The following is a 57,671-nucleotide window of genomic DNA, read 5'->3' as shown; positions in this document are numbered from 1 at the left end:
GCTGCCACCGTATCAAGGAAGCCCTGTGCTCCTTCGGCTCAGGCACCCAGACCGCGCCGACCCTACTGCTAAGAGGATGGTACGCTCGTTGGTGCTGACGATTAGCTAGCCGTCATTACCTGGTCCGGAGCAAACCTCCGTTTTCTTGTTCGTCGTTGGCAGACTGCACCTTCTTCTAAAACGCCGCCGCGTTACTCAGCCTGTTCTCGCCGCGGCAATGATACGGGCTGAGTAAGGAGAGTTTGAAGACTCAGCTCCTTGCTTCTACCTCTCAATTTCTCGACCCTGCTCGCGAGCTCTTTCCTGTTCTTTTTCTGCATGACTGCGCACGTCCTGAGTCCGGCTCCTGGCAGCCAGCGCGCTGCTGAGTCTTTCAACCGAACGTTGCAGCGCCTGTATCCCGGCTGACGGTTCCGACTCCCATTCTCGCCGGGACGGGATGACGCAAACCATCTTGCTTAGATCCGGACTCTGACCCATCTGTAGCTGCGGCTCCCGTACAACCCGGCCCGTAGTGAGGTAGGTGTAGGGCTCCGGGGTGTCTTTCCCCTTCTCGGCGTTACGCTCCATTCGGCCTAGCCGGTTGTAGAATATGCTATCGTACTTGCGCTCCTTGGCAATGTCTTTCACCCGGGCGGGGTCGAGCTGTTCGTGGGCCATGAGCTTGGAATTTACCCGGGCAACCTGCACGTCGAGGCGGGCATCCTTGGCGGCCATCTGCTCCGGGGTCAGCGGCTTTTTCTCTTTCCGGTTGGCCGCCGCCTTACTCGTTATCTCCTCGACTTTTTCCGCTACTCGCTCCCGGCGGGTCGGCTCTTTTGCCGTTAGAGCCAGCAGTACCACCCGGCCAAATTGCACTTCCATTTGGGTGTTGCCTTCGGCCTGGAACTGCACCCGGTTGAAACGTTCGGCCCGGCCCAGCGGGTTAAGCGTGATTTTCTGGTCGGCGTCGCGGGCCGAAACCATGACGTGAATGTGGGTTTGCAGCCCGTCTTTTTTTTCGCCCTGAACGCCCTCATCGGTGCCCCGGTTCTTGCGGTCCTGGTGAATAGTAGCCGCCCATACCAGGTTCGCTTCTCCCAGCTCCTGCCCGTTTTTTAGGTTGAAGTTTTTGGCGTACAGGTCCATCACGTTCTGGGTGTACTGCTCCAGCGCTTAGGCATTATTGCCAATCATCATCAGCTCGTCGGAACTCGGATTCAGCACCAGCGAGTGAAATTTGGGGTCGTCTTTTCCCAGGCCTTTCACGTTGCCGTCGAGCATGGCCACCACCTCGGCGGTCGTCTTGGGCTCGGTGCCGGGGGCTCCAAAAAACGTCGCCTCGCCCCCGGCCTCCTTCGCTTCTTTGGCCATGTAGCTCGCGCACCGCTGGGAGCTGCCGGCATTGTTATAGACTTTCTGCCCGTTGGTTTTCGGGTTGATTACTTTGGCATACATCAGGAAATGGGAGAAGGCAGGGGAAGAAAAAGTGGGCCTTACAACTCAGGTTGCAAGGCCCAAAAGTTGCCGTTGTATCCCGGGTTGCAGCGCCGGTTGTAAGGGCAAAATCCGCTGGGATGCCCAGCCGGTTGCCGGCGCTTTTCGCTGCAACCTGGCTGAGAGCTGCTGGTGCATCCGGCGCTATTTTGGGTCAGTGCCTGCAGCCGGCGTTGTGGCCGCCGAGGTTGCTGGAGCCTTCGGGGGAGTCGCCGGGACCTGGGGTTTTGTGGGCAGCGATGGGGCAGGCACGTTATGGTTTTTGATGAACTCGCGCATCTGCACTACTACCTTCTGGTCGCGGTCGTCGTTGACGGCTTTATTGGCGGCCGGCCACTCCGAGTCCTTTTTGCCCGTGACGAATAGATTGGTTCGCTCTCCAATCACGCGCCCAGTGTAGGCTTCGAGGTTGGTTCTCACCAGCATCTCTACCATCGGTGAAAGCAGGTTAGTTTCGAGGGCGACCTGGTGGCGGAGAATCTGGACTACACTCTGCTCCAAATAAGTCAGCGACCCGCCTTGCTGCTGCTGCAAGAAGCCGTAGAGTCCTTTCTCCCAGTTGCGCAGTATCGAAATCAGCCGGTTGCCAATGTCCACATTCTGCACCCGAATCGAACGCGCCTCCTGCGCCACCGTCTTGGTGACGTGGGCAAAACTCTGCGTCGCCGCCTTGGTCGGGTCGAGCCCGTTCTCGGCAAAATAGGCGATGGCCGCGTTGGCGTACTCGCTGTTTTTCAGTTTGAGTTTTTTGGCGTGAACGGTCAGAAGCCGGTGAACCTCCGGTGCGAGGTGAACCGTGGGGTCTGGCTTTTCGACCGACTTCTTACCAGGCGGTCGGCCTTTTTTCTTTAGGGTTGGCTCCATACTTCAAGTTATGTTTATTAATTATTTTCTCCGGGTTTATATCAAGATAATCAAGCATTTATATTATAATTCTCCGGTTTATTCGTAAATTGTTGAAAGTCCGGTGCTGTAAAGAGCTATAAAAACAATTAATTCTCCGGCTTTTATTACTGATTATCAATGCGGTAGCATTTATTTCTACTGAACAAACTGTGTTTGTGCCTGATTATCAGTGCGGTAGCGATGGTTTCAGGTCCTCCTCTTGCTAATTATTGCTATGGCCCGTTTTTTCAAACCCTATGTCGTCCGTAATCTAGAGCCTGTTACTGGAACTTCCTACTAGGCTATAATCTATTGCTACACTATGCTATGCGCTATCTGGAGACACACCACGATGTGCTGGCCCCTTATCGAATCCCATGCTACCGCCTGCTCCTGCGACTCTGCTGGCTATGCTTTTGCGCTCTCTGGGCTCCGTTGCGCTGACTACTAATTGTGGCCAAAGTAGCCCGAAGCACCTGCTCCGATTTTTTTGATCAGCCCCAATTTCTACGTCGGCCGCAACAACCAGCTTGCGGGAATTTTACCGGTTACCCGTTTGGCATTTCTCTCTTATGACATGCTGCTCGGAAATTAATAGGTGTGCTGATTCTACCGCCTCCCCAAAAATTTAGCCCTCCTATCTGTTCATTACCGCCGGCAGAATTTGTCCCAATCCAAAATCTGACGCTTCTCTCAGCTTCCCCGATTCTCAACTTCCGCTAGTATGCCGGTCGTGTGATTTTGGTCCGGTGCCAGTACCTCCCCTTCTGCGGAAATCATCAGCCTACTCAGTAGCAGTTCCCTGTCATACAGCACAACGGGTTGTCTTTACCGCTGGTCCAAAAACCGGCGCACTGCTATTTCGCCTCCACCCGAAATTTCGGCCTCGTCCCATTTTCTGGCCATCCCACATTTTAAGAGGGAGCCTAAAAATCATCCGGTCTGATTCAGCCCTCCCATCCGAAAATAACGCTTCTTGATTTTTTGCGGCTTCGGATTTTTGGTTGGTTCAAAACTTTCACCCGGTGCCCCATCTCTGAAAAAAGGCAGTGGGGAACAACATGCAGAGTTAGCTCGCACTGTGTTTTCCTGGGTAGCCTGCATCTTGGCCAACACCACAAATTTGTCTTGGCCTCGTTACTCTACCTTCGCTCTATCATGCAATAACTCGAGCGTCCCGGACAACCAGCATCCGTCTGATTCTGCCCTGTCCAATCGGTAGCTATTTGAAAAATCTGTCTTGCGTGAGAAGTAGCGGGAACCTCAATCTGCGCTGTAGTTAAGCTGTTGGGTTACGTTGCCGAACAATGCTTGAGTACAAACAACCCCTATCTCAACAGGCGACGATAATGCGGCCGGGTAGTCCAATGCCATGGGTCAATCGCCGGACAACATCTACCGAAAGCACTTGGCAAACTCCTGGACTCGACGGCTCGCAACGCTGTACTTAGAACATCTGGCAGAACACTCTCTGGCGGTCTTGTTCTGTTGGGTCGACTTTGCTACGCCCGGCTTTCCTGTCTTACCTGACCAAGCCATTTCAGAAGGCCTCGGGAAAGTCCATCAACTCGCGTATGGGCAGGCATAAAGCCCGGGCCAGCGACACCAGCACGTCAAGGGTGGGGGCACCTTTGGCATGCTGGTGTCGCTGGCCCGTAAGCTTAGCTATGTCCGTATAATCGGCCAGTACCTGCTGGCTCCATCCGCGCTCTTCCCACAACTTTCTCAAATGCACACCAAAAACTTCGACGCTGGCTGGATAGCTGCATTCTGAAAACCCTCTGGCTAATAATTATTGATATCCAGCAGTTATAATAGGCTGAGGATTGCCACAGCAAGTGCGGACCTACTTCCCAGGTACGCTAATCCTGTTGCATGAACGGGTAAGCTTCTTTTGCCGATCGACATTCTTGGCACTGATAGCTGCCGCACTCCCAGATTTTTCCTGCTCAGAAAACAAGGCTGTCGGCGTCTGTTACGCATAGGATCCAGATACTGGTGGTAGAGCCGTAACTACTAATTTCCCTGCTTTATGCGGGGCTAGGGAGTTCTTACCCCAGATTTACTGCCACCCTCAGTCAAAGGTTGGTAGACCGGTAGGACGGCCTTGATCTGACTGAGCGTATAGGCAGCTACCGACTTGATGTTGTTAGCATTTACCAACGCAATGCGCACGTCGTACAGTGCTTTCGTCACCAGCGTGTAAGCCGTCATATCCCGCACGTTGCCGACCACTTCCCGCGCCTGGTACTCCTTCAGTTCAAAGTCCAGCCGTAAGCGGTCATACAGAGCCGGGAGTTCCGTATAGATTGCGGCCAGTTCCTCCCGGTACCTGGCAATCTCCGTCAGCGTGAGCGTACGCTTTGCCGGACGAACGGCAGAGTTCGTGTCGGGCTCCAGGGTGCTGGTCATCTTGAAAATCAGTGCCTCTACCCGTCGACCCTGTTTCTGAATTTTCATCTCTACCTGCCAGCCAATCTCCAGAAACTCTACTATTGCGGGTTTAAGTACGTAGCGGTTGAAATCCGTCCAGTCCCTGTACTGCTCTGAATCCTCCCCAAACAGCCACTCCCGTAGGGTTTCGAAGGGCAGCGGCTCCTCCCAGGTCTGATTATGGTAGCTACGCAGAATCCAAAACAGCCGCTGGGTGTGGGCGCTTTTGAAAGAGAGCAGAGACTGCAGCTCTACGGTGGTAAAGCGCCCGGCCAGGTTCAGCAGGTGCTCCCGTAGCAGTGGATTGAACTGCCCCGTAATCTGGCGCGAGCCTTCGTTCAAACTCAGAATGGCAAACATGCTAATGGCATCACGCTGCCGTCGACCGGACTTGCCTCTGGTCATCATCAGGGGCTGAGTAAGCTTGGTTTGCGCTTCTATCAGTTCCGCGTAGGCACTACCTCCATTGCGGCCGCTGGGCGTGATATCCTGAAAGTGAATGGTAAACTCCAGCGAGTCCTGCTTTTGGTGAAGACATCCCAGGGCTAGTGCGAAAATACGGGCCTCCACATTGCTGAGAGCCAGAGGGGAACGAATCACTTCGTTGCTAAGAAACGCAACTTCATTTACGCGAGTGAGCAGTGTATCTCTATCCATAACCGGAAAATATGGCGCATAATACGGAAGACTTCTGATTTCTTCCGGCCTTAACGCCTTTCTTTCCGGTGTTGACGCCGTATTTTCCGGTGTTGACGCCTTTTCTTCCGGTCTTAACGCCATATTTTCCGCTTCAGCACGCCTTTTTTTCCGGTCTATACGAATTCAATTATCTGCTAACCAGAATGTTATACCACCCTTAAATAGATAAAAGGCCTTTAAATACTTCAAAAACTCAAAACAGCTCGATTCGATTTTTTTTTAATAGGCCTTCAGAACATGTCCATCACCCGGATCCGCCGGACTGCGCGAACAGAGCTTCGCACACCGGCCTATTCATGTACATACATCAATTTAATGCATTTCAACGCTGAAAAGTCTTTCGTCAGGACGTAATCCGGCGTTGATAGCAACGCTACAGATCGGGGGTGCGGGCTTTCACTTGCCCGCTCTTTATCCAGGCCACGACGCTCACAACGGACTGATCATATTCTTCCTCTGAGGCAAATATGGGGTGCTGGAAAGGCTGCGGTGAATCCGAGGTAGCAGTTATCCTTCTTGTAGGGCGCACGACCAGAAGACGTTTTTTGGATGTCTTTTTCATTTCTCAGGATGCCAGAGCCCCTTAAAGAGCCGTGGTAGAACGGTTTGTAGTTTACGGAACCGACTTTCCGTATGCAATGACTGCATTTCTACAACTTAAATTACGCTATTTCAGCTTCTGCCCGCAGACACGTTTATATCAGTTTGGTAATCTTCATCCGGTTGCTGTAGTAAGGCGGATGGATCCGTGAATAGACGGCAGCGGCTATCTCACCCCTGCTGGTGCTCGTGTCCGTGCTCGCCGGCCAGTTAAGTGCGGCTGCGAGCAGCTATTGCGGCGCGGCGGGCATCCTGTCAGCATCGTGCGGGGTATCGGGCTCGATGCCCGAGTCAGTTAAGGCAGCCTTGATAAGGTGCTCCACCCGCGCTAGCTTGGTTTGCTCCCGAGCTTGGGGGTGCTGAAGCACCTGCAGCATCGCGCGCAGTTGTTTGCGCAGACGATACGCTTTCTGCTGGTGCTCCTTCGGTAGCTGGCGGGCCGAGGCTAACTGCTCGGCGAGTTGACGGTTCGTTGTCCGCTGCTGTTGCAGCTGGCTGCTGAGGCTTTCCATTTCATCCTGCAGCTGGTTGCGTTCCCGCCGCAGCGAATCGGTCTGGCTGACCTGGGGCGTCTGGTGATAGAACTCATTAGCCAGGGTTAGGGCCTGCAGGCCGGCCTCCAAGGGAATGCCTGCAGCGTCCAGCGCCAGCTGAGCCTGTCGCAGGTGGGGAGGCATGGCGAAGGGACCGGAGCTCATCTGATTCATACAATGGATTGAAAACGGCAGGATACTGAACGCCGGGCAGGCTCCCGGCACCTGCGGGCCCTGGTGCCGCCACTTGGTCCGTTACAGAAGCCAAGTGGCGCTTGCCGACGCCTGGTAGTACTACGCGAACCCAGACACTTATGCTGCGGGGCGGCTTCCTCTGCTGCTGATTTCGGCTAGCAAGTACCGAGTACTGAACAGCGATGCAGGACCGCCGAAGCTCTGGGCAGCAGAAGGCCATTCCCTACCCTACCTGACCAGGGCTTCGCAGCACGTTCACAAAACCAGCCGGAGGCGCGTCCGCAACCGAGTGGGCAGCCCATTCCCTGCACCGCGACGTCAGCTCATCAGCTCTGCGGTTTCACCAGCCACTTCCCGCGCTCGGCATCCTCCACCAAGGCAAAGCCCTGGCTCAGATACACCTGCTGCAGGTGCTCTTCGAAGGAGCAGCCCTTATGCAGCTTTTTGGCGACCATGGTCTGGTACATGGCTTCCACTTCCTGCAGCCGGTACCGCACGGCCTGGGGCGCCGCCGCTTGTACGGCGGCCGGCCGGGTAGCGGGGGCGCGGCGAGTCGCTTCCTCGAACTCGCTTAACAGGTGGCCTTTGGTGACGGCCGAGAAAATAGACCCGGCTAGGCTCTTGACCTTGCCCAGGCGGTGCTTGTCGCGCTGCGTGCGCACCACAAACCGCACATACTCCGGCGTTACCTGCCCCTGCGCCACCAGTTCGGCAATGGTGGCCCGGCTGCTGGCCGCCAGCCCGGCCTGGAGCAAGGCGGCTTCCCAGTCGGCCGCTTCCGGGGAGGCCTCCGCCAGCGCCGGATCGGACGGGCCGGCCACGGGCGGAAAATTGAACCGGATAACGGACACGGATTTGCCTTCCCGCACCAGCTCGTAGGTGAAGGGCAGGTCCGTCTCGCCCAACTCCTGCCGGGCCCGGTCCAGCACCCGCAGCCGGAACAGGGGAAACTGCTTGTACTGCCCCTCCAGGTTGAGCAGGCGCTTGAGCTCCTCCACCTCCATGGCCCGGCTGCCGAAGGCGGCGTATTCCTTCAGCAGCCAGTAGATACGGTAAGAATGGGGGCTCTTGAGCTTGAGCAGCTGCACCACCTGCGCCTTAGTGAAGTTGCGCTGCAGCTGCAGCAGGTAGGGCATCACCTCATCGTTGAAGCGCACGTAGAGCGCCCCTTCCTCGCCCCGGTACTTGGCGTAGGCCATCAGCGGAATCTTGTCGAAATCCGGGGAGGCTGACCGCCGGGGGCTCTTGCGCGTCAGATCCGGCCGCTCAATATGCAGGATGCGGCTCACCAGCTGGTCGCACATGCCCGCCACCTGCTGGTAGTCCTTGCCGCTGGGCCGGCGCCCGGACAGGGCCACAATTTCGGTGAGCGGAATGCGCATCTCCCGGAACTCGCTGTCGTTGCGCCCGATGCGGGAAAGCATGGCCATGAACAGGCGCATTTCCACCGTAGACAAATCAAAGCGCGCGTTTACCAGCGCGTTGTGCTGCACCACGATCTTGCTGACGGGCTCTTCCGGCGGGGGGGCATCAAATAAGGTGACTTGCATAGCGGATAGCGGCGGTGGGACATTCCGGAACGGGATGGACGACCCTCTTTCTATTACAAGTTAGAAAGTTTGTAATAGATGTGTGGGCCCGCTACCCCTTCCGCCAGCCCCGACAGGCACGGCCCGCGTGGTTTTTGTAATAGATGCTCGTGCTTTTGTAATAGGTGCGCGTGGTTTTTGTAATAGATGAAGCGGATTTTCGCGTGGTTCCTGTAATAGATTCTTCGTGCTTTTGTAATAGGTGTGCGTGGTTTTTGTAATAGATGTTCGTGGTTCTTGTAATAGATGAGGCGTTTTACCAACTAAAAGTCAAGCAGTTATGCACCCTGTAAACCTATAAACCTTATAAAGTAAGGAAACAACAAGGTTTAAACAGGGCGTTTTTTTCAAGAAATGGCTTTTAAAAAGGGGCTGGTGCCCAAAAAAAACCAACACCATGCCGGGTCAGGTGGTAGGCCACCGGGGGGGCGGGCCGCCGCTGTCGTGGTTTTTGTAATAGATGGATGCAGGCGAACAATCAGGCAGACATATTAGAACGCTTTAAACAACACGGCTTAGTAGCCTCTATATCATTTTGTTATTCCTATTGAATACTTTGAAAACGATGTTCTGTTCAGGTGCTTTACGACCTATCGGATGCCGGATACCTATTACCAAAACCACGCAGACTCCTGCCGGCCCGACCCCGTACTGAGCAGGCATCTATTACCAAAACCACGCAGAGGCACTGCTCCGCGCTTACCAAGACAGATGTAGGTGGCTGAGTGCTCGTCGGGAGCAAAATCTTCTACGGACTAAGCGGAGGAGCGGGATTCTTGTCGTGGTTTTGGTAATAGATGAGACCGTTCCTCCCCCAGTGAGAGGCCCTGAACGCACTGGCGCAGGTAAGCCTCCATGCCAGCTTTTTTCCTGATGACGACCACGTTGCCTAACCCTGCTTCCAGCAGGAATTGAAAGGTGCTCAACTCAGCGCCCCGTCCGACTGGCGGTGGCGGGCAGGGCGGCGCTGGTGAACTATAGCAGGCTACAGCATATGACTACAAAAAGAGGGTTACCCTACAGCATCTCCTTTCTAACATTCAGAAAACCAGCCGACCCGGATGGCTCCGGAGCATATGACTACAAAAAAGGGGTCAGCTCATAGCCTTCGTTTCCGGCTCTGGCTACCGGCAGACCGATCCTACCTGACCTTCCGCTATCTCACTTTTAAAAATCCAACTCTAGAAACTAGCAGTCTAAAAGGGCCCGTAAGCCTTCCATATGACTACACAAAAGGGGCCATACACTTGCCGTTTTCAAACCCTGTAGCATAACGTCGCCCGGCTGTCTATTCAAGCCGGTCGTCGCGTAGCAGGAGCGGCACACGCTTGACGACGTGCACGCCATGTACGAAACCATGCGCCAGCGCAGGCTCATTCCCGATGAGAACTTCGAGCAGAACCTAGCCCGGATATGGCTTTCCGCCAGCTTTCGCCAGGAAACGGACGCGCAGGCCATCCAGTGGCTGATCAAACCCTGAGCCAGCCGCCTCAGCTTACCGCTCTCAAGGGCAAGGCTGGCACTCTACGCACATGGCAGCAGCACCAGGCCAGCCGTTGAGGCCGGCACCACTGTTTTCGACGAAGGCGCGACCTAGCCTGCCACGAGGGGTGTTGCCGAGTTTACCGAGACAGCTGGAAAACGCTTGATCTGCCTTTTCCGACGCACGCCGAAACGCCGTAGCTTTCAGCCATGATGACGCAATTTGCGCAGCTCTACCCTTCGGGCCTGATCCGCTACACCCAGACCACCTACCTGGAGCTCGTCACCGCTACCGAAGTCCACCGCATCGATATCGTGGGCAAGCTTAGCGCCCGGCTGCAGCGCGGCACCCACGGTCCCGTCTCCTTCCACCACGACCACCCGCTGCTCAACGGCGTCAACCGGCCCCAGACCTACCTTATGGCGCGGGCTACCAGTCATTACGTCCCCGACGCGCCGGCCCTGCTGGCGGCCATTCGGCAGGAGCTACGCAAGCAGGCCGGCGGCTGGTACAGCTTCGCGCCCGCCACCTGGGCTATGTGGTGGCACCGGTTGGCGGCAAATAACGTGCGCCCCGACCTCTCTCGCACCGGGGGCATTATCCTGGAAAGCGTACCCGTTCCCGTGGCTCAGGCCGTGGCCGCCATCTGCGCTGAGCATGGGGTGGAAACCTACTGGCAAACCGCCGGGGAACACTACGTTTCCCCAACCGCCGCGCCGTCCTACCAACTGCTGCTTATCGGCCGCAGCTACGTTATTGCCCGCACGTTTTTCGTCAGCACGCTGCTGGGAAACCCGGCAGCAAGGACAGCGCCCTGCTTTCCTGGAAAGACCAGCTGATTTATTGCCGCGGAGCTGTTGGGTATCCTGGCGACGAGCCCGCAGGACTGTGGCCGTCACGGGAATAAGCGAGTTCAGTATCAGACAAGGCCGTTGCTGGTTGGTGGCTGGTTGTGCTGGCATTCTGCCGGGCGCGGTGTAGCTGTAGTTGGTCAGGTACTCGGTGCGGGCAATTAGGTCTTTGCAGGTATTGAGCCTGATGGCTTTCCGGCCGGCCTTGCGCCAAGCCTCCCTCAGCTCGCCGCCAGCCAGGCCCGCTTGGCGTTTCCCAGTGCGCTGATGGCTGATACTGTGCCCCGCTTCCGGGTTAGCGTCTGACGGCGCGCAAAGCCTTTGCTAGTTATTTTAGCGATATATAGATTTGCTTGAACAGGTGGATACAGAAAAGATGAAGGCCACGTGAAACTGCCTTCATTTCGTAAAAATCCGGTAATCAGCGGATCAACTCACAGCAAACAAATCCGGTGATAAAAACTATTTGCTAACTATTTTAGTATACTTGCCGTGCCCTATACTTTCCCCACCCCGCATGACGTCCATCGAACTATTCGAAGTAGGTGAGCCGACCACCACGTTGTGGCTGCCCGTATTTGCCTCCCTGGTGCCCGCCGGCTTCCCCTCGCCGGCCTCCGACGAGCTGGAGGAACTGTTTGACCTCAACCGCATTCTGTTCCGCCACCCCGAGGCCACGTACCTGATCCGGGTGTCGGGCGAGAGCATGCGGGGCGCGGAAATCCACGCCGGCGATCTGCTGGCCGTCGACAAGCACCTCGAAGCCGACCACAACCACATCGTGGTGGCTGTGGTGGAGGGCGAGTGCACCGTCAAGCGCCTGGTGCGCCGCGGCACCAGCTGGTGGCTGCAGGCCGAAAACCCGGCCTACGCCGACTACGAAATCACCGAGCCCGACAATCTGCGCATCTGGGGCGTGGTAACCCACGTCGTGCACGAACTCATCCCCGGCAAGCTCACGGCCCTGCTCCGCAGCCGCGACTAGATAATCTGCACCAGTCCGTCATGCCTGATCTAGCGTCCGCCTGCCGAACCGAAGGTCGGCGTAGCCAAGCATCTCTACCGCTTCGTTGCGCCTAAGCACTGACAACCAGCAACTAACAACTATCCACTAGCAACCACCCATGTACGGCCTCGTCGACTGCAATAACTTCTACGTCAGCTGCGAGCGGGTTTTCCAGCCCCGGCTCGACAACCGCCCCGTCGTGGTGCTGAGCAACAACGACGGCAACGTCGTGAGCCGCTCGGCCGAGGCCAAACAGCTCGGCATTCCCATGGGCGCGCCGTTCTTTGAGGTGCGCGAGCTGCTACGCCACCACCAGGGCCACGCCCTCAGCTCCAACTACGCCCTCTATGGCGACATGAGCCGCCGCGTTATGGCCCGCCTGGCGGCCCACGCCCCCGCGGTGGAGGTGTACAGCATCGACGAGGCCTTCCTCGACCTGCACGGCCTCACCACTTACTGCGGCACCCTCGACACCCGCGTCCAGGCCATCCGCCGCGACGTGCTGGCCTGCACCGGCATCCCCACCTGCGTGGGCGTGGCGCCCACCAAAACGCTGGCCAAGGTCGCCAACCGCCTGGCCAAGAAGCACCCCGAGCTGCAGGGTGTCCTGCGCCTCGATACCGCCAGCCGCCGCGAGCGGGCCCTGCGCGCCCTGCCCGTGGCCGACGTCTGGGGCATTGGTTACCAGTATGCCGGCAAGCTCGCCACCCATGGCATCCGCACAGCCTGGGAGCTGAGTCAGGTGTCCGAGGCCTGGGCCCGCAAACACCTCGGGGGAGTGGTGGGCTGGCGGCTGGTGCAGGAGCTGCTGGGCCAGCCCTGCCAGGACCTGAATCCTTCCGAAGACGGCACCCTGGCCCGCAAAAGCATCAGCTGCTCCCGCTCCTTTGGGCAGCGCCTCACCGCCTTCGACGACCTGTGGGGCGCCATGGCCACCTACCTCAGCCGCGCCGCCGAGAAGCTGCGCGCCCAGGGTGACCAGGCCCATATCCTCACCGTGTACCTCAGCCAGGACCGCTACGATACCCGCGTACCGCCGCCCTACACCCGTTCCACCACGCTCACGCTGCCCGGCGGCCCCACCAGTGACACGCTCCAGCTGCTGGCCTACGCCCGCCGGATGCTGGAGCGGCTCTACGAGCCCGGCCGCGTCTACGTCAAGGCCGGCGTGGTGCTCGACGGCCTGGAGCGCCCCGGCCGGGGCCAGCAGCTGAGTTTGTTTGCGCCCGCTTCATCAACGGCTACAAACCCTCTTTCTGACGTTCGCGCCCAACAGCTTATGCGCAGCCTCGACGCCCTTAACCGGCAGTTCGGCCGCGGCACCGTGCGCCCCGCCGCCACGGTGACTGCCGCCGGCCAGTCCGCCCCCTGGCAGGGCAAAGCCCAGCACAAAAGCCAGGCGTTTACCACCCGACTGGAGGATCTGCTGGTGGTGGGCTGACCCGCGCAGGTAAAGGGGGGGCCGTTGCAGCAGTATCGTTCAGCCGCAAAACTTTTCCTTGCCTGCTTCCCTCTCTATGTTGGGGTTCCTGTGGCAACGGGGCAGATTTACCCGCTAAGCCCGATTATAGTAAAGGGTGGCCGAAAACCAGACCAAAAAAGGCCGATTACAAGGCATACAGGGGGGGCGAGTAGCCTATCGAAAGGGAAATCCTACTTGAGAAGGGCCTCGCATAACCTATGCTGAAACAGCAGAGATGAGGATTTGTAGCCTTAGCGTGTACATCCGCCCCGTTACCACAAGAACCCCTTTTGGGGGAAGACCTGTCGGTAAAAAAATCTACCTTCAAGTCCCCATGTGATTTCGGAATAGTCCGGACGCTAGTGCCTTTTATCGGTGCTGATAAATCTGCGCCGACTCGTACCACTCTTATGGCGCAATCCTTTGTTGCTACTGGTGCCGACTGCCCCACACAGCTGGCTGCCGAACGGCTCGCCCACACCCACACCCTGGCCGAGCTGGCAGCCATGACAGCCCGGGTAGCCACCCTGGAACAGCAGGCCCTGGCTGCTGCCACCGACGCGACGCGCCAGCAGGCGCAGTTGCTGGCGCTGGTGCAAAACCTGCAGGTCGCGCTGGTGCTGGTCGATGATGATTCCCAAATCCGGTTTGTGAATCAGTACTTCTGGGACCTGTTTGGCCTGCCGCCGACGCCACCAGACCAAGCCGGCATCATTCCGTATGGGGCGGTGGACATTGGCCCGGCGTTTCACGACCCGGCCGCCTTCGCTACCCGCGCCTGGGCCATGAACGCCGCGGGCCGCACCGTGCTCCGGGAGGAGTTTATGCTGGCCGATGGCCGCTTCCTGGAGCTCGACTACCTGGTGCTCGACGCCGAACGGGCCGGCCGCCTCATTTGCTACCGCGACGTAACCGAGCGCAACCAGCGCGAGGCCCAGCTGCGCATGCTGGCCCACTACCTGCCCCAGCAAACGCCCAATTCCGTCCTTCGACTGGCGGCCACCGGCGAGGTGATGTACGCCAATACCGCCGCCGGGCCGCTGCTGCCTTCCCTGCTGGCCCAGCAGATACTGCCCGGCCTGGCCGCCGCCGCCCTGCGCAGCACCGAGCACCAGCAGGAGCTGCTGGTAGACGGCAAAACCTACCTGAGCACGACGGTGGCCGTGCCCGGCCAGGCTTTTGTTACGCTCTACCTCACCAACATCACCGAGCGCAAGCAGGCGGAAGCCCAACTGGTGGCTCAGCGCGATTTCTACGAAACCATCCTGAGCGCGCTGCCCATTGAGCTGGGGGTGTTTGATGAGCGCTACCATTGCCTGTTCGTCAACCCGGCGGCTATTGCCGACCCCGCCGTACGCCAGCAGGTCATCGGCCTGCCCATGGCCGACTACGTGACGCTGCACGGCCAGCAGAACCCGGCTTGGCTGAATGAATTGCGCCAGCAGTACTTCGAGCTGGCCGTGCGCACCCAAACCGATGTGGTGTACGAGGAAACCCTGCTCGATTCCCGGCAACGCGAAAAGATGTTGATGTGGCAGGTGCGGCCCATTTATCAGGCGGAGAAAGAACTACGCATGGTGGTGAGCCTGGGCATCGACATCACGGCCCGCATGCTGGCCGAACGCTTGCAGCAGCAGGTGCAGCAGCAGCTGCAGGAGCGCGAGGAGTTTATCCGGCAGGTGGTCGACGCCCTGCCCAGCCTGGTTTACGTGTTGACTCCGGATGGCACCGTGCTGTTCTCCAACAAAACGTACCTGGAGGTAATGGCCGAGGAACACCAGTACGGGCGCGATAGCAGCAACCCCATGGTGCGCGAGGAAATGCGCCAGGCGCGCTTGTTCAATGCGGAGGTCTTCAGCACGCAGCAGGCGCAGCGGCGCGAAATGAGCTATACCACCCAGGATGGGCGCACCAGCTACTACGACGTGTTCAAGCGCCCACTGCCCCGGGCCGATGGCCAACCGGCAACCCTCTCCATCAGCACCGACGTCACGGAGGTGAAAAAGGCCCGCGAGGCGCTGGAGCAGGCCAAGCGTGACGCCGATGAGAATGCCCTCGCCAAAGAGCTCTTTCTGGCCCGCATGAGCCACGAAATCCGCACGCCCCTGAACGGGGTGCTGGGCATGGCCGCCCTGCTGCAGAAAACGGACCTCACCGTGCTCCAGCAGGAATATCTGAATACGATGCAGCTGTCGGGCCGCCACCTGCTGGCCCTGGTCAACGACGTGCTCGACCTGGCCAAAATCACCACCCAGCCCCTGCCGCTCAACCACACGCCCTTCGACCTGGCCCTGCTGCTGCAAGGGGCCGGGCAAACCGTGGCCGCCCTGGCTGCGCAAAAAGACCTCGAATTACTCATTATTCCCCTGGCGGAGCCCCCCATTCACCTGCTGGGCGATGCCTACCGCCTGCAGCAGGTGCTGCTCAACCTGCTTTCCAACGCCATCAAGTTCACCGATCAGGGCAGTGTGCAGCTGGGGGCCGACGTGCTGGCCGACACGCCCGCCGGGCTGACGCTGCGCTTCCAGGTCACGGATACGGGCATTGGCATGACATCCGTGGAGCAGGCCCACATCTTCAAGGACTATGCCCAGGCCAATGCCGACACCAGCCGGCTCTACGGCGGCACGGGCCTGGGCCTGAGTATCAGCCGCAACCTGGTGGAGCAGATGGGCGGCACCCTGGAGCTGCGCAGCGCGCCCGGCCAGGGCACCACCTTTTCGTTCGAGCTGCTGCTGCCCCGCGCCGAGGCCGACAGCCTGTTCCCGCCCCCCGCCCTGCCGGCCATCTGCTACGAGCGCCTGCGCGGGCTGCGCGTGCTGCTGGCCGAAGACAACCTCTTCAATCAGCGCATCGCCATCATTGTGCTCGAAAACTGGGATATGCAGGTAACCGCCGTCACTAATGGCCTCGACGCGCTGGCGCAGCTTCAGGAGCAGGATTTCGACGTGGCGCTGCTCGATATCCAGATGCCCGGCCTGACCGGGGTAGAAGTAGCTGCCGCCATCCGGGCCAGCGCCGACCCGCGCCGGGCCTCCCTGCCCATCATTGCCTTCACCGCCAATGCCTTCGATGCCGACCGCATGGCCTACCTGGCCGCCGGCATGAACGCCTGCCTCACCAAACCCTACGAGGAAGATGACCTGGGCCAGCTGCTGCTAGAACTGCTGCCGCAATAAAGCGGGGCCACTGCGCCCCGTTGGGTTTTGGGAAGGCCTTTACCTGCGCCCGCCTCTACGTGAACCCGGGCCAGACGGAGCCCGCCACGGCCGACGCCACCAGCACGGAAGCCGCCAGCTCGGCCCCCGCCAACCTCGGCTCAGTGGCCCTGCGCCAGAGTGCCAACACCACCCAGCTGCTCGTCGACGGCCTGCGCGTGGCCACCAGCTACAGCGCCGCCCGGGCCTTCTCGGCGGCCCCCCTGCCCGTAACGCTCACCGCCTTCAGCGCCCGGCGCACCAATGCCGGGGTGCAGCTGCAGTGGGCCACGGCCCAGGAACTGAACGCCCGCACCTACCACGTGGAGCGCAGCACCGATGGGCGCACGTTCACCCGCGTAGCGGCGCAGCCCGCCGCCGGCACCACCACCCAGGCCCGGCGCTACGCGGTGCTGGATGCCAGCGCCCCGGCCCGCCAGCTCTACTACCGCCTTGCTCAGGAAGACACCGACGGCACGCTGCACTACAGCAGCGTGGTGAGCGTGGCCGCCGGCCTGGGCACGCCCGCGGCGGCCCTCACCGTGGCCCCGAACCCCGCCGACCCGGCGCGGCCCGTCACGCTGCTGCTCACCGGCCGCGCTGGCCAGGCCCTGACGCTGCAGCTGCTCGACAACGCCGGGCGCCTGCATCACACCCAGGCCCTACGCTCGCTGACCGATGCCGAGCAGCTGCCGCTTACGCTGCCGGCCACCTTGCCCGCCGGCACCTATGTGCTGCGCGTCACCGGCCCCGGCAGCCAGCCCCTGCACACCCGCCTCGTGCTGGTGCGGTAGAACAGGCGAAGCACACACTTTCCCCAAACAGAAACGGCCACCCATTGGGTGGCCGTTTCTGTTTCCAGTAGCTACTACGAAAGCCGTTGTTGCATCTCCTTTCGTACGCCCTTGGTCGCCACGATGGCCTGCCCACAGGCCGCTACCAAGGGCAGGCCACCGGATATCTCCCTTGTGAAAAGGACAGAGGCTACTGTCTTCAGGAAAAGCATCCTGCAGTGCGGACGTAGCAGATCAACAACACGTCTACCTGGGTTACAGCGGAAGGCTACTCAACTACCACCTGCCTGGAGATAATGCCGGTGGCGTGGCGCCAGCAATGTGTAGAGTACGGGGATAATACACTATACCTAAATCAATCCTAGTCTCCGTGCTTCGTCCTTGATGAGCAAGCGTACTAAAGCAGAAAAACCAAGTCCTCGCTCTTTGGCAACCCGTTCAGCAAGCTCCTTTTCCTCAACCGTAACCTCTAAACCTACCTGCTTTTTGCCTGTTCGCTCGGACTTATCTTTTTTCATGAAGTAAATATAAAGGCTCTGGTACCCTCATATCAATATAATTATGGTATTCTATGAAAGGCACTCTTGCTATACCATAAAAATATTGGTACTTTTATGGTACTCATGATGAGTAACCCAACCGATAGTAGGCAAAAGAGGCCAGTCGCTGAAACGACTGGCCTCCGATATAGCACCTGTTAGCGCAGGCACTACGGTAGGGTTTGTTAGAAACCTTATCCCAAAAGTACATGAAAACTCATGTAACCAGGCAGCCTGTGCCTGGAGAGCTTCGGAACGCCCTGTCGGCCGCATTTTTCGGCAACCCGCTCTTTTCTCCGCTGGAGCAGCTACTGGCCAACCACCGCATCCACGAATGTGAGGATACCGGGCAGCTCACCCACTGGCTGGCCGAGCTACCCGCTGTGCTGGCCCGCCGCCAGACGGCCAACCTCTCCACTCCTACTGCCTCGGCCAGCCATGGGGTATAGCAAGCAACTCCGCCAAATCCGCCAGGCCCGCAAGGCGGTCCGGGCCTGGCAGCACCAGATGCTGGCGCTGGAACTGGAAGGCATCACGGCCCTGACGCTGCACTCAGCAACCAAGACCCTGATCATCCCCATCGAACGGGAAGCAGGCGCGCAGGTGATCGGCACGCTGTTGGAAGCCCTTAATGAGCGCCGCAAGACTCTGCAGGCCGAAGCCCGGCAGCTACGCCAGGACTGGCACGAGCACGAATTGCTGCACGGCAGCCAAGACCGCACCCACCCGGCCCGCGGACGGGCCGACTGACGTCGCTCCTTCCCAGCTTACCCTCCTTATCAAACGCTAACCCCACCGTTACCCATATGTCAACTGAAACCGGACTTCCCGCCGCCGACGCGCCCACCCGCGTTCCTTTCCGGCAGGCCTCGGCCCCGCTGATTGCCAAGGCCATGAGCTTCACCCTGCAGTGGCTCACCCAGTACTTTCCCGACCCGAGCTGGCCCACCTTGGAGGAAGCCTTTCTGCGCCAGCAGCCCGATCTGCTGGTGAAGGGCGAGCAGGTCTTCCTGCACTGGCACGACCTGCACCGGCTGGCCCGGCATCTGGAGGCGCTGTCGGGGCCGGACGGTGCCCGCCCCGCCCAGCCCGCCACCGATGCGGACGCCGACGTGCCGGCCGACGAGGCGAAGGCGTCCACAGGCCCGGCGCCCCGGCCCCGGGCGGCCGCCAGGCGCACGCTCAGCAGCATCATCCACTACCACCCGCGCCCCGACGGCAAGGCCGGCTTCACCGTGCGTGAGCTGTGCCGGACGATGCGCATCGGGGCCGAGTCGCTGACCGATGCCCAGCAAAACCCGGGGCGGCTGTCGCTGAGCGCCATTGAGGCCCTGGCCGAGAAGATGCAGGAAAGCCCCGTGCAGCTGGTTGTTGATCTGCTGGCCGAGATGGGGGCCCGCCGCAAGCCCCGTCGCAAAGCCCGCGTCCGCGTCACCGCGCACTAGTATCCCTCGCACCCCGCCCGGCCCCGTGCGGCCGCCTGTCCGGCGGCCGCACGGGGCCGGGCTTACTTTTTTGCGGCCCGCGCAACCGGGCCGCAGGCGGCGGCAGAAAAAAACCGGCAACGGCCGTGTGCAAACGGCATCGGCGCGGCATCAGACTGGCAGGCCCGCCGGGCGCGGCTTCCCGGAAGAAGCCGGCCTGGCGGGATTCACCCAGCCCGCCTGCTGCCATGAAAACCTCTCTTCCGCTGCTGCTTCTGCTGCTGCTCCTGTTCCGGGGCGCCGCCGCCCAGTCCACCACCGTCTCGGGCATTGTGCGCGACAAAGCCAGCCGGCTGGCCCTGCCCGGGGTCACGGTGCTGCAAAAGGGCACCACCAACGGCGTCTCCACCAACGCGCAGGGCCGCTTCACGCTCGTTGTCTCGGGCAGCGCCCCGTGCCTTTTCGTGTCCTCGATTGGCTATGTTTTCCGGGAAATCAGCCTCGCCGGCCGGCCCGACTCGGTAACGGTATGGCTGGAAGCCGATACCAGAGCCCTTTCCGAAGTAGTGGTGACTGGTGTTGCTCCGGCCGGCGAAAGCCGCGTCAGCGCCGCCGCAACTATGGTTACGGGCGCCGTGCCGGGCGTACGGATCCGGGGAGCCAGCACCCTGGCGGCCCCGGCCCGCGCCGAGCTGAGCACCCGGGCCAAGCGTGAAACCAGCTCTTCGGGACCGAAAACCGGCGCGGGCGTGCTGACGGCCGGGGAAGTCAACGACTTCGGCAAGTGGCACCTGTGGCCCGACATTGCCCGGCAGGAGTTGAGCCGCTGGGGCGAGCAGTGGCGCATCCGGCCTCTGGAGCGCTACACCGCCCAGCTGCTGACCGAGGACGGCTACCCCGTGGTGGGGGCTGCCGTGCAGCTCAAGGACCAGCGCGACTCGCTGCTCTGGCAGGCCCGCACCGACAACACCGGCCGGTGTGAGCTCTGGAGCAACCTGTTCACGGCCAAGCCGGCCGCGGCCCCTGGGCAGGTGGCCAGCCTGCAGGCCGTGGTGGACGGGCAGACCTACACCGTGCGTCAGCCCACCCGCTTTCAGCAGGGCCTCAACACCATCCGGGTGCCGCGGCCCTGCCGCACGCCGGCCGTGGTGGACGTGGCCTTCGTGGTGGACGCCACCGGCTCGATGGGCGACGAGATCCGCTACCTGCAGGCCGAGCTGGAGGACGTTATCGGCCAGGTGCGCGACTCGCTGACCGGCGTCACGCTCAACGTGGGCAGCGTGTTCTACCGCGACGCCGGCGACGAGTACCTGACCCGCCACACCAACCTGAGCGCCAACCTGGGCCAGACCCTAAACTTCATGCGCGCCCAGCAGGCCAGCGGCGGAGGCGACTTTCCCGAGGCGGTCGACCAGGCCCTGGATGTGGCCATCAACGAGCTGGCCTGGGCCCCCGAGGCCCGGGCGCGGCTGCTGTTTCTGATTCTGGACGCCCCGCCCCACGAAAACCCGCAGGTGCTGGCCTCGCTGCAGCGCTCGGTGCGCAAAGCCGCCGCCCAGGGCATCCGCCTGATTCCCGTGGCTGCCAGCGGCATCGACAAAAGCACTGAGTACCTGCTGCGCGCCCTGGCCCTGGCCACCAACGGCACCTACGTGTTTCTCACCGACGACAGCGGCGTGGGCAACGCCCACCTCAAGCCCACCACCGACCGGTTCGAGGTGGAGCAGCTCAACGCCCTGCTGGTGAAGATCATCGGCCGCTACGCCGCCACCACCGACTGCCAAGTGCCGGCCGAATCTGCCGGCCGCCGGCCCGGCACGCTCTCCGGCCGCTACACGGCCGCCCGCGACACGGCCGCCCGCGACACCACGGCGGCCCCCGCCACCCGGCCCGGCCGGCGCTACGCCTGGTCGTGCTACCCCAACCCCACCGCCGACGTGCTGCACGTGGAGCTGGAAGGCGAAGTGCAGGAGCTGTTCGTCACCGACGCGGCGGGTAAGGTGCTGCTGCGCGCGGCCCCGGTGCGCCACCAGGCGGCGCTGCGGGTGGATCATCTGCCCACCGGCGTCTACTTCCTGACCTTCTTCACGGGCCTGGGCTGGGAAAAGACCCGGTTCTTGGTTAGCCGGTAAGCGGCGGGCCGGCCGAGCAGGGTGCCGCACTGCCGGCCGGCAGACCTTTCCCCGCGGCGTAAAAGCGCGGCCCTGGACAACAGCCCGCGCCCGCGCCCGGATTTAAAGCAGTTGCTTTTCCTATATTTCCGCCTGCTTATTCTGTGTCACTTATTGCTTTTACTGGTTTCTACTACCTATCCCGCTACCATGAGAAAACCCCTACTCCTGCTTGTGCTGCTGAGTATGGCCCTAGCCGCCCGGGCCCAGGAAAAATTATCCTATCTGCTGCAGACGGTTGACGTGGCCGCTTATCCGAACGCCACGTTTGAGGTGCGCGGCCAGGTGCTGATTGAGGACAAGGCGCGCCATGGCGGCGCCATTGCCTGCGCCGTGGCCTCGCTGGACAAGAAGACCATCAAGTCCCACTTCGATAGGTACGGCATGGAGAGCTACAAGCCCGGGGCCTGGACTGCGCTGTCGGTTTCCGGGCGGATTGACGGCCAGGCCAATAAGCTGTCGGTGGGCATGTTCTTTTCCGGCCGGGGCCGGTATTATTTCGATGATTTCGAGCTGCTCATCACCAGCAAAGGCAAAACGGTCAGCATGCCGCTGGGCAACGCGGGCTTTGAGGCCGATACGCTCCGGCCCTGGTATGTGGGGGATTACAAGGAGATGGCCAACGTCCGGCTGACTACGGACAAAGCACGGTCCGGCCGGCAGTCGCTGCTGATTGATAACTCCCGGGCGGAATCAGAGGTGTACGGCGACAACACGCGGCGGGGCCGGTACGCCACCGTAAACGGCGTACGGCTCTATTACGAGCTATACGGTGCGGGCGAGCCGCTGCTGCTACTGCACGGCAATAACTCGTCCATCAACGCCTTCAGCCAGCAGATTCCGGAGCTGGCCAAAAGCTACCAGGTGATTGCGCTCGACAGCCGGGGCCAGGGCAGCTCGCAGGCCGACACCACCCGGCTCACCTACGAGCTGTTTGCCGACGATGCGGCCGCGTTGCTGGATGTACTGGGCGTGGACAGCGCCCGCGTGCTGGGCTGGAGCGACGGGGGCAACATCGGCCTGCTGCTAGCCATGCGGCACCCGCGCAAGGTCCGGCAGCTGGCCTCGATGGCGGCAGTGCTCTACAACGACGACAAATCGGTGTCGCCGAAGCTGAACGCGCAGCTGCGCCGGCAGCTGACGGAGATGAAAGGCCGCGGCGTGACGGAGGCGGATATGGAGTACCGGCTGAAAAACCTGCTGCTCACCGAGCCGCACATTGCGCCGGATGCGCTGGCCCAGATCAAAGTACCAGTGCTGGTGATGGCGGGCGAGAACGACATCGTCAGGCGGGAGCACACGGCCCTGATAGCCGCCAAGCTGCCCCGCGCCACGCTGAAGATCTTCCGGAAAGCCGGGCACGAAGCGCCCACGGAGGTAACCGAGGAGTTCAACCGGACCGTGCTGGAGTTCTTCGCCGGCCGCCGCTAGCCCCGGGCAGGCGGCCCTTTCGTGAAACCCTGGCCACAGTTCTGAAGCAGGGCGCGGCGGCCGAAGCCTGCTCTGCATGCCGGCCGCCGGACTCAGGCACGGGCAGGACGCCAGAGCGGGCCCACCGCCAGCTGAGGTGGTCTAGCCAGGGGAGACAGAATAGGGTCTCATCTTTCGATTGTCATGAAAGACAGTCCTAAACCCGGCAAACGCTACTGGCAAGCTCCCTGGTTACCCTTTGGACTACCCAGTTAACCAAGGCCGAGGTTGGCATCAATCCACGTGGCGACATCGGTGACCGGCAGGGCGTGGCGCTGGTTGAACGTCCCCGCCTTGTCCCAGGCCACCCCGCGCCCTTGGGCAAAGGCAGCGCGGTACTTGCGCATCATATTTTGCGGGTCGCGGGCCAGCTCTTTCATCAAAAACGGCACCGTCCATTCCGAACGGCCGAACGGGCGATGGAGCGCCGCCGCCAGTTTGTCGGCCACCTCGCCGTAGGTCACGGTATCGCCGGCCAGAAACACCACCTCGTTGCGGATGGGCGGTTCGGCAAACATAATCTCGGCGGTCAGCATCCCGATATCGTCCGGCGTCGTCAGCGTAACGGCGGTATCGAGGCTACCCAGCGCATGCACTTCGCTGTTGGCCAGGTCAACCACCCCAAACTCGGGCTCAAATAGGTAGCTCATGAACATGCCGGTCGAGATGATCACCCACTCGGTCGCGGTCTGGGCCCGCAGCAGCTCCCGTACGTCCAGCTGCGCGTCGAAGATGTCCTGCGGGCCGCCGCGGCCAATTACCTCGAAATCGACCCCGAACTGCCAGGGAAAATACCGGGGCACGCCCGATTGCAGGGCGGCCTTCGCCAGCTTCATGGGCGTGTCGATGCCGGCCGCGTAGCCGACGCAGCCAAGCACCGTGTCGTACCGGGCAAACAGCGTGGCGAGCTCCTCAATCGAGCTTTGCACGAGGTCACCCAGCACGATTTCAATGCCCAGGTCCCGGATTTCGGCAATAGGCCGCTGCTTGACCGGCTCCTCGGACTCGACCGCGCTGCCGCGCAGCAGTACGCTGATTTTGGCGCCTGTCACGTCCTTGGCGCGGCGCGCCAGGTTGCGCAGCACGGGCAGGCCGAGCTCGCCGGCTCCCAGCACCAGGATGTTGCGGGACGTAACGGCGGCGGTTGTTTCATTCATCATCGTAGGCTGATTTATACGTTCGTGGTCAACTTACTGGGCAGGTTGCGAAAAAACGCACAACAGGCTGCCAGTAAGATGATTACAACCTATAAGGAACTCTGGCGCGTGGCAACCAGGCATCCGGTTAGGCGCTACCTGCAAAGGTCGGGCAAAGCGCAGTGGCAAACTTGCGTATGCTGGCCAGATAGTTACTCAAAACAGCCAATTTATGCTCAACCTGGCCGACTTCACCCAGCAAAACCTCGCCATCGACCAAGACCCGGCCACGATGTTTGTGCAACACGAGCGCACTGAAAATAGCTTTCCGCTGCACCAGCACCAGAAAAGCCAGCTCCTCTACGTACTGGAAGGACTGGCCTTTGTGGAAACCCCCGGCCACACCTACTACCTGCCCGCCCGGCACTACGTCTGGATTCCGCCGGGGCTGGAACACCGGCTCCTGGCCCGCTCGGCGCAGTATCGGCTGCACAGCCTGTGCTTTGCCGAGGCGGCGGATGCCGCCCACCCCTTTTACGGCGTACTGGGCATCTACCCCGTTGCCACCCTGCTCTACGAGCTGCTGTGCTACACCGAACGGTGGCAGGGCCTGGTCGCGCCCAGTGAGGCCGATGTGTCCGCTTCCCCAAATCGAGTGCCAGTAGTGAGTAGAGAAAGGCGCAACTTTCACTACCTGACGACTGCGAAATGAAAAAAGAACGATTCAGCGAGACCCAGATTGTGGCCATTTTACAGCAGCAAGCTAGCGGGCAGAACGTCGCCCAGATTGTGCGCGAGCACGGCTTGAGCGAAGCGACATTCTACAAGTGGAAAAGCAAGTATGCCGGGGCCAGCGTCGCGGAGTTAACCCGGCTCAAGCAATTGGAAGAAGAGAATCGCAAGCTCAGGCAAATGTTCGCCGACTTAAGTCTGGAGAATCAGGCTATCGAGGAGATACTGCGAAAAATGTAAGTAGCCCTCCGGCCCGGCACCAGGCAGCGCAGGGCTTAGTGAGTAACGGCTGGAGCCAGCGCCGGGCGTGTGCCCTGGTGGGACTCGCGCGTGGCAGCTACCACCCGGTGGCACACAGGTGCAAGGACGAGCCCGTGCAGCAGGCCCTGCGGGCGTTAAGTGGACGGCATCCGGGCTGGGGTTTCTGGAAGCTGCACCACCGCTTGCGCAGAAACGGACTGGTAACCAACCATAAACGCACGCTGCGTATTTACCGGGCACTGGCGCTGAACCTGCCTCGGCGCCTGAAAAAGCGCGTACCAGCCCGCGTCAAGCAGCCCTTAGCCATGCCCGAGGCCGCCAACGTGTGCTGCTGCCTACCACTGGCATATCGAATGGGGAATCGTACAACTGCAGAGGCTTAGCGTCTTTGATGCCCCCGATCGGCCTCTCTAAACGGCTGTTGGTCAGCAACCCTATACTACGAGTTTCGAACTCGCGCTTAGGCGGTCATGGTTTTTATCGACGCCGGTGCAAACAAGTAGGCTCCGGTTCGGACTTAAGCCTCATGCCTCCCATTGCACCAGCTTTGCCCTAAACCATATGACCACCGTATAATCTTAGAACGCAGAGGAAACGCGTGCCGCCCAAGATGATACTATGTGGATAGTCCGAATCGCGCTGTCGCGCCCTTATACCTTTATTGTGATGGCCCTGCTTATTCTGGCAGCGGGCGTGGCCACCATCATGCGGATGGCGGTGGACATCTTCCCCGAGGTCAACATTCCGGTGGTGGGCGTTGTGTGGCGCTACGAGGGCATGAGCGCGGAGGAAATGAACAGGCGCGTGCTCAACGTCAACCAACGCATCTACACCACTACTGTCAACAACATCGAGCACCTGGAGTCGCGCTCCATTAAGGGCGTGGGGCTCATTAAGGTGTTCTTCCAGCCCGGTACCGACCCCGAAGCCGGTGTGGCCCAGCTGACGGCCGTGACGGCCACCATCCTGCGTGGTCTGCCTCAGGGCATCGGAGCCCCGCTTATCATCCGGTATTCGGCCTCCAATGTGCCCATCGCCCAGGCCAGTCTCAGCTCTGAGTCTTTGGGTGAGTCGGACCTTTATGACGCCAGCAGCTCGTTTATCCGGCCTGGGCTGGCCGTAGTGAAAGGCGCTTCGCTGCTGGTGCCCAACGGCGGCCGGCGCAAGCAGATCATGGTGGACCTGAACCCGGAGGCCCTGGCCGGCAAAGGCCTCTCGGGCAACGACGTGGTGAACACGCTGCTCAACCAAAACGTGATTTTGCCCGCCGGCGTAGCCAAAATCGGCGACCGGGAATACGACGTGCGCCTCAACAGCAGCCCCGAGATGATCGGCACGCTCAACGATCTGCCCATCAAGACCGTGAACGGCGTGCCGGTGTACATCCGCGATGTGGCTTTCGTGCACGAGGGCTCGGCCGTGCAAAACAACATTGTCCGGCAGGACGGCAAACGCACGGCCGTCATTCCCATTCTCAAAAGCGGCATTTCCAGCACTTTGGATGTTATTGAGGGCATCAAAGAGGAGTTGCCGCGGGTTATCGGTACGGCCCCGCCGGGCCTGGACGTGAAGCTGCTCTTCGATCAGTCCTTTTTCGTGCGCTCGGCTATTTCTGGGGTCGTAGTGGAAGGGTTGACGGCAGCCGTGCTCACCGGGCTGATGATTCTGCTGTTTCTGGGCTCCTGGCGGTCCACGGGTATGATTACGGTGTCCATCCCGCTGGCGGCGCTGCTGACCATTATCATTCTGTACATCTGCGGGCAGACGCTCAACATCATGACGTTGAGCGGGCTGGCCATGAGCATCGGTAATCTGGTGGACGACGCGACGGTGGAAGTGGAAAATCTGCACCGCAACATGGCCATGGGCAAGGGCGTCAAGAAGTCCATCCTCGACAGCGCCAGCGAAGTGGCTTTGCCGGCGCTGGTGTCCACGATGGGGCTGGCCATCGTGTTTGTGCCGGTGTTCTTTTTGCAGGGCGTGGCCGCCGACATCTTCACGCCCCTGGCCCTGACGGTTATCATCGTGCTGTTTGTGTCTTACTTTCTCTCGCGCACCCTGCTGCCGACCATGGCCATGCAGTTTATGCGCAAGGAGCTGCCCATCTTCCACCGGCAGGGGCCGGAGCGGGTGCCCAGCGAAGAAATCCGGGATGGTAAGCCCGTGAGTGAGGCCGAAAAAGGCCTGCAGCAGCTGCGGGCCGCCGAGCTGGACAAGGAAGCTTCCCGCGACACGCCGGCCGAGGAAGCCCAGGAAGCTCCCCTGAGCGAGGACGAGAAAAAAGCGGCCGATGGTATCGAAAAAAGCTGGATCTGGCGCGTCCACGTAGCGTTCGAAAAGCGTTTCAACCGCCTGCGCGATGGCTACGGCGATACGCTGCGCTGGTCGCTGGCCCACCGCAAGCTGGTCGTGAGCTGTTTTGCCGGGTTGTTCGTGGTATCGGGCTGCCTGTACCCGTTTATTGGGCAGGACTTCTTTCCCAAGGTCGACGCGGGCCAGATTCGCCTGCACGTGCGCACGGCTACCGGCACCCGGCTCGAAGAAACCGAGCGCCGCTTCCGGCAGGTGGAGCAGCTTATCCGGCAGGTGGTACCCGCCGAGGAGCTGGACCTAGTGTTGTCCAATATCGGCCTGCCCAACATTCCCATCAACCTGCTGCTGAGCGACAACCCCGTCATTGGCCCTGGCGACGGCGAAATCCTGGTGGCCCTTAAGGAAAAGCACGGCCCCAGCCAGGACTACATCATTGAAATCCGTCGCCGCATCAAGCAACAGTACCCTGACCTGGAAATCTTCTTCCAGCCCGCCGACATCGTCAACCAGACCCTGAACTTCGGTCTGCCCGCTCCTATTGACGTGCAGATCAGCGGCCGCTCGGTGGAAGACAACGAGAAGCTGGCCCGCCGCCTGCAGGCCAAGATTGCGGCCGTGCCGGGAGTAGTCGATGCCTTTGTATTCCAGACCAAAACCCCGCAGTTGCGCCTGGATGTGGACCGGGTGCGGGCTCAACAGGCCGGCCTTTCCCAGAGCGACGTGGCCGACAACGTGCTGGTCAACCTGAGCTCCAGCACCCAGACCGACCCCAATCAGTGGCTCAACCCTGAGTCGGGCGTGAACTACACGGTGGCCGTGCAAACTCCGCCCAATCGGCTGGCTACGCTCGATGCGGTGAAGAATATTGGTATCACCGGACCCACCCAGGACCAGGCCCAGCTGCTGGGTAACTTCACGACCACCCGTCGGGAGCAGGCCACGGCTGTGGTTAGCGACTATGATATTCAGCGCGTGCTCGACATTTACGCCAGCGTGGAAGGCCGCGACCTGGGCGGGGTCAGCCAGGACATCCGCGACATTATCAAGTCAGTGGAGAAGAACGTGCCTAAGGGCAGTGAAATTGAGGTTCGGGGGCAGGTGGAAAGCATGCGCACCTCGTTTCTGGGTCTGGGATTGGGGCTCCTAGGCGCCATCGGGCTGCTCTACCTGTTGATGGTGGTCAACTTTCAAAGCTGGCTGACGCCCTTTATCATTATCATGGCACTGCCGGGGGCCTTGTCGGGCATGCTCTGGATGCTGTTCGTGACTCAGACCACTTTCAGCGTACCGTCGCTGATGGGCGCCATTATGTGCATCGGTATTGCCACGGCCAACAGCATTCTGGTGGTCAGCTTCGCCAACGAACGGCTGGAAGCCGACCCCGACCTGAGCCCCCTGGATGCGGCTCTGGATGCGGGCTACACCCGCCTGCGGCCGGTACTGATGACGGCCCTGGCGGCTATTATTGGTCTGCTGCCAATGTCGCTGGCGCTGGGTGAGGGCGGGGAGCAAAACGCGCCACTGGCCCGCGCCGTTATCGGCGGGCTGTTGCTGGCCACCTTCACCACCCTGCTGCTCGTACCCATCATGTATAGCCTGCTTAAGAAAAAAGTCCCTGTTACGCAGCCTGTAGCACGCGTTGCCGCGTAATATCTGCCGCTACCTGCTTTTATCCACCCGTGTCGTTTCCTGATGCCTGACCTACCTGATAAGCCTACTGCCGCCGAACCGGAAGCCAACGATGCCGCCTCATCAACCGGATCCGGCCGCCAAGACCCGCAGGGGGAAGCAGGCCAGCGGCCGGAAAGCACGGACCGGACAAAAACGCCGGCAGATAACGTAAACCATAACGACCCTGACCAGGCCATTAAGGACCACATGCGGTTTGGCGAGCAAGACGAGAAGCCGAAAGCGGAAGACGATACGCCTGCCGCGGGTGAGCAGGCACCGGATTCAACCGACAAACCAGAAGACCCCGATAAACCAGATGACCCCGAGAAATCAGACGAAAAGGCGGGAGCAGACCAAGACCCCGGAGCTAAAAAGCCGCGCAGCAAGCGGCGCTTAGGATTTATCCTGCTCGGGATTGGGGGCTTTTTCGTGCTGCTGCTTTTGGTTGGCATCCTCCCGCGAATTCAGAAAGCCCGGGCCCGCAAGAAAGCGGCCGGGGCCATGCTCATTGCCAAGCCGGTAGTACAGGTGCTAGCGGCCAAAAAAGGCCCCGACACCACCCGTGTGGAACTACCGGCCAACACCCGCGCCAACCGGGAAACCTACCTCTTTGCCCGCACTGACGGCTACGTGGAAGCCTGGTACGCCGACATTGGTGCCCGGGTGCGAGAAGGGCAGTTGCTGGCCCTCATTGCCACGCCCGAGCTGGACCAGCGCGTCACCGAGGCCCGCGCCAACCAGGAGCTGGCCCGCAGCAGCTACAACCGCCTGCGCAGCATTGAGCTGCCGGGAGCCATTTCCCGCCAGGAGCTCGACCAGGGACGGGCCCAGTACGACGCCCAGCGCGCCATCCTCAACCAGTTGCTGGCCCAGCGCAGCTTTCGGCGCGTCACGGCCCCGTTCAGTGGTATTGTCACGGAGCGGGGGGTGGAAGTTGGCGCTCTGGTTTCGACCAGCAATGCCGAGGGCAGCCAGCTCTTCAAGCTCGAGCAAACCGATACGCTGCGCGCCTTTGTCAACGTGCCCCAGAACTACGTCCCCAGCATCCGCCCCGGCCTGCTGGCCGATTTTATCGTCCCCGAGTTTCCGGACCGGCCCTTTCCCGGCCGCGTATCCCGCAACTCAGGGGCCCTGGCCACCGATACCCGCACCCTGCTGACGGAAGTTAAGATACCCAACCCCAAGGATGAGCTCAAGCCCGGCATCTTTGCCCTGGTTCGCTTTCAGCTCCCGCAAGCCAACCCGGGTGTTATTATTTCGGCTAACGCGCTGGTGCCTAGTGGCCTGGAGTCGAAGGTAGTGGTAGTACGCAATAAAAAGGTGTATTTCCAGACCATTGAGCCAGGCCGGGATTTTGGGGACCAGATTGAGGTGAGCAAGGGTCTGCGAGGTGGGGAGCTGCTGGTCATCAACCCCAGCGAAGCCCTGCGCGACGGACTGGCCGTGGAAGTACGGCAGGCCGAATCGGGCAAGGACGAGAAGAAAGGCCAGGGCGAGGATAAAGACAAGCCCAAAGGGCCCGAGCCGCTCTATGATCCGGACCGGCCCCGCGTGTCGCTGCCCGTTGATGAGCCTCGCCCGCCCGCCGCAACGTCCAAGTCCAGCGAGGCGCAAAAACCTGCTACGAAGCCATGAAGCACAGACGCTATGACTCTGCGAGGCACTTCCGGGGGCAGAAGCCATATGTTGGCCGCTTGGCAGTGCTGATTTTAGGTGGCCTTACCAGTCTATTGATAGGTTGTGTGCGTGGCCCCGGCTATCAGCGGCCCGATGTAGCCGTGCCGGCGGCCTGGAAAAATGCGTCGCCCCCCTCTCCTACTCCAGTTGCGCAGCCCTTGACGCCTACGGTGGCCCCGGTCGCGGCCGACCAGCCTGCTAGCCTGCCCGCCTGGTGGGAAGTATTTGCTGATCCGGAACTCAACAAGCTGGAAGAGCAGGCCCTGGCCGCCAGCCCTACTATGCGGGCGGCGGCGGCCCGGGTGGAGGAAGCCCGGGCTTCTGTGCGCATTGCCAATTCGTACCGTTTGCCCGACATCACGCTTGATCCGCAGGCCTACCGCACCCGCCTTTCCGGTCTGCGGCCCATTCCCTTTGCCCTCGGGGACGGAGCCACCAACCGCCGGGGCGTGGTGCAGACACAATACTATGTGCCACTCAACGTAAGCTACGAGGCCGACGTGTGGGGGCGGCTGCGCGGCGACGTGCGGGCGGCCCGGGCCGATGCCCAGGCTGTCGAAGCGGACCTGCGCGTCGTGCAGCTCACGCTCACCACCGATGCGGCCACGTATTACTTTGGCCTGCGGGCCCTCGATGCCGATGCCGCCGTGCTCGACACCACCCGCCAGGACCGGCAGCGCAGCCTGTTGTTAACCCAGGCCCGCTTTAAAGCCGGTGTCGATAACGAAATAGCCGTGCGCCGGGCCGAAAGCGAGCTGGCCCTGGTGGAGGCTACCCTACTGGATGTGCAGCGCCAGCGTGCCGGGCTGGAGAATGCCTTGTCCACGGCTGTAGGGCAACCAGCCAGTGCCTTCACGGTGGCGCCCCGCCCCGGCGTGGTAGCGGTACCAGTTGTTCCGCTCACCTTGCCGGCGGCCCTGCTCACGCGCCGCCCCGACCTGTATCGGGCCGAACGACAGCTGGCTGCCGCTGGTGCGCGCGGGGACGTTGCCCGGCTCGCCCGCCTGCCGGCAGTCTCCTTTAATGGCAGTATCGGCCCGCAGAGTGCCGAACTAGCTGACCTGCCCAAAGTCAGCGCCAACTATACCTATTACTTGGGCGGTATGGTGTCCATACCCATCTTCAATGGTGGACGCAACCGCGCTACTCAGCAGGTAGTCGAAGCACGCTACCAGGCCCTGGCCGCCGACTACCAGCAGCGGGCCTTAGTGGCCTTTCAGGAGGTAGAAACAGCCCTGGCCGATGTGCGCTTCAGTCAGCAGCAACTGGCCGCGCAGGAGCGGGCGCAGCGGGCCTCCCGGTTAGCGGTTCGCCTCACCCTGGAGCGGTACCGTACCGGCCTTACCTCCTATTTTGAGGTAGTGGATGCCAACCGTACCAACCTGGAGGCTGCCCGGCTGGTAGCTCAGAATCGGGGCGAGCAGTTGCGCTACCTCGTGCAGCTGGTGCGGGCTCTGGGGGGGAGCTGGCAATAGAATGAGAGCTGGGTCAAGAATGGTTGCCTTTTCTTGTTTTGGTCAAGCTTTTACGTGTAAAAACTTGACCAAAGTGTTTAGGTATTCTGGCAAAAAACAAGCTTGATGTTAATTGAAAGACAGCTTTACCGGTAAGAGATAAACGTGTGAGCTGAAAAAATATTTTTTACAGCGCTTAATGGAGCCGCCAAAAAATCGTTAACAAAAACAGTGGGAGAATAAATTATTCAGGCTGGACGGGTGATTACTTCTTGGGCCGGCCCATTGAACTTGTGGACGGTTTACCATACCGGAATGACAGTTGCTGGTTTATCCCCCCGCCAATGGCAAGGGGCCTGGTGAGCCGCGTAGCCACCCTTCATCAAGTATAGATAATTGTTTTAATAATTATATTATATCTGATTAATCCTCTATATTTACCCTACTATATCCTCTTCCCTCTAGTACCTAGTACGCTCCCCTAACTTCATGCACTTCACCTTCCGCTGGTCTGCCCTGCTCGTCTTGTCTCTTGCCACCCTGCAGCCGGCCCCATTTACGTTAACAGCCAGGGGCTCTCACCAGGCTACTGCTGTACCGGTGCGGTATGTGATGCAGTTCGGCTCGGTGATGCGCGTAACGGACGAGGCGATAGAGCCCCTGCTGGAAGATGTTGTGCTGGCTAATGGGGCCCGGCTGGAACATAAAACCGCAACCGTGGACCTGAACGGCTCGCGCACTGTTCTGCGGGAAGGAGAGTATGTGACCGCCGACGGAGAGCGCGGAAAAGAAAAAGTGCTGGCCACCTGGGCCGCGGTGGATTCGCTGCAGTTGGCTCCCCCGCTTGTTCTGGGATCAGCTCCCGGGCCAATGCCTTCGCAGAAGCCCGGGCCAGCCCCAACCCAGGCTCAGCTGGAGCGGACACGCAAGTACGCCCAGGATAAAGTGAATTTGCGCTACGGCAAGGACGTGGTGGTCTACTTTGCGACCAACCGGAAGGCAAATGGCAGCGAGCGGCAAGTACTGCAGTTTGCGGGCGACCGGGCGACCAGTGCTACTAAAGTCACGTACGGTATGGCCGTCGTCAACATCCCTCCCGGCCACAGCATCGGCAAGATCGAATCCCCTTACTCCCTGCTGGGCTTCGAAATAGGCAGCAACGACCCCGACAAGCACGTGTTTGTTACGCAGTCATCTACCAGGCCAAAGGATGTCTTCTTTCAGAACATTCGTAAGGACGCGGCCCGCTCCAAAAGTGCCTTCATGTTCGTGCACGGCTACAACGTGGGGTTTGACGCGGCCGTGAAGCGAACGGCGCAGATGGCCAGCGACCTGAGCTTTGCCGGCCCGGCCCTGCTGTTCAGCTGGCCCTCCCAAGGCAACACGCTGGGCTATACCGTGGACGAGAACAACATTGTCTGGGCTACGCCCGACTTAAAGAAGTTTATCGTGGACGCGTTGACGACGGGGGGCATTGAGCAGCTCTACATCGTTGGGCACAGCATGGGCAACCGGGGACTTACCGCCGCACTGGTGGATCTGGTAGCCGAAAACCCGGCCCTGGCCCCCCGAATCAAGGAGATAGTACTCGCCGCCCCGGACATCGATGCCGATATCTTCCGCGAGCAGATCGCACCTAAGCTCAGCAACCGTTTTGGCGGAATCACGCTGTATGCCTCGTCTAAGGATCAGGCCTTGCTGGCTTCGCAGAAAGTTCACAAAGAGCCGCGAGCCGGCCAGGGTGGGGCTACTCTCGTGGTAACCAAGGGAGTGGAAACCGTGGATGCCTCCAACATCGACACCAGTCTGCTGGGGCACTCCTACATTGCCGAGGAACAAGAGTTGCTGGCCGACTTAGCCGATTTGTTTAAAGGCCAGCGCGCCAAGCAACGCTTCGGCCTCAGAAACAAGTCGGGTCGGTCCGGGATGTACTGGTATCTGAAGCAGTAGCTGGTTGACGGACCCACAGCCACCAGCCCTGCCTTATCTGACGGCCTGCATTACGAGGACTTTCAACGATGCCCGTTTTTTCCGGGCCGTTAAAGTGCAAGGAACCGGCCGACAGACCTATGGCAACAAGGTAGCCGTTGACCTTCCGACGCTACCCGGGCAAACCCCAATCCATTATCAACGGCTAGCCATGGCAGATACCTTGCCTCTTCCCAGGTTTTACTTTCAATTAGAGCTGGAAGGTGAGCCCGCGGATGTCGAGGCTGCTTTTCAGGAAATGTCCGGGATCTTACTCGAGCAGCCAGAGCAAGAGCAGCCGAGCCTCAGTGGGCAAGACCAGTATTTGCCTCGCCTGCCTGCCAGGGCTGGGTACAGCAATCTGGTGCTGCGGCGTGGTCTGGTTAGCCGAGACGCTACCTTAGCGGCGTGGTGCCTGACAACCCTAGCTGGAAGTTTCACCTCCCCCATTGTGGCGCGCAACGTGTCACTTAGGCTGCTCGACGAGGCCGGCAACCCCCTGGCCAGCTGGTTATTCACGCAGGCCTGGCCAGTGAAGTGGAGTACCTCCGAGCTTGAGTTGCCGCAAATGGTGCTGGCCGTCGAAACGCTGGAACTTGCGTACTCGACTTGCCAACGAGTGTAGCTGCGTTGGCAACATAAGTTGGCTGCAGGGTTGGACCTAGTTGCGCCACTCGAACACAGTCATTTCGCAGGTTAAAAAACGTAACAGCAGCCTGTTTTGCCCGTATTGGGTAGCTTTGCTTGCCAAACTGATTGTCGAGTCTGCTAGCTCCGAGATCCTACGCTTTGCATAGTTGCCCCTCGTCAGCGCTTCAATCTGCGGACTGGTTGCGCTGGGCTCACCGGCAGCCGCTGCCCATTCAGCAGCGGCCCGTCCTGTTTGTAGGCTCTCTCGCCTAACGCTCCCCACTTCCTGAAATCAGTGCCCTGCTGCGCCCTCCAAGCGGCCGGCGGTACTGCTGAACTGTGTCCTGCCCGGCCGCGTGCTGCCGCTGCAGGCGGGGCGTTTCCTATCCTTTTATTTGATTACTATGGCTACGAGTCCCGATTGCCGTTTTTCCAGCATTTGTCCTGCTATCTCGATTGCCGCCCGCCGCTTTGCCGACTGGAGCCTGGATTTTGGCTTTGCGGCCGAGGGCGAGCGCGAGCTTCCCACTGGGCCCGCCGTCGACCTACCCGGCCTGAGCATCACCAGCACCCACCGGAAGCGAGTGCTCGAAGTTTTTATCAGCTGATTTACCCGGTGTAAGCTCTTTGACCGGCCCGCTGGCCCCCGTGGGGCCGGCGGGCTGGCTGCGTTTGGGGGTCGGGCCGGCGGCCCGCCCCAGGCCTCCAGATGCTGGATGGTTATTCTACGGGCTGGAGTCGGCGACAAGCTTATTTGCAGCACAAATTGTTAATAATCAGCGTTATAATTAATAAAATTCGCTTTGGCACCGTGTTGGTACGGTAGCCAGCACACGCAGCCGCTGGCGCACCTTCACCAACTCGTTTTTACGCATGACTGCTGCATTTGCTCCCGTGCCCGCCGTGGCCTCTCCTTGCTGCGCTGCCCTGGCCGCGGCCGAGCTACGCATTCAGGCCCTGACGGCCGAGTTGGCCCAGGCCCGCCTCGTGGAGCAGATGCTGGAAACCCTCTCCGACCGGCTCCCCGAAGGCCTGCTTTTGCTGGACGCGGCGGGCAACATCGTGCTGGCCACCCGCAATTTTTTCCACCTGCTGGGTTTGCCGGTTGAGGTAGCCGCCTGGCTCGGCCGGCCGGCCGGCCACCTGATGGCCCAGATGCAGCCCCTGCTGGCCGCGCCGCTCGATTTGGCGAGCTGGACGGCGCCCGATTCGCAGAAGCTCACCACAGCCCACCACGAGCTTTTTCGGCTGCACAATGGCCGGGTGCTGGCCTACGATATTAGGCCCGCCCCGACGGATGCTGGACCGGAAGGCATTACCCTGCTCACCCTGCGCGACGTGAGCGAGGAGCAGCGACTACTGGCCGAGCAGAAGTTGATTTTCACCGTTGCCGACCAGAGCCCGCGGCCTTTCGTGCGCATTGGGGCCAACCGGCAGCAGCTCCATGCCAATCCAGCCGCCCGGCGCATCAGCAAGGGTTTGTCGCGGGCCGAGCAGGTGCAGGTGCAGCGGCAGCTACGGGCCGCTGTCGCCGAGGCCCTCACCCAGACCGAAGGCCATGAGGTGGAAGTAATGATGGGCGAGCAGTCCTGGTCTGTGGCGGTGATGCCCTTTCCGCAGGAAGGCTACGTCAACCTCTACTTTGCCGACATCACCGAGCGCAACGCGGTGCGCCGCGAGCTGCACGAGCAGCAGCAATTTATGCAGCAGGTGTTCGACAATATTCCGACTATCGTGTTTGTGCGCGATAGGCAGCAGAAGCTGATTTTTCAGAACCGGGCCATGCAGCACCTGGTGGAGCTTTCGCCCGTGCCCCCCGACCCGGACAACATCGACCCGAACAGCCAGCTGGGCCGCGAGCTGGCCGCCTACGCGGCCGTGGACCGGCAGGTGCTGGAAACCGGGGAGGAAATCTCCCGCGAGGAGCCCTTCACCCTGGCCGATGGCGTCGTGCACTGGTTTTACACAACCAAGCGCTGCCTCTACCGCACCGACGGCACGGTGCAGGTACTGGGCGTGACCACCGACATCACGGCCATGAAACGGGCACAGCGCACGCTCGAGCGCAGCGAGAAAAAGTACCACGACCTCATGTTCTACGGCCAGGCCCTCATCGGCACCTGCGACCTGAACGGCACGGTGCTCTCGGTGAACCCCGCGCTGGCCACGCTGCTGCGCGAGAACGCCGACGCGATGCCCGGCCGCCACGTGACGGACCACATGCTGGCCGAGGACCGGGCCGTGTTTGGGGCCTACCTGGTGCGCATGGCGGCCCGCGGCGAGGACAAGGGCGTGCTGCGGGTGCGCCCGCGCGGCAGCCTCGACATTCGCTACGTGCTCTACCACAACGTGGTGGTGCGTGAGCCCAACGAATCGTACATGATTTCGCACGGCCACGACATCACGGACCGCATTCTGGCCGAGGAGGAAACGCAGCGCGCCCGGCTGGCCGCCGAGGCTGCCGTGACGGCCCGCGAAAACTTCCTGGCCAACATGAGCCACGAAATCCGCACGCCCATGAACGGGGTGCTGGGCGTGGCCAACCTGCTGAGCAAAACCGCCCTCACGCCTGAGCAGCAGGAGTACCTGGCCATCATCAGCCGCTCGGGGCACCACCTGCTGGCCGTGCTCAACGACGTGCTCGACATGGCCAAAATCGCCTCCGGTAAGCTGGAGCTGGATCTGGAGGCCTTCAACCTCTGCGACTCGATGGGCCACGCCGTGCACCCGCTGGCGCTGCAGGCCGCGGAAAAGGGTATTCGGTTTGAGGGCAAGCCGCTGCGCGAGTCCTGTCCCCTGCCTTGGGTGCAGGGCGATGCGCACCGCCTCAATCAGATACTGATCAACCTGGTGAGCAACGCGGTGAAGTTCACCCCCGCCGGCGGCACCGTGCGCGTGCAGGGCGAGCTGCTGGCCGAAACTGCCGACGCGCTCACCGTGCGCTTTCAGGTGACGGACACCGGCATCGGCATGAAGCCCGAGGTGCTGGCGCGCATCTTCGAGAGCTTCACCCAGGCCTACGCCGACACCTCGCGCCGGTTTGGCGGCACGGGCTTGGGCCTAAGCATCAGCAAGGCGCTGGTGGAGCAGATGGGCGGCCAGCTCACGGCGGAAAGCACGGCCGGCGTGGGCAGCTGCTTCACCTTCGTGCTCACGCTCGCCAAAGCCCAGAACGCCACTAGCGCCGCCGAGCCGGAAAGCTTCGACACCGGCGCGCTACGCGGCGTGCGGGTGCTGCTGGTGGAAGACAATGACATCAACCGCTTCGTGGCCCGGCGCACCATGCAGGAATGGGGCGTGGTGGTAACCGAGGCCGAGGACGGCCACCAGGGCGTGGAGCAATTTGGGCGCGACGACTACGACGTGGTGCTGATGGACATTCAAATGCCGGGCATGAGCGGCCTGGAAGCCACCGCCTTGCTGCGCGCCCACGCCGACCCGGCCCGGGCCACGGTGCCCATCTTGGCCCTCACCGCCAACGCCTTCCGGGCCGACCACGAGCATTACCTGACCGCCGGCATGAACGACTGCCTGGCCAAGCCCTTCGACGAGGCCCAGCTCTACGCCAAGCTGCTGAAGCTGCTGCGCCGCTAGGGCCCGCACCAGGCCATTGCCATTCCTTGCTTTCTACCCAACTGTATTTCCGAGGCCTACTTCCCTCGGCTCAGGGTACCAGAAAGCCATAAAATGGGCCTAACGGGTACTTTGATTGCCGCTACGCGTTCGGGATACTAGGTTTTGCCCAGCTTACAGCTTAGCAGCGGCAGGAAGTAGCTAGTAGCGGAAATCCCCCGTTTTCGGGCTCTCTGCTGGCCTTCAACGCGAGGCGATGTAAACGGCGGGTAATCCACTGGACCAGGGAAAGCAGCAGAAGTGGATAGGTGAGTGCTAGTTAAAAACCGCTGCTGATCAATAAGTTATCAGCTTATCACAATTCTTTGTCCAACTGCTAACGCAACCCCGTGAAGCGGGACCGTCGGAGAGCTAACCGTTTCCTTCGCTGGCCTATAGTGTTTTAGCGAGCAAGCAGGGAAGAGGGGCAGCTAGCAGAGAATGCGCAAGCGTCCGGAGAGTATGGTAGAAGGAACACACGTTTCACGAGCGGCGGCCCACCGCAGCTAGATGGGGACTTACTCGACCAGGAGGCGGGCCGTTCGTGCTGGCTGGCCGGGCACGGTGGCTTGCAGCAGGTACAAACCGGGTGTCAGGTCTACCAGCGACAAGCGCGCACCGGCGCCGGTGCGCACCAGCCGGCCTTGGGCATCGAGCAGGCGCAGGATGGTATTCGTTCCCAGCCCGGGGAGGGTGACCATGTCGCGGGCCGGATTGGGGACCAGAACCAACGAGCCGGCAGCTCCGCGGGCTCCACGCGCCGACAGCGGACCGGAACCACTCGTGACCAGCAGGGGCACGGAGGTGCTGTAGGGCTGGCCAGTGCCGAGCTGGCCCTCCTCATTATTGCCCCACACCCAGAGCGTGCCGTTGGTGCGTATGCCCACGGTGTGGGTCGTACTGGTGATAACCTGCTGCCAGTTCGTGGCCGTGCCGATTTGCACGGGGGCATAGCGGATGTCGGAGGTCCCGTCGCCGAGCTGGTTGCCGGAGTTGGCGCCCCAGCCCCAGAGCGTGCCGTCGGTGCGCAGGGCCAGGGTATGAAGAGAGGCGGCGGTCACGCTGCGCCACCCGGCGGCCGGACCTACTTGTATTGGCGTCGGGCGGGAAGTGGTGTTGCCATCGCCCACCTGGCCAAAAAAGCTGTCGCCCCAGCCCCAGAGCGTGCCGTCGGTGCGCACGGCAGACCCGTGCCGCTCGCCGAAAACAACTTCCTGCCAGGTTGTAGCCGTACCAAGTTGCACCGGCGCAAGTTGGTCGGTGGTCGTGCCGTCGCCGAGCCAGCCACCGAAGTTCCTGCCCCACACCCAGAGCGTGCCATCGGTGCGCACGCCCGCCGCGCGCCCGCCGTCCATGGCTATCCATCGCCAGTTCATGTCGGTGCCGATCTGAGTCGGGGTGGGACGATACGAGCCGGACAAGGTGCCAAAGCCTGTAACGCCTGAACCCCAGGCCCAGAGTGTGCCATCGGTACGCACCGCGAGCGTCCAGAAGTTGGCCGTAACCACGCGCTGCCAGTTCGTGGCCGTGCCAATTTGCACCGGAACCAGGCGGTTGGTGGTGGTGCCGTCGCCGAGCTGGCTGCCGGCGTTGTCGCCCCAGGCCCACAGCGTGCCGTCGGCACGCACCGCGAGGGTATGGTTGAAGCCGGCCGCCACGCTGCGCCAGTCCGTGGCCGTGCCAATCTGGATCGGCACGTTGCGCGCGGTGGTGGTGCCGTCGCCGAGCTGGCCGAACGCATTCTCACCCCAGGTCCACAGCGTGCCGTTGGTGCGCACTGCCACCGTGTGGGTGTTGCCCAAGGCTGCCTGCTGCCAGTTCGTGTCCGTACCGAGCTGTTCGGGCTGCCGCACCCGGGCCGTAGCCAGAGCCGGGCTACCCACCTGGCCGCTGCCGTTGCTGCCCCAGGCCCAAAGCGACTCGTCGGTACGGGTAGCGACGGTGTGGGTGCTGCCCCCGGCAATCTCCCGCCAGGTGGCCAGGGTGCCCACCTGCACCGGCGTCAGCCGGTTGGTAATGGTGCCGTCGCCGAGCTGGCCGTTGGCGTTGTCGCCCCAGGCCCACAGCGTGCCGTCGGTGCGCACCGCGAGCGTGTGGTTGGCACCGGCGGCCAAGCGCTGCCAGTTCGTGGCCGTACCAATTTGCACGGGAGTGTTCCGGGAGGTACCGGTGCCGTCGCCGAGCTGGCCGCGGAAATTGCTGCCCCAGGCCCAGAGCGTGCCATCGGCGCGTACCGCAAGCGTGTGGAAAGCACCCACTGCCACCTGTTGCCAGGTCGAGGCCGTGCCGATTTGAACCGGGGTGATTCGGGATGTAAACGTTCCATCGCCGAGCTGGCCCTGGAAATTATCACCCCAGGCCCACAGTGTGCCGTCGGTGCGCAGGCCCACCGAGAAAAAGGTGCCTGCGGCCACGTTGCTCCACGTAGTGGCCGTTCCAATTTGCTGAGGCAACGCCCGGTCGGTGGTCGTGCCATCGCCAAGCTGGCCCCGGGAGTTTTCTCCCCAGGCCCAGAGCGTACCGTCGGTGCGCACAGCTACCGTATGCCTGACCCCAACGGCCACCCGCCGCCAGGTATCCGTGCCGACTCGGGTCGGCGTAAGGCGGTTGTTTCCGGGGCCATGGCCGAGCTCGCCGGCCGAGTTGTACCCCCAAGAGGGTGCCGTCCGTCCGGATAGCCGCCGTGTGGCCGGTTTGGCTGGCTGCCACCCGCTCCCAGGTGTTGGCCGTGCCGATCTGCACCGGAATCGGTTGGTTCACGCGGGTACCATCACCGAGCTGGCCCACGAAGTTGCTGCCAGAGGCCCACAGCGTGCCGTCGGGGCGAATGGAAACTGAGTACTCCCCCCCGGCCGCTAAACGCTGGCCGTGCGACGTGCTCAGGCTTGCGCCCAGCAGGCACACCCACATCAGGAGTTGGTAGAAAAGGCTGAGGGAACCGGCCTGGCAGAAGGAGGTAAAACGTATCATGGACAGGATAGAAAAGGGCGCAGGCATAATGTAAAAGTGCACTGCAATATAAGGCCCGGGTATTTACGTGGGCCCAGCTGGTCGCTACGATGGCTATCAGAGCCCTCCCCCCGTTTACATAGGTTGTGCGGGACAGCAACAGCCTGGCAAAGTACTACGCCGGCCGCGCCCCGGAAGGAGGTTGAAAAACCGCCCTTCTTCCAGAGGTATGTCGCTGGGGAGCTGGAAGACTATGGCCTATTAGGTGTACAGTCCCAGAGAGTGATGGTGTATTTTCCGGGCTGGAATTTCGCACGCACTTATGGGACAAGCACCCCACGGCAGCGCGGGTTGAACGGCTTTCCTGGGCTAGGCGTAGTGCCTCGGCTTTGCAGACATCCTGCGAGCAGCCCGGGTCTACGAATAATCAACGAATCAGGTGAAAACGAAGCTGAATGGCCGCTTTCCGGGCCTCAGGCCGGCCCCAGCGGATTCGCTGCGCTGCTGCCGGCGCGCAGCTCATTGTGGAGAGCCAGCAGCACCGGGGCCACCGACAGGCGCAGGCACCGCAGCCAGGTGGACATGTGCTGCTGGGCGGGGCGGGAGTCGGCGGCCTGCTCCATCTGCCGCAGCAGGTGTATGGGCAGCAGCAAGCCCAGCAGGCCCATCATCGACTTGAGGCTGTGGGCCTCCCGGGCCACCAGGCACCAGTTGGCCGCGGCAATGGCCGCTTCCAGGCCCGCCAGCCGGACCGGCGTGTCCTGCAGAAATACCTGTTTGATTTTGCACACGAAAGCGGGGTCGTCGGCCAGCCGGCCCAGGGCGGCAAAATGGTATAGCGGCGCGTTTTCTTCGCACGGGGGACCGGCGGCGTGGGAATGGTACATGAGCATGACAGACTAGGCGTGGATAACTGGACTCGGCGCGGGCAGGGCAGGCGGCGGATTGATGCGCTGCCTGTCTGAAGTTGCCTGTCTTGCTGCTTGCCTGCCAAAGAATTTACTTAAACCGCCGCCCACATATCCGAATGGGGCGCAACGGTAGCCGAAGCGACTGGCCGGAGCATGCCGGCGGGCCGATTGCCGGCTTATCCGTATCATGGGGCATAATTAGCGTCACGCCTGCCTGTCGCCTAACCTATGCCCGCTCCTGCCCCGCTCACCTGCGTTATCGTCGACGACAACACCATGAACCGGCTCACCCTGGAGCAGTTCGTGCGCATCACGGAGGGGCTGGAGGTGCAGGCCTCCCTGGCCGACCCCGTGGCGTTGCTGCCGCTGCTGGAGCAGGAGCCCCTGCCCCACTTGCTGCTGCTCGATATCGAAATGCCTCAGCTCACGGGCCTGGAACTGGTGAAGCTGCTGCCCACGCCCGGCCCGGAGGTAGTGCTGGTGACCTCGCACGCCCGGTTTGCCGTTGATGCCTTTACGCTGCGTGTGGCCGACTACCTGCTCAAGCCCTTGGAGTATGCCCGCTTTCTGCAGGCTGTGGCCCGGGTGCGGGAGCGGCTGGCCAGCCGCCCGCTACCCTCCCGACCTGATCTGCACACCGACGACCAGTCCCTGTTCATCCGCACCAACAACAAGCTCGTGCGCCTGGATTTCGACCAGGTGCTTTACATCGAGGCCATGTCGGCGTACTGCGTACTGGTTACAGCCACGCGCAAGCACATCGTGCACGCCACCCTCAAGGCCCTCGACGAGCAGCTGCCCTTCGCCCACTTCCTGCGGGTGCACCGCTCCTACATGGTCAATACCCGCCTCATCGACAGCGTAGCCGACGGCCACCTGCAGCTGGGCAGCTTCGAGGTGCCCATCGGCAAAAGCTACGAGCAGACCCTGATGGCCCGCCTGCGCAGCCTGTAGCGCGAACTACCAAGTCCGCGCTACACCCTCGCCCCAGCCCTACCCCGGCAGCTCACGGGCCAGCGGCTCCAGCACCATGCCCACGGCGGCCGTCAGCTGCTCGACTACCTCCAGCATGCGGCCAGGGTTTTCAAGGGTCACCGGGCTGATGGTATCCAGCTCGGCGAGCAGCGGGGCGGTGCCGGCCACGGCCAGGGCTTCCAGGTTGGGCTTGATAAAATGCACCAGCCGGCGGGCTTCGGTCCAGCGGCGGCTGACCACGGCCTCGCGCAGCTGATCCAGGCTGGGCGGAATATCGTGCAGAAACGAGCGGATGATGTCGGGCACGAAGTCGGCGTTGCCGTGGGCCAGGGCCCGGAACTTGCTCAGGTCGTAAAGCACAGCGGCGGCCGGGCGCAGGGCCTGCAGCTTGCGGCACAGCTCGGCCTCATCGAAAGGCTTGGCCAGGCAGTCGTTCATGCCGGCGGCCAGGTACTGCTGCATATCCGACTGGTAGGCGTTGGCCGTGAGGGCCAAGATGGCTACCCCGGCGCGGGAAGCATCGGCGTGCTGGCGGATGTGCCGGGTGATGTCGAGGCCGCTCATGCCCGGCAGCTGAATGTCCATCAGAATCACGTCGTAGCGGTTTTTCTCGAACAGCTCCAGGGCTACCAGGCCATCGGGAGCCTCGTCGACGTGGCCGCCCCAGCTCTGCACCATCTGGCGGGCCACCAGCCGGTTGATGGTATTGTCTTCCACCAGCAGCACCCGCAGGCCCTCCAGCGCGCCGTCCTGGGGCACGGGGGGCGTCACGCTCTCGGGCTCGGCCGCTTTGGGCAGCGTGATGCTGAAATAAAAGGTGCTGCCCTGTCCGGGCGTGGATTCCACTACCAGCCGGCTGCCAAACTGCTCCACCAGCGCCCGGCTGATGTTCAGGCCCAGGCCCGTGCCCCCGAACTGCCGGGTGGTGTCGGCCTTGGCCTGGGTGAAGCTTTCGAAGATGTAGTCCAGCTTGTCGGCCGGGATGCCGATGCCGGTGTCCGACACCCGGAACTCCACCGTGACCTTGTCCGCGCTGTCGGCCAGCAGCCGGCTGCTGAGCGTGACGGCCCCGTAGTGCGTGAACTTGATGGCGTTGCTGAGCAGGTTGAGCAGAATCTGGTTGAGGCGGAACGGGTCGCCGAGCACCCAGGGGCAGTCGGGGCCAGGCAGCTCGGCCCGGAACTCCAGCCCCCGCTGCCGGGCCTGCTGGGCCAGCGGCGCCACCGCCTGCCCCACCGAGTCGCAGAGATTGAAGGCAGTCTGCTCCAGCTCCAGCTTGCCGGAGGTAATCTTGGCCACGTCGAGCACGTCGTTGATGACGGCCAGCAGGTGCTGCCCCGAGGAGTGGATGATGGCCACCTGCTCGTGCTGCTGGGCGGTGAGCTTGGTTTTGGCCAGCAGCGCAGCCATGCCCAGCACCCCGTTCAGCGGCGTCCGGATTTCGTGGCTCATGTTGGCCAGGAAAGTGGTGCGGGCCTGGGCGGCGGTTTCGGCCACCTTCTTGGCGCGCTTCAGCTCCTGCTCGGCCAGCACCCGGTCGGTAATGTCCTGGCCGTAGCCGATGACGTAGGGCTCCTGCCCGGCTTCCTGCACCCGGTGGCTATGGTAGAGCACGTAGTGGGTGTGGCCGCCGGCAGTGCTCACGCGCACCACGCCGCGCACCTCGCCCTCGGTATTGAGCGTGCGCAGGTAGTTGTCCACCCGGGGCCGCAGCGGCGGGGCCAGGGCGTGGGCCAGGCGGCCGGCGGCCAGCACCTCGGCCGGCACGCCCATGAGCTGGGCGCAGGCGGGGTTTACGGTCAGCATCTGCCCGTCTAGGGTGTGGGTGTAGATGAGGGCCAGGGCGTAGTGCTGCAGGTCGCGGTAACGCTTTTCGCTGCGCTCCACCCGCAGGCGGGCTTCCTTGCTGGCCGTAATGTCGGTGCTGGCGCCCAGCACCAGCACCGTGCCGTCGGGACGCGGGAAGGGACATTTCACAGTCTGGAACCAGCGCACCTCGCCGTTGGCCAGCGTGAGGGAGTCTTCGCTGCGCATGGCCTGGCCACTGGCCAGCACCTGGGCATCCACCTGGGCATAGTGGGCCACCTCGCGGGCCTCCTGCCCCTTGGGGTTCTGCCGCACGCGCTTCGACTGGTCGCGGGCCAACTCGTTGAGCTCCTGCATGGCGCGGTTGGCGAAGGTGGTGCGGCCCTGGTCGCGCACGTACACGGCGGCCGGAATCACATCGAGCACCAGCTGCTGAAAGGCCTGCTGCTCGCGCAGCATCTCGTCGCTCTCGCGCAGCCGCTCCTCGGTGCTGCGGCGGTCGGTGATGTCGAGGCCGTAGCCCAGCATGAAGTTCAGGGTGCCATCGGGCCGGTAAATGGGCAGGAAGCGGCGCAGAAAGTATTTGGTGCCGTCGGGCAGGGGCAGCTCTTCTTCCCAGGCCGCTTCGGTGCGCGAACTAAGGGCCTGGGTGAAGTACTGCCGCCGCCCCATGGCGCGCTCGGGCGAGAAGCCGCGGTATTCGCAGTACTCGAAGTCGTCCTTGCCCACAATCCAGGCCCGGATTTCGGGATTCTTGATGGCGGCCGGGTTCAGGAAGATGTAGCGGTGCTCGGCGCTGAACACGGCCACGTCGCCGGGCAGCTCGTTGAGCACGCTCTGGAAGAAGTCCCGCTGTTGGGTGACCTGCTGCTCGGCCTGATAGTGCTCGGTGATGTCGGTGAGGTAGAGCGTGGCAGCTTCGGTGGTGGGCTCGGGGCAGGCCGTGAGCGTGAAGTAGCGGCCACCGCTGGCCAGCTCCGTGCGTCGCGGGTGGCCCGCCGCCAGACAGGCCGCGGCCTGCTCACGCAGGTGGGCCTGCAGCTCAGCTGCCGCCGCGGCAGGCAGCTGCTGCTCGAAGGCGCAGGCCGCCGCGTTGGCGTACGCGCGCACGCCGGCGGCATCGAGGCGGATCAGCAGGTTGGGGCTGTGCTCGGTGACGGCGGCTACGGCGCGCAGCGTGGCCAGCTCCGCCTCAAGCTCGGCAAGACGCTGGTCGGCAGCGGAGGGGGATTTGGAAGGCGGAACGGTTTTTTTCATAGCGAGCGGGTGCGCCGTAAGATGCCGGTAGTTTTTCAGAAATGCTGCTGAAAAAACCGAACGGTGCATTTGGGCACCTGAACGCACCCCTGGCGTGAGCGAACCTAACCGAATCCGGAGTGAACGGCGCGGCCCGGGCGGCTCGTGCGGCCGGTCTGCCTTCGGCATGTCGGTGCCCAGCAAGACAGGGGGGGTAACGCTCTATAGAGGGATGTTTAGAAAATCTTAACGTTTGTATAAGTTCACGTGTAGTATCGTCAACCCATCTCCGGCCGCTACCGCGCGCCCGTTGTAGTGGAGGGTAAAGCGTTAGAGCTCGGCAAATCCACAGTCGTTCTTACGGAGCCCAAAGGATAAGGCAAACGTGTCCTGATCCGCCCCGTTGTATGAAGAATCCCTTACTACTTATTGAACCGCCAAAAGATGAAATCTCTGCGGGTAGCCTGTATGAGCCGGTAGTGCATTCCCACGGGCGCATGACTGATGCTGTAACCCTGCTGCGGTTGGTAGGGTAATATCGCCCTTAACTCATCCTAGAAAATAACCCTTTCCTAGATTAGAACTGAAAGAAGAAAGTAAAAAAGGCTAGTACGGCTAGTCCAACGAAACAATAGGACGCTCCGGCATAGAATATTACCTGATGAAGCATGGAAGCATGCTTGGCCCGATACGTTTGATAAGCAATTATACTCATCACCACCGGAGCAATGAACAGCAGATATACGTAGGCAAGTATGGCCATTTCAGACCATTGTTTAGTACCTAGTGTTACAACAATCAGTAAAAGCCCAGCATACGTAGCCACGACTGCTACGAGTGAAACAATAGACACCCGAACCGGAGCATTACTCATCTTTCAAAGTTAAGGCGGGCATCGTTGCTTCTTTTCTACAACTTCTGACAATAACAGGGGAATCAGCGCGGTTTTGATCTCTACGCCCCCTGCCCTCTAGTTGTAGTATTTTGTGAACGCAGCAATTCCCTTGGTATACTTGTGCGACTCCTCACTTCAGACTGGCACTGACTTTCTCACAAGGGAAATGAAATAGTTACCATCTGTACCAAGCGAATGGTAATTAGCCGACTGCGCTGTTTGATAATGCTCTTGTTCGGGGTGACGGCTTGCCACCACCCGCAAGTTCACTTAATGCTTGCATCTACTAGCGGCGCGGTGAAGCTGGAAGTAGATAGCCTTCGGAGGCCAGAATTGGTGACATTTCCCATCCGGCTCAAGCTAACTAATTATACCCGCCATAAAGTCGTATTGGTCTTTGACTCCCTTCCTGATGGCCACTACCAAGCAAAGAACTTATGCCTGGTGGCGGGTCAAGACACGTTTTACCTGGGGGTAAAGGGGCCGGATCACCACTTGGTCTTTTCTGCTAACACCGTTACTTCCTTTATAGGTGTTGGGTACTTCCTGCGCGGAAAAGGACATTTTGATTCCTTCAGGCAAATAGACTCCGTGTTTAAGTACGGAAGGTTGGTGTACGAATTCGCGCCTTCGGTTTTTCGTGACGTTGATTTGTCGGGAACAGCCCTTTCAAATGACACGCTGCTGCTGCCCACCAAACTTGAAACCTGTACGGTGCAAGCCATTGTGGCCAATGACTTCTTTTCCGCTTCCTACGGGTGGCGAGAAAAACGACTCAACCAATAATAGCGGCTTAATCACGGGCATAAGCAGTCAGCTTCACCGAGGCGAGGGAGGAGAATAAGACGTTGTCACATTTGTTGAACGGTCACATAAGAGATGTGACAAGCCCTGTTGGAAGGGCAGGATGAGCAGGCATAACGTTCTATAAACATCCGTTTGTAAAACGTTATAAGCCCCGACTTCCAAGATTACAAGGGCTGTTGGATTCCAATGCGAGACGAGTCGAAGGCCATTCAGAAGTATCTACCGTAGTAGCGATTACTTTTTGCTTCATCGGAACAGCCGAACAAATCTAACGGGAGTGTCGGTCCTATTTCATCTTTACCAGTAGAGGGGTTAACTGCGTCGGGTCAGGCAGGAGCAGGATATCCTCTTTCCGCAGGTAGTCGGGTTGTGGTTTCTGACGGGGCGCAAAGGCGGCCACGTGCAGGCCTTGCTGGCGCAGGAAGCGGTACTCCGCAGCACTAGGCCAGTCGACGTAAACTGGCCGGCGCGAATAAAACATAGCTTCTGAGGCCCCGTGTGAGGGCACGTTGACCACCACGTACCCCACTGGCACCGTCCGGTCCAAGGCGCGGTAGGCGGCCGCCCACTGTGCTTTAGCTTCCCGTTTCTGGCTGGCGGCGGGCGATGCAAAGCGCTGGGTGTGGTGCTGAAGCAACGCGGTCGGGCGCAGGTCTACGGCGACCACGACAAGTAATGCCACCCCTTCGAGCAGGGGCGCGGCGCGCCCAGTGGTGAGCCTAAGCCACGCTACGCCTTCAGCCCACGCCACCGCGGCCAAGAAGAGCATGCATGGGGCCACCACGTAGGTGTAGGAGGGCATCTTGGTCGCCGCTACGCTAAAAAAGACAAACAGTAGGGCTCCGCTCCACAGTAACGGGCGCCGCCGCCCGTCCGGGACGCGGCGCCAGCCCAAGACCACCAGCCCCGCCCCAGCCAAGACTATTACCCAATGGTACTGATACCAGAGGTTATGGCCGAAGTAGAAGTGCCAGGGTTGGTCGTGCCCTTCCAACACGTGGGTAAAGTGCTGTGCGGCGTACTGCGTCTCGAAGGCGCTTTCCCGGGGGAACCGGTAATGCGTATATACTTGCCACGGCAGAGCGACAAGCGCGGTCAGGGCCAAGGCGCATAGCCAGCGCCGGCCTTCCGCCCACTGGCGGCGCACTGGGTTCAACAAGGCATCCCCCGCCCACACCGCGTAGACGACCAGACCCGGCAGCCACTTGCAGAGCAGAGCAGAGCCGGCAAAGACGCCCACCGCGGCGGCCCAGGCCCACGCCTTACTATGTCGGTGCTCAGCATATGCCCACAAGCTGGCCCCTACATAAACTCCAAAGACCACATCGGCGTGGTCGACGCTTTGCCAGCCCGTCGTAAGCTCTAACTGGTAATAGGCAAAGGCGAAGAGCACGGCCAAGTAGTACCCCACCGACGGGGAGGCGGCTAACCGGCCCAGTCGATACACAGGCCACAGAAAGAGCGTCCCCAAGAGGGCACTCGGCAGGCGCACCGCCACTTCATTTATGCCAACGATCTTCAGCGACAACGCCATCTGCCACAGAAACAGGGGTTGTTTGTGCAGCCACACGTGATTATTAGCCCAGTCCCGATAATTATAGGGCAAGACAGGGTGGGCACGCAAGACAGGCCGCCACCAATCAGCCGAAAGATTTTTGGCGACTAGGGCATGAAATTGTTCGTCCCACGGGTGTAGAAACGGGTCACGGTTAATGAGCAGGAGTCGCAAACTAGCTGCGGCACCCATCAGGAAGGCTATGGCCCAATGGACACGGGAGCGTCGGTGTGCCCCCCAACTCGCAATGGTCAATCCGCCGCACAGACCTAACAATATCCACTCGTATAGCGTCACCTAGTCAAGTTTAATGGGGGGTGGATCCAAGAAAACCCCCGGGCCTACAATATCCCACAAAGGTAACCGCACATGCTTTGTTGCATGAGATGGCCGATAAGATTCTGAGAACAGTTCATGGAAGCAGCTGAAATCTCTTCTTCTGAGGGCTGCCAAACTCCTAGCTTGTCCGGTAGGATTAGGAAGAGCGAGTGCGAATGCAAACGGGAAGCAGTGCGGAAAAGTACCACGTTGTATACGAATCCCCAGAAAGGCCAAACCCGTACTTATTTCCAGAACATGCTTATGACAGACATTACATCAAGCAACTTTTCCAAGAACCTCTATCAGATCTACAGTATGCTTCATTCTTGGTGAAGGAATATTTACTTGGAGGCCGAATCCTAGAACTCCTTGCTGGTGATTACCACCTTGGTGAGCGGCCTGCGGCGTAGCTGCGGGAAAACTAAAAAGGGCTGCCGACGGGCAAATTCTGCCAGCGTGTAACTGCCATACAGGTTAGAATCCGGGGAGATGACAAGCAACTCATCGTAGTCATAGTTTCCTTCTCTAAAGTGGAATAGGTTCAGGCGCTTCACACGTAACCCGTGGTAAGCGTGAACGCCGCTTGGTAGTGGCAGCACGCGATAAGATCCCTCTTGAATGATCTCTCCTTGGTAGCCAAAGGCCTGCCAAGTACCAGATGGGATGCCTTGCTCAAACCGTATCAGCTCCGCCTGTTGGCCATCATCAAACTCGCGCACGCCTACGCCAGTGAAAACGGTCTTATCTGGTGTGACATAAAGGTGCTGGCGGTAAGTCAGTGTAGCGAGGTTCTGGCGTTGCTCGCATCCAGCAACCAGAATCATTATCAGTAGCAAAGAAAGCACCCAAGGCATTCGCAAAGTATTTCGTGAGTCCATGATTCTAGGATTCAAATACACCAAAGCTACCCGATATTATATGCTGTCTGATAAGTCCACTTATGATAAGGGCAGCAAGCAGTGCTCCTTTCTCGGCCTTCCTTGTACCGCCGTTTTTGTAGAGAGGCGATACAGTAATGCCTGACGGCTTAATCGGTGCTAGATTGTGTTCAAACGAGACATTGGCTCCCTATGAAGTATTCCGTCCCCGAGCAGCTCATTCGCCACGCTTTTTTCCTGTCGGTGTGGTGTCTGGAGCAGTGCCACGACATGACGCGCTACCACCGCCAGGTAACCGCTTTGAGCCAACTGCCCGATGGAACGGTTGGGCACGCGCTGGGGGCGTGCTTGCTGGCCCGGGAGTTAACGTTGGTGCCTGGCTTTGAAAGCCACGATTTGAAACACGTGGTGCTGGCGTACGAATTAGAGCCGGTAGGCGAAATTAGGATGCAAGCCTTCATGCTGGGCAACGGCAACTGGACGCTGCCCAGCATGCTGATTTTTCTGTTTGGGCTGCTGCTCTTGCCGCAGCACTAGCGCTTGTTTGGGCAAGACTACCACGCCGGACGACGCTGTTTGCCGCTCGCTGCCCTGACCATTGAGGACTGTCAGCACCACTCCCTGCAGCAGCTGCGCAGCCACTTGTTTAGTCGCTACCAAGCACTGAAGCTCGCCCGCCCGTCTACTATACACTCACGCCTGAGCTGGCTGGGCAGCTACGGGATAATGGCCGTGGGCATCGCGGCGATGCTGTTCTGTTATCCCTTTCTGTGGTCCGCCGACCTAGCCGATTTGGTTGGAGCAGGCTTCCCGTTTGTCGCCGGAGCTATTTTGGTGGTAGGCGGTTTACTCAACTTAACCCTGCAAGCCCACCTTAGCGCTAAAGAAGCGAGAGCCTGAAAGGAGTTTAGAATGCCGCCTGTTTTTAAACAGATCGTGTTTAGGGCAGTACCGTGTAAATGAACTACCCTGCCACTGACCAGTAGCCCCGTTGAAACAGCATGGCTTCGGGCTGCAACGAGCGGGCGGCAATGAGAAAGAAGTTTAACCCTGGCAGGCAGCAAGTCCTGAGGAGCAGGGGCTGGCGGCGCTCTACCAGCGAACTGCGGCAACGCGGAGGGCTGGTGGTTAGAGGGAGCCGGTATATTTGTCTTGGCCGGCAATCATATTGCTCCCCCGGCGTTTGACTTCGTCTAGTTTTCTACGTTTCCCATCCCCTTATATGTCGAACATTACGCGTCTTCTATGGGCTGTGCTTAGCCTGTGGGCTGCTGCACTAACGGCCCAGGCTCAAAACCAGCCACAACTCATTGCCGCGGGTGGTTCGCACACGGCTTCCATTCACCCCGACGGGACCTTGTGGACGTGGGGGGCCAATACCTCCGGCCAACTGGGCGATGGGTCATACGCCAACCATGCGGCGCCAGAAAAGGTGGGATTCGATGCAAACTGGCTGTCGGTGGCAGCGGGCCAAAGTTTTACGGTCGCCTTGCGCACCGACGGCACGCTGTGGACCTGGGGCGGCAACGACAACGGTCAATTGGGCGCGGCCAGCACTGGCGGCAGCCGATCCCAGCCCGCACAAGTAGGGACCGATGTGTGGCAAAGTGTGTCGGCCGGCGAGAGACACGTGGAAGCCATCCGGGCCGATGGCACGCTCTGGGCCTGGGGCAATAACACGTATGGCCAGCTCGGCAACGGCATCACAGCCCCGCAGGATGCCCCCGTGCAGGTGGGCACGGCCACCTGGCAAAGCGTTGCCGCGGGTGCCCAGAACACCGTCGCGATTCGCACCGATGGCACCTTGTGGGCCTGGGGCAGTTACCAGCTCCTAAACGGCAGCACGGCCGCTACGCCGGTGCAAATCGGCACGGCCACGACCTGGCGACAGGTATCCGTAGGCAATGGCTCTGCTGTGGCCATCCGAACCGATGGCACCCTCTGGGCCTGGGGAAGTAATGGAAGCGGTCAAGCAGGAAACGGCACCACCAACCCGCTAGCCGTTCCCGTGCAAATCGGCTCGGCCACGACCTGGCAAAGCGCCACCGCCGGGGCCAGCTACACCGTGGCCATCCGCACCGACGGCACGCTCTGGGCCTGGGGCGATAACACGTATGGCCAGCTTGGCGACGGCACCACCGCCCGCCGCCTGGCGCCTACGCAAGTCGGCGGCTTAGGGGGTTGGAAGGCCGTGGATGCCGGTGAGACGCACACCGTCGCGTTGCGCCGGGATGATACCTTCTGGGCCTGGGGCGATAACACGAGTAGCCAGCTCGGCAACAACGCCGGCTTGCAGGCATCGCCCGTTCAGGTGGCGCCGCCCAGCACCTGGCGCGCCGTCGCCACCGGCCACAATCACTCCGTTGGCATCCGGGCCGATGGGAGCCTCTGGGCTTGGGGGAATAATGCGTACGGCCAACTCGGCGACGGCACCACCACCAGCCGCGACGCAACTGTACCGATCGGCGCCGCTACCTGGCAAAGCGTGAGCGCGGGAGGCCGCTTCACCCTGGCCATTCGCGCCGACGGCACCCTGTGGGGATGGGGCGAGAACACGGAAGGCCAGCTCGGAAACGGAACGAGGGAGAATCAGCGCGCCCCCGTCCAGATTGGAACAGCCAGCACCTGGCAGCGTGTGAGCGCCGGTGGCCGCCACGTGGTAGCCCTGCGCACCGACGGCACGCTCTGGGCCTGGGGAAGCAACAACTCTGGCCAGCTGGGTATCGGTGCGTTGCCTGCCCAAAATGCGCCGATGCAGGTCGGCACGGACACCAACTGGCAAAGCGCAGGGGCAGGCGGGAGCCATACTATGGCCGTTCGCACCGACGGCACGCTCTGGGCCTGGGGCAGCAACTCCGACGGCCAACTGGGCAACGGCACCACGGCCGACCAATCCAACCCCGTGCAAATCGGGACGGCCACTACTTGGCGCAACGTCGCCGTGGGCTCCCAATTCACCCTGGCCGTTCGCGCCAACGGCACGCTCTGGGCCTGGGGCGATAACAGCTTCGGACAATTGGGCAACCGAACGTTTACTTCCCAGCAGGCCCCCTTGCAGATTGGGACGTCATCGACCTGGCAAAGCGTGCAGGCGGCCGGCTATGTGTCGGCCGCCCTGCGGACCGATGGCACGCTCTGGACCTGGGGCAACAACAACGTTGGCCAACTCGGCAACGGCACCACGGCCACGCAGAATGTCCCCGTGCAGGTCGGCACCGGGGCCACCTGGCAGCGGGTGGCCACGGGGGGAAGCCACATGCTGGCCATTCGTGCTGACAACCTGCTGTGGGCCTGGGGCTGGAACAGCAGTGGCCAGTTAGCGCAGCCCGTAGCCAATCCCACGCCGCTCTACATTCCTTCGGGCGGCACGCCCTTGACAACGGTGGCCACTACCGCCGCGGGTAGCTGGCAACTCGTTCCTAATCCTGCCCAGCGCCGAGTACAATTGCGGGGCCTGCCGACAAAAGAGGTCGAGGTGCAGGTGTTTGATACGCAGGGCCGCTTGGTGCACACCGCTGCCTCTCCTGAAATCGTACTAACAGACCTCACTCCCGGCTTGTACCTGCTTCGGGCCACCACGAAAAGTGCCACGCGCACCCTGCGCCTAGTAGTGGAATGAAGAACTAGCGGTGGAATAGAGAAGCGTGCTCAAGCAGACGATATGCCTCCAGCGTTACTCCGAGCGGATTGTTCTCGCCCAAGGCGGTTCCAAACCAGCGCACCCGAAGGAAGACCCTCGTTTTAGCGATTCCAACTGCTAATTTGAACTAAGGGGAGGATGATCGCGAGGCTTTATATTCGGGCGCTTACCTTGTACAACGACGTCTTGTACGCTCCCTTTTATCAGATCATCCCATGCGCGTGCTGTTTCTGCTGATCCTATTCTACCTCAACTCCGGGGCAGCCCGCCCGCCGCGCATCGTGCTGCCGGGTTATTTCTCCTGCCAGGGCGCCCTGCTCGAAGAAAGTGGCAATTCACTCGCGTGCTACGCCAAGACGCAGGCCGAATGCCGCAATGGCCAGCTCGTGCTCGCCTTCGAAAAGCGCCTGTCCGCCCGCACGGACCGGGCCCGGTTTGAGATTATCGACACGGTGCATGTGCGCACAGCGGTGCCTGGGCGCGAGGTGCACATCACCTACTGCTCGACGGCTACGGGCAAGCCCCGCCAGTACTTTGTTTTGTATAAGTGGGTGCCGGCCGCTGATAAGCGCTACCTGCCCTATCCGCGGCGCGCGTGGGGGGTGAATGCACAGGGCCAGTTGGTCGAGGTGTCGGTGAAAAGCTTGCGTTGTCTCAACAACGATTATGGGGCAGATTAGGCCCTGGTATAGGTTCGGACCCTTTAAGTGAACAATAGCCAGGGCCAACTTTTCGCTAGATAATCCGCTTTTTTGTAGGTGCATGCCTTGCGGTCGACTCACTGGACAAGCGTAACTTGGTCCCGATGGAAGAACGCACGCTTTCGCTGCTAGCAGAACAGATTGGGCAGCTGCACGCGCAAACGCAGCGGGCGGCTGCTGTCGGAGCTGGCGCGGCAGCTGCACGGCGTCAAAGGGCTCGCAGAACGGCGACTTTACCAGTGCCGTGAGTTTTACCGGGCCTACCCCCTGATTTTGCAGACCGTGTCTGCGGAATTGCAACAAGCTGGTCTATTGAATGCGTCCAAGCCCTTCCCAACGGCCGCGTCGGCCCTGGCCAGCGGCCCGCACGCCCTGCCGGGCCTGGCACCGGAGTTGCTGCTGAACCGGCTGAGCTTTTCACATTTTCTGGAGTTGCTGGCCCTGGACCGGCCGGTGCAACGGGCGTTCTATGAGGTGCAGGCGGTTAAAACAGCTGGTCGGTGCGGGAGTTGAAGCGCGCCATTGAGTCGGCGCTATACGAGCGCACGGGGCTCTCTACCGATAAGGCGGCGGTGCTGGCCGGCCACGCCGGCACGCAGCCGCTGGCGGTGGCCGATGTGGTGAAAAACCCCTACGTGTTGGAATTTTTAGGTCTGGAGGAACGGGCCAGCTACAGCGAGAGCGACCTGGAGGCGGCGATTATTGCGCACCTGCAGACGTTTCTGGTAGAACTGGGTCGGGGCTTCTGTTTTGAGGCCCGGCAAAAGCGCATCACCTTCGACAACGCGCACTACTTCATTGACTTAGTCTTTTATCACCGCATTCTGAAGTGCCACATGCTGGTGGACCTGAAGATCGGGGCGTTCAGCCATGCCGATGCGGGGCAGATGAACGTGTACCTGAACTACTACCGGGAGCAGGAGATGACCGAAGGCGACAATCCGCCGGTGGGGCTCATTCTGTGTGCCCAGAAGAACGACACTCTCGTGCGCTATGCGACAACGGGCATGGCCGAGCAACTGTTTGTGAGCAAATACCAGATGAACCTGCCGTCGGAAGAAGAGCTGCAGCAGTTGGTACGAGAGGAGCAAGAACGCTTAGGCAACAGCTGACAGTAGCCGGTCAGAAGTCCAACCGGGTGCCATTACGCTTCCAGTCCATCCGTTCTTTCGCTTCTGAGGTTCGGACCGTTTTATTGAACAGCCTATCTTAAACTTAGCGGGCTAGCACTACTATGGGAGCTTACCAAGAGGAATTGCACGCCCTGCGCCAACGCACCCCCATTGGCGTGCGCCACGGGCTGGTGCTGTTACAGCAAACCAACGGCGATGTGGCAGCCGCCGAATCCCTGTTTCAGCAGGAACTCACGCGGCTGGTGGCCCACCAAGCACAGGTGCCCGATGCCGCGGCGCGCCACGCGTTGGAACGAGCGGGCTATGATGTACCGCGCACCTTGCAGCAGCTGGAGCAGGCCCGACACTCGCTCACGCAGCGCATCCTGCGGCGGTATCCCGTACCCGACGATGCCGTGCGCCGGGTGGCCGACGCGGTGGAGCAGGCGCACCAAGTGCCCCGCACGTACTGGCTCGACTTCGAGGCCGCCCAGTTGTTGCCGCCCCCCGTAGCCTGTGTGCTGGTGGTGAGCGAGTGGCTGGCCTACGAAGACTGGGAAAGCTTGGAAGCAGCCGTGTATTTTTACCTCGAGCCGGTGCTCGCGTACGTCGACCAGCTGTTGGCGCTCCCACAGGTCAGCCAAGCCCTGCTGTCTGTAGCCGCGCTCGAACAGGTGCAAGCTGAGCCCCGTCGCCGCCAACTGGCCCGCACGGGAAGCTACAGCCCTACGCCGGAATTTGAGGCGGCCAGTGCTGCGTTTGAGGCGATGCGCCCGCGCATCGTGCAGCGCCTGTACGAGTTGATTGAACACCGTATCGCGCTCTTCCCATAAGCAACGGTACCGGGACCGGGACCGTTTAGCTTCGGACCGTTAAAGTAGACTCAATGGGCAGGAAGCGGAACTCGAGTAATCGGGTCGCCGCATGGGTTTGGCGAAGGGCATCTAATATGCGGAAGGCACCCTCTGTTGGCGGCCCTGCGCTTCCACCACGATGTGGGTGCCGTCCGCGGAGTAGGTGGCGCAGACGGGCAAGCGGCTGCGGTAATGGCGGACCACGGCCTGGCGGTCCAGCGACATCTCCACCACTCGGTACCGCCGGGGTTGCAAGTAGCCGTCGGTGATGCTGACGAACACGAGTTTGTTGCCATGCACGCTGGAGCAGCGTGCAAAGTCCGCAAAGCCAAACGCGCTACTGGGGGAATACACGAAGTGCGGCGCATTCCGGTCCGCCACGGCATGCGTGGCCACCTCGCCGGCCCCCGACACCCACACCCGGTACGGTCCCACGTAGGCCAGGCGCCCGGGAATTTGCTGTACCCCGGGGCGGGCCACCGTGTCATACCCCGGGAGGCCGTGGGCCGCCGCATTCACATTGATGAACGCGGGCCGCAAGGGCAACGGGCCAGCGGATTGGGCCACGGCATCCCAGCACCACGCCAGACACATCCAGACAAAAAGCAGTTGCTTCATCTCATAAAATAACGCTCCTTTTGGTATTCGGACCGTTTTAGTAGACGTTATCAACTTGTCTAACCCGTCGGTTGTAAGCCGTTTCTGAATGGCTTCGTCTGTCTTTATCGGCTGTAGGTAAATGTCTGCGTTAACTGACCGGAACTACCGGG

The 57,671-nt window shown here is 61.1% G+C and carries 42 protein-coding genes and 3 pseudogenes (1 of these 45 only partly in view); 28 read left to right on the top strand and 17 right to left on the bottom strand.

The genetic code is table 11. The features are described from left to right. Positions 1 to 264 precede the first annotated feature (264 nt). The 6 genes and pseudogenes from O3303_RS20960 to O3303_RS20935 all read right to left on the bottom strand — a co-directional run bounded on the left by O3303_RS20960 (position 265) and on the right by O3303_RS20935 (position 8,371). A pseudogene (locus O3303_RS20960) lies at positions 265 to 1,437 on the bottom strand (DUF5712 family protein). A gap of 183 nt (positions 1,438 to 1,620) precedes the next feature. After that, complete coding sequence (locus O3303_RS20955) at positions 1,621 to 2,340, bottom strand: hypothetical protein (protein WP_269562066.1); 720 nt, start codon at positions 2,338 to 2,340, stop codon at positions 1,621 to 1,623. 1,561 nt (positions 2,341 to 3,901) lie between these two features. Next, the gene (locus tag O3303_RS20950; protein ID WP_269562065.1) at positions 3,902 to 4,090 is read right to left on the bottom strand and encodes a helix-turn-helix domain-containing protein; all 189 of its coding nucleotides are present in this window, start codon (positions 4,088 to 4,090) and stop codon (positions 3,902 to 3,904) included. A gap of 311 nt (positions 4,091 to 4,401) precedes the next feature. Continuing rightward, entirely contained in the window at positions 4,402 to 5,574 is a 1,173-nt protein-coding gene (locus O3303_RS20945) for a replication initiation protein (protein ID WP_269562064.1), read from the bottom strand. 749 nt (positions 5,575 to 6,323) lie between these two features. After that, complete coding sequence (locus O3303_RS20940; protein WP_269562063.1) at positions 6,324 to 6,800, bottom strand: hypothetical protein; 477 nt, start codon at positions 6,798 to 6,800, stop codon at positions 6,324 to 6,326. 347 nt (positions 6,801 to 7,147) lie between these two features. Continuing rightward, positions 7,148 to 8,371 carry a replication initiation protein gene (locus O3303_RS20935; RefSeq protein WP_269562062.1) on the bottom strand — a complete coding sequence of 408 codons (1,224 nt, stop codon included), beginning with the start codon at positions 8,369 to 8,371 and terminating at the stop codon, positions 7,148 to 7,150. A gap of 1,384 nt (positions 8,372 to 9,755) precedes the next feature. On the opposite strand from O3303_RS20935, the gene O3303_RS20930 reads away from it, so the two are divergent. From O3303_RS20930 to O3303_RS20905, 6 genes are all read left to right on the top strand, one after another. After that, a complete protein-coding gene (locus tag O3303_RS20930) occupies positions 9,756 to 9,890 on the top strand; it encodes a hypothetical protein (protein WP_269562061.1) in 135 nt (44 codons plus the stop codon). 212 nt (positions 9,891 to 10,102) lie between these two features. Beyond that, positions 10,103 to 10,732, top strand: a complete 630-nt coding sequence (locus O3303_RS20925) for a hypothetical protein (protein ID WP_269562060.1) — start codon at positions 10,103 to 10,105, stop codon at positions 10,730 to 10,732. A 529-nt stretch (positions 10,733 to 11,261) separates the two neighbouring features. Next, positions 11,262 to 11,729, top strand: coding sequence for a LexA family protein (locus O3303_RS20920; protein WP_269562059.1), 468 nt, complete (start codon positions 11,262 to 11,264; stop codon positions 11,727 to 11,729). A 139-nt stretch (positions 11,730 to 11,868) separates the two neighbouring features. Further along, on the top strand, positions 11,869 to 13,191 hold the full coding sequence (locus O3303_RS20915) for a Y-family DNA polymerase (protein ID WP_269562058.1): 1,323 nt from the start codon (positions 11,869 to 11,871) through the stop codon (positions 13,189 to 13,191). A gap of 431 nt (positions 13,192 to 13,622) precedes the next feature. Further along, entirely contained in the window at positions 13,623 to 16,391 is a 2,769-nt protein-coding gene (locus tag O3303_RS20910) for an ATP-binding protein (protein ID WP_269562057.1), read from the top strand. Positions 16,392 to 16,411: 20 nt separating this feature from the next. After that, positions 16,412 to 17,203: a hypothetical protein gene (locus tag O3303_RS20905; protein WP_269562056.1), complete on the top strand. Its 792-nt coding sequence runs from the start codon at positions 16,412 to 16,414 to the stop codon at positions 17,201 to 17,203. 350 nt (positions 17,204 to 17,553) lie between these two features. Here O3303_RS20905 and O3303_RS20900 read toward each other — a convergent pair whose 3' ends face one another. Then, complete coding sequence (locus O3303_RS20900) at positions 17,554 to 17,721, bottom strand: hypothetical protein (RefSeq protein WP_156109430.1); 168 nt, start codon at positions 17,719 to 17,721, stop codon at positions 17,554 to 17,556. Between the two features lie 257 nt (positions 17,722 to 17,978). Between O3303_RS20900 and O3303_RS20895 the strand changes: the two genes are divergently transcribed. From O3303_RS20895 to O3303_RS20875, 5 genes are all read left to right on the top strand, one after another. Further along, positions 17,979 to 18,191: a hypothetical protein gene (locus O3303_RS20895; protein WP_269562055.1), complete on the top strand. Its 213-nt coding sequence runs from the start codon at positions 17,979 to 17,981 to the stop codon at positions 18,189 to 18,191. Further along, complete coding sequence (locus O3303_RS20890) at positions 18,181 to 18,492, top strand: hypothetical protein (RefSeq protein WP_269562054.1); 312 nt, start codon at positions 18,181 to 18,183, stop codon at positions 18,490 to 18,492. The genes O3303_RS20895 and O3303_RS20890 overlap by 11 nt, the downstream gene beginning before the upstream one ends. Before the next feature lie 56 nt (positions 18,493 to 18,548). Further along, on the top strand, positions 18,549 to 19,187 hold the full coding sequence (locus O3303_RS20885; RefSeq protein WP_269562053.1) for a hypothetical protein: 639 nt from the start codon (positions 18,549 to 18,551) through the stop codon (positions 19,185 to 19,187). Positions 19,188 to 19,414: 227 nt separating this feature from the next. After that, entirely contained in the window at positions 19,415 to 21,298 is a 1,884-nt protein-coding gene (locus O3303_RS20880; RefSeq protein ID WP_269562052.1) for a carboxypeptidase-like regulatory domain-containing protein, read from the top strand. A gap of 189 nt (positions 21,299 to 21,487) precedes the next feature. After that, the gene (locus tag O3303_RS20875) at positions 21,488 to 22,768 is read left to right on the top strand and encodes an alpha/beta fold hydrolase (protein WP_269562051.1); all 1,281 of its coding nucleotides are present in this window, start codon (positions 21,488 to 21,490) and stop codon (positions 22,766 to 22,768) included. 251 nt (positions 22,769 to 23,019) lie between these two features. Here O3303_RS20875 and O3303_RS20870 read toward each other — a convergent pair whose 3' ends face one another. Further along, positions 23,020 to 23,964, bottom strand: a complete 945-nt coding sequence (locus tag O3303_RS20870; protein WP_269562264.1) for an aromatic alcohol reductase — start codon at positions 23,962 to 23,964, stop codon at positions 23,020 to 23,022. Between the two features lie 211 nt (positions 23,965 to 24,175). Here O3303_RS20870 and O3303_RS20865 point away from each other — a divergent pair, with 211 nt between their 5' ends. The 9 genes from O3303_RS20865 to O3303_RS20825 all read left to right on the top strand — a co-directional run bounded on the left by O3303_RS20865 (position 24,176) and on the right by O3303_RS20825 (position 38,243). Continuing rightward, entirely contained in the window at positions 24,176 to 24,655 is a 480-nt protein-coding gene (locus tag O3303_RS20865; RefSeq protein ID WP_269562050.1) for a cupin domain-containing protein, read from the top strand. Continuing rightward, positions 24,652 to 24,915, top strand: coding sequence for an IS66 family insertion sequence element accessory protein TnpA (tnpA, locus tag O3303_RS20860; RefSeq protein ID WP_269562049.1), 264 nt, complete (start codon positions 24,652 to 24,654; stop codon positions 24,913 to 24,915). The genes O3303_RS20865 and tnpA overlap by 4 nt, the downstream gene beginning before the upstream one ends. A 639-nt stretch (positions 24,916 to 25,554) precedes the next feature. Next, positions 25,555 to 28,899: an efflux RND transporter permease subunit gene (locus O3303_RS20855; RefSeq protein ID WP_269562048.1), complete on the top strand. Its 3,345-nt coding sequence runs from the start codon at positions 25,555 to 25,557 to the stop codon at positions 28,897 to 28,899. Positions 28,900 to 28,941: 42 nt separating this feature from the next. Beyond that, positions 28,942 to 30,555: an efflux RND transporter periplasmic adaptor subunit gene (locus O3303_RS20850; RefSeq protein WP_269562047.1), complete on the top strand. Its 1,614-nt coding sequence runs from the start codon at positions 28,942 to 28,944 to the stop codon at positions 30,553 to 30,555. After that, positions 30,552 to 32,072, top strand: a complete 1,521-nt coding sequence (locus O3303_RS20845) for an efflux transporter outer membrane subunit (RefSeq protein ID WP_269562046.1) — start codon at positions 30,552 to 30,554, stop codon at positions 32,070 to 32,072. Before O3303_RS20850 ends, O3303_RS20845 begins: the two co-directional genes overlap by 4 nt. A 591-nt stretch (positions 32,073 to 32,663) precedes the next feature. Beyond that, entirely contained in the window at positions 32,664 to 34,001 is a 1,338-nt protein-coding gene (locus tag O3303_RS20840; protein WP_269562263.1) for an alpha/beta hydrolase, read from the top strand. A 190-nt stretch (positions 34,002 to 34,191) separates the two neighbouring features. Next, positions 34,192 to 34,644 carry a phage tail protein gene (locus O3303_RS20835; protein ID WP_269562045.1) on the top strand — a complete coding sequence of 151 codons (453 nt, stop codon included), beginning with the start codon at positions 34,192 to 34,194 and terminating at the stop codon, positions 34,642 to 34,644. A gap of 409 nt (positions 34,645 to 35,053) precedes the next feature. Continuing rightward, positions 35,054 to 35,257 (top strand): hypothetical protein, encoded by a 204-nt coding sequence (locus O3303_RS20830; protein ID WP_269562044.1) that lies wholly within the window; start codon positions 35,054 to 35,056, stop codon positions 35,255 to 35,257. Between the two features lie 265 nt (positions 35,258 to 35,522). Continuing rightward, complete coding sequence (locus tag O3303_RS20825) at positions 35,523 to 38,243, top strand: ATP-binding protein (RefSeq protein ID WP_269562043.1); 2,721 nt, start codon at positions 35,523 to 35,525, stop codon at positions 38,241 to 38,243. Between the two features lie 536 nt (positions 38,244 to 38,779). Here O3303_RS20825 and O3303_RS22125 read toward each other — a convergent pair. The 4 genes and pseudogenes from O3303_RS22125 to O3303_RS20810 form a co-directional block, all read right to left on the bottom strand. Continuing rightward, a complete protein-coding gene (locus O3303_RS22125) occupies positions 38,780 to 39,616 on the bottom strand; it encodes a T9SS type A sorting domain-containing protein (RefSeq protein ID WP_269562262.1) in 837 nt (278 codons plus the stop codon). Next, a pseudogene (locus tag O3303_RS20815) lies at positions 39,617 to 40,906 on the bottom strand (RCC1 domain-containing protein); the annotation flags it as partial. 43 nt (positions 40,907 to 40,949) lie between these two features. Next, positions 40,950 to 41,171: pseudogene (locus O3303_RS22035) on the bottom strand (hypothetical protein); the annotation flags it as partial. Positions 41,172 to 41,683: 512 nt separating this feature from the next. Then, the gene (locus O3303_RS20810) at positions 41,684 to 42,097 is read right to left on the bottom strand and encodes an Hpt domain-containing protein (RefSeq protein WP_269562042.1); all 414 of its coding nucleotides are present in this window, start codon (positions 42,095 to 42,097) and stop codon (positions 41,684 to 41,686) included. A gap of 252 nt (positions 42,098 to 42,349) precedes the next feature. On the opposite strand from O3303_RS20810, the gene O3303_RS20805 reads away from it, so the two are divergent. Beyond that, positions 42,350 to 43,075 carry a LytR/AlgR family response regulator transcription factor gene (locus O3303_RS20805; RefSeq protein ID WP_269562041.1) on the top strand — a complete coding sequence of 242 codons (726 nt, stop codon included), beginning with the start codon at positions 42,350 to 42,352 and terminating at the stop codon, positions 43,073 to 43,075. 39 nt (positions 43,076 to 43,114) lie between these two features. Here the strand turns inward: O3303_RS20805 and O3303_RS20800 are convergent, their stop codons facing one another. Further along, positions 43,115 to 46,159 (bottom strand): PAS domain-containing hybrid sensor histidine kinase/response regulator, encoded by a 3,045-nt coding sequence (locus tag O3303_RS20800; protein ID WP_269562040.1) that lies wholly within the window; start codon positions 46,157 to 46,159, stop codon positions 43,115 to 43,117. A 1,147-nt stretch (positions 46,160 to 47,306) separates the two neighbouring features. Here O3303_RS20800 and O3303_RS20795 point away from each other — a divergent pair. Beyond that, complete coding sequence (locus tag O3303_RS20795; protein WP_269562039.1) at positions 47,307 to 47,819, top strand: hypothetical protein; 513 nt, start codon at positions 47,307 to 47,309, stop codon at positions 47,817 to 47,819. A 307-nt stretch (positions 47,820 to 48,126) separates the two neighbouring features. On the opposite strand, the gene O3303_RS20790 is transcribed toward O3303_RS20795, so the two are convergent. Beyond that, the gene (locus tag O3303_RS20790; protein ID WP_269562038.1) at positions 48,127 to 49,446 is read right to left on the bottom strand and encodes an ArnT family glycosyltransferase; all 1,320 of its coding nucleotides are present in this window, start codon (positions 49,444 to 49,446) and stop codon (positions 48,127 to 48,129) included. Positions 49,447 to 50,075: 629 nt separating this feature from the next. After that, positions 50,076 to 50,540, bottom strand: a complete 465-nt coding sequence (locus O3303_RS20785) for a hypothetical protein (RefSeq protein WP_269562037.1) — start codon at positions 50,538 to 50,540, stop codon at positions 50,076 to 50,078. Positions 50,541 to 50,786: 246 nt separating this feature from the next. On the opposite strand from O3303_RS20785, the gene O3303_RS20780 reads away from it, so the two are divergent. The 6 genes from O3303_RS20780 to O3303_RS20755 all read left to right on the top strand — a co-directional run bounded on the left by O3303_RS20780 (position 50,787) and on the right by O3303_RS20755 (position 56,880). After that, a complete protein-coding gene (locus O3303_RS20780; RefSeq protein ID WP_269562036.1) occupies positions 50,787 to 51,131 on the top strand; it encodes a hypothetical protein in 345 nt (114 codons plus the stop codon). Between the two features lie 685 nt (positions 51,132 to 51,816). Continuing rightward, positions 51,817 to 54,213: an RCC1 domain-containing protein gene (locus tag O3303_RS20775; RefSeq protein WP_269562035.1), complete on the top strand. Its 2,397-nt coding sequence runs from the start codon at positions 51,817 to 51,819 to the stop codon at positions 54,211 to 54,213. Positions 54,214 to 54,455: 242 nt separating this feature from the next. Beyond that, the gene (locus O3303_RS20770; protein ID WP_269562034.1) at positions 54,456 to 54,914 is read left to right on the top strand and encodes a hypothetical protein; all 459 of its coding nucleotides are present in this window, start codon (positions 54,456 to 54,458) and stop codon (positions 54,912 to 54,914) included. A 162-nt stretch (positions 54,915 to 55,076) separates the two neighbouring features. Beyond that, complete coding sequence (locus O3303_RS20765; protein WP_269562033.1) at positions 55,077 to 55,448, top strand: DUF1016 N-terminal domain-containing protein; 372 nt, start codon at positions 55,077 to 55,079, stop codon at positions 55,446 to 55,448. Continuing rightward, a complete protein-coding gene (locus O3303_RS20760) occupies positions 55,445 to 56,047 on the top strand; it encodes a DUF1016 domain-containing protein (RefSeq protein WP_269562032.1) in 603 nt (200 codons plus the stop codon). The genes O3303_RS20765 and O3303_RS20760 overlap by 4 nt, the downstream gene beginning before the upstream one ends. 122 nt (positions 56,048 to 56,169) lie before the next feature. Then, positions 56,170 to 56,880 carry a hypothetical protein gene (locus tag O3303_RS20755; protein ID WP_269562031.1) on the top strand — a complete coding sequence of 237 codons (711 nt, stop codon included), beginning with the start codon at positions 56,170 to 56,172 and terminating at the stop codon, positions 56,878 to 56,880. Between the two features lie 111 nt (positions 56,881 to 56,991). Here O3303_RS20755 and O3303_RS20750 read toward each other — a convergent pair whose 3' ends face one another. Together O3303_RS20750 and O3303_RS20745 are read right to left on the bottom strand one after the other, a co-directional pair. After that, the gene (locus O3303_RS20750; RefSeq protein WP_155832743.1) at positions 56,992 to 57,519 is read right to left on the bottom strand and encodes a hypothetical protein; all 528 of its coding nucleotides are present in this window, start codon (positions 57,517 to 57,519) and stop codon (positions 56,992 to 56,994) included. 104 nt (positions 57,520 to 57,623) lie between these two features. Further along, positions 57,624 to 57,671 carry the 3' end of a hypothetical protein gene (locus tag O3303_RS20745; RefSeq protein ID WP_269562030.1) on the bottom strand. Its footprint extends 363 nt past the window's final position, so 48 of the gene's 411 nt are visible here — the last part of the coding sequence; the start codon falls outside the window, past its right edge — the gene reads right to left on this strand; the stop codon is at positions 57,624 to 57,626.

Origin of the sequence: Hymenobacter canadensis (assembly GCF_027359925.1) — a bacterium.
Taxonomy (GTDB): domain Bacteria; phylum Bacteroidota; class Bacteroidia; order Cytophagales; family Hymenobacteraceae; genus Hymenobacter; species Hymenobacter canadensis.
The sequence above is the reverse complement of the archived record's forward strand: the minus strand, read 5'-3'. Positions and strand labels throughout refer to the sequence as shown.

What these genes read in the sequence shown, in the direction of transcription:
- O3303_RS20955 (WP_269562066.1), bottom strand. Translation starts at nt 2,340, where the DNA reads ATGGAGCCAACCCTAAAGAAAAAAGGCCGACCGCCTGGTAAGAAGTCG.
- O3303_RS20945 (WP_269562064.1), bottom strand. Translation starts at nt 5,574, where the DNA reads ATGGCGTTAAGACCGGAAGAAAAGGCGTCAACACCGGAAAATACGGCG.
- O3303_RS20940 (WP_269562063.1), bottom strand. Translation starts at nt 6,800, where the DNA reads ATGAATCAGATGAGCTCCGGTCCCTTCGCCATGCCTCCCCACCTGCGA.
- O3303_RS20935 (WP_269562062.1), bottom strand. Translation starts at nt 8,371, where the DNA reads ATGCAAGTCACCTTATTTGATGCCCCCCCGCCGGAAGAGCCCGTCAGC.
- O3303_RS20930 (WP_269562061.1), top strand. Translation starts at nt 9,756, where the DNA reads ATGTACGAAACCATGCGCCAGCGCAGGCTCATTCCCGATGAGAACTTC.
- O3303_RS20925 (WP_269562060.1), top strand. Translation starts at nt 10,103, where the DNA reads ATGATGACGCAATTTGCGCAGCTCTACCCTTCGGGCCTGATCCGCTAC.
- O3303_RS20920 (WP_269562059.1), top strand. Translation starts at nt 11,262, where the DNA reads ATGACGTCCATCGAACTATTCGAAGTAGGTGAGCCGACCACCACGTTG.
- O3303_RS20915 (WP_269562058.1), top strand. Translation starts at nt 11,869, where the DNA reads ATGTACGGCCTCGTCGACTGCAATAACTTCTACGTCAGCTGCGAGCGG.
- O3303_RS20910 (WP_269562057.1), top strand. Translation starts at nt 13,623, where the DNA reads ATGGCGCAATCCTTTGTTGCTACTGGTGCCGACTGCCCCACACAGCTG.
- O3303_RS20900 (WP_156109430.1), bottom strand. Translation starts at nt 17,721, where the DNA reads ATGAAAAAAGATAAGTCCGAGCGAACAGGCAAAAAGCAGGTAGGTTTA.
- O3303_RS20890 (WP_269562054.1), top strand. Translation starts at nt 18,181, where the DNA reads ATGGGGTATAGCAAGCAACTCCGCCAAATCCGCCAGGCCCGCAAGGCG.
- O3303_RS20885 (WP_269562053.1), top strand. Translation starts at nt 18,549, where the DNA reads ATGTCAACTGAAACCGGACTTCCCGCCGCCGACGCGCCCACCCGCGTT.
- O3303_RS20880 (WP_269562052.1), top strand. Translation starts at nt 19,415, where the DNA reads ATGAAAACCTCTCTTCCGCTGCTGCTTCTGCTGCTGCTCCTGTTCCGG.
- O3303_RS20875 (WP_269562051.1), top strand. Translation starts at nt 21,488, where the DNA reads ATGAGAAAACCCCTACTCCTGCTTGTGCTGCTGAGTATGGCCCTAGCC.
- O3303_RS20870 (WP_269562264.1), bottom strand. Translation starts at nt 23,964, where the DNA reads ATGAATGAAACAACCGCCGCCGTTACGTCCCGCAACATCCTGGTGCTG.
- O3303_RS20865 (WP_269562050.1), top strand. Translation starts at nt 24,176, where the DNA reads ATGCTCAACCTGGCCGACTTCACCCAGCAAAACCTCGCCATCGACCAA.
- tnpA (WP_269562049.1), top strand. Translation starts at nt 24,652, where the DNA reads ATGAAAAAAGAACGATTCAGCGAGACCCAGATTGTGGCCATTTTACAG.
- O3303_RS20855 (WP_269562048.1), top strand. Translation starts at nt 25,555, where the DNA reads ATGTGGATAGTCCGAATCGCGCTGTCGCGCCCTTATACCTTTATTGTG.
- O3303_RS20850 (WP_269562047.1), top strand. Translation starts at nt 28,942, where the DNA reads ATGCCTGACCTACCTGATAAGCCTACTGCCGCCGAACCGGAAGCCAAC.
- O3303_RS20845 (WP_269562046.1), top strand. Translation starts at nt 30,552, where the DNA reads ATGAAGCACAGACGCTATGACTCTGCGAGGCACTTCCGGGGGCAGAAG.
- O3303_RS20840 (WP_269562263.1), top strand. Translation starts at nt 32,664, where the DNA reads ATGCAGTTCGGCTCGGTGATGCGCGTAACGGACGAGGCGATAGAGCCC.
- O3303_RS20835 (WP_269562045.1), top strand. Translation starts at nt 34,192, where the DNA reads ATGGCAGATACCTTGCCTCTTCCCAGGTTTTACTTTCAATTAGAGCTG.
- O3303_RS20830 (WP_269562044.1), top strand. Translation starts at nt 35,054, where the DNA reads ATGGCTACGAGTCCCGATTGCCGTTTTTCCAGCATTTGTCCTGCTATC.
- O3303_RS20825 (WP_269562043.1), top strand. Translation starts at nt 35,523, where the DNA reads ATGACTGCTGCATTTGCTCCCGTGCCCGCCGTGGCCTCTCCTTGCTGC.
- O3303_RS22125 (WP_269562262.1), bottom strand. Translation starts at nt 39,616, where the DNA reads ATGGACGGCGGGCGCGCGGCGGGCGTGCGCACCGATGGCACGCTCTGG.
- O3303_RS20810 (WP_269562042.1), bottom strand. Translation starts at nt 42,097, where the DNA reads ATGTACCATTCCCACGCCGCCGGTCCCCCGTGCGAAGAAAACGCGCCG.
- O3303_RS20805 (WP_269562041.1), top strand. Translation starts at nt 42,350, where the DNA reads ATGCCCGCTCCTGCCCCGCTCACCTGCGTTATCGTCGACGACAACACC.
- O3303_RS20800 (WP_269562040.1), bottom strand. Translation starts at nt 46,159, where the DNA reads ATGAAAAAAACCGTTCCGCCTTCCAAATCCCCCTCCGCTGCCGACCAG.
- O3303_RS20795 (WP_269562039.1), top strand. Translation starts at nt 47,307, where the DNA reads ATGCTTGCATCTACTAGCGGCGCGGTGAAGCTGGAAGTAGATAGCCTT.
- O3303_RS20785 (WP_269562037.1), bottom strand. Translation starts at nt 50,540, where the DNA reads ATGATTCTGGTTGCTGGATGCGAGCAACGCCAGAACCTCGCTACACTG.
- O3303_RS20780 (WP_269562036.1), top strand. Translation starts at nt 50,787, where the DNA reads ATGAAGTATTCCGTCCCCGAGCAGCTCATTCGCCACGCTTTTTTCCTG.
- O3303_RS20775 (WP_269562035.1), top strand. Translation starts at nt 51,817, where the DNA reads ATGTCGAACATTACGCGTCTTCTATGGGCTGTGCTTAGCCTGTGGGCT.
- O3303_RS20755 (WP_269562031.1), top strand. Translation starts at nt 56,170, where the DNA reads ATGGGAGCTTACCAAGAGGAATTGCACGCCCTGCGCCAACGCACCCCC.
- O3303_RS20750 (WP_155832743.1), bottom strand. Translation starts at nt 57,519, where the DNA reads ATGAAGCAACTGCTTTTTGTCTGGATGTGTCTGGCGTGGTGCTGGGAT.